We start from the raw sequence: 57,031 nt of genomic DNA, 5'->3' as shown, positions 1-57,031 counted from the left end.
ATTACCTCGGCACTTACTGGGGACAAGCAACGCCCTTCGAGCGATCTGTCAGTCGCGCCATTGTCTCAGGTTGCGCTAATTCTTCTGACGTGCTTTCTTGGGTTGTGGAGGCGCCGAAACAAGGCGATGAAGAGGCTTTGTTCAACGCACTTCGCATGCTCCAACTCTACGGTGTCGTTGAAGAGCGCGACGGCCAACTGCGGATGCGCGCAGCGTGGTTTGCGCAAGCGCTTGCACATTTCAACGACTAAAAGCACTTTCTCGAAAGGCCCGCATATGCATCTCCATGGCCCAGTTCCCCTCGACAATGCCTTCTATGCCGAACGTGATTTCGAGACTACCCTGGTGAAAGAGGTTCAAGCAGGGAATTGGGTATTGCTGCTCGGGCCGCGCCAACATGGGAAGACTTCTGCGTTTCTTCGGTTGCGCAAAACCCTGTCAGACAACGCGACGAGCACCGCACTTGTCGATCTACAAAAGATCCCTCCTTTCGGAACATATACGCAACTTGTGGCTTGGTTCGCAAAGCAAGTCGCAGCCGCACTCGAACATGCGGTCGAGATCACGCAGACCGACGATTTGGCGACAGCATTGAGCGAAGCACTGCCAGCAGGCAGCGCTCCTGTAGTAATCTTGATCGATGAGGCATCGAACATTGGTAATGACGAATGGCGCAATTCGTTCTTCGGTCAATTGCGCGCGATCTCAAGCGAACGGGCAATTGCGAAGGATGGCGAGATTGCGAAACGGCTGCGTTTTGTCTTCGCCGGTACGTTCCGCCCAGAGCGCTTGGTGGCTGAAGCAAACTCGCCGTTTAATATCTGCGAACGAATCGATACCACGGACCTTGCGTTGGCCGATATTGTGCAACTCGCCACCGCGGCCGGTCTTGCCAAACCCGATCAGGCTGCGGCACTCATATACGACAAGGTGGGTGGCCAACCATATCTCTGCCAGCGTCTCATTCAGGCTGGTGTTGGTGAGGGGGATCCACTTGCCGCGATCTCTAAGGAGCTTGAACGCCTTGCCGAAGGCGATAGCGATCATATCAGTAATCTCTTCCGGCGCGTAGCAAGTGATGAGGCGCTGGTCGCGCTCGTTGCTACGGCCGTCGATACCGGCAAGGTCGGCAGCGAGGCGGGCAACGAGGATCAGCGCTATCTGATCGTCCTCGGGATGTTTCGCCGCAACAAAGGGGCACTTTACTTCAGGAACAAGCTCTATGCAGAGGTCGCCGCACTAAGCCCGCAATTTGCAAAAGTTGAAAATTACGGCGCAAAGCGCGCCGTATTGTTCGCTCTCGAGATTGAAGCCTTCGCCTCGGTTGCGTCGCCCGAACTTAAGGAAGTGGCGCACAACGCACAACGTGGTGCGGTAGGTGCCTACCAAGCTGGCAGCAACCGATTGGCATTAGCTGGGTTCGGCACGGCAATGGAAGCGGTCCTGATCGATTTTCTTCAGCGGCAATCTCCTAGAGATCTGAGAACTGCTGCGGCCAAATGCAAGCAGACAAGGAGTAACTGGTTCAAACCGACCGATCCGACAAGTTGGGCACTTGTTGATCTGATGCGGGGGGTGCGTTCCCTATTGAATCTGGGCGATGTTGATATTCCGGAGAACCTTCGGGAGTGGCGGAACCTCATTCATCCTGGGGCGTGCCTCAGCAACTATCAGCAGGACAAAGATCTAGCGCCTGAGGTTTGCACTGCTGCTGGGCAGTTGCAAATCGTGCTTCGCGATCTGCCATAGATGCCCGCTTCAGAAAAGCGGTGAAACTGACTTCTGCGACTGAATTTGGCGCAAAGCGGTCCGATTGAAAGGTCTGCTTTGGGCTGAAGGCGGATACTTTCGGACCCTCCCACCCCCCATTTTCCCAAAACCTTCCCGACCCCGGACCAAATTCCTATACCATCTCCGCCCAGGTCCCACCCCTTCGCGGAGCCGCGCCATGCCCGTCGACAGCCGTACCCTCCAGAACGACCGTTTCCCCGCCTGGGCCGAAGAGCCGCCGGTGCCGGCCGAAGGCTCGCTGGTCCCCGGTTCGCAGTTCCATGACGAGCAGTGGATCATGGCCGCCGGTATGCTGGCGCGCGGCAACAGCTTCCTTCAGGTCTCCCGCGCCATGGGCTGCAGCCGCACCACGCTCTGGCGCGCCTATTACGGCTCCAAGGATTTCCGTCACAGGGTGTGGTGGGAGCGGCAGGCGCTGAACCGCGAGGCCGAGCTGCGCCTGTCCTCGCTGCGCATCCTGGTGGCCGAGCAGATCGAGCGGCTGGTCACCTCCGGCGATCCCGCCACCGTCCGCTGGATGGCCGAACGGCTCGGCCTGTTCGACGGCCTCGACCGCCCGGCGTCCAGGCGGCAAGCCGCCGAACAGGCCGAACCGCCCGCTCCCCGGCCGGCCCCCAGGCCCGCCCCCAGGCCCGACGATCCGCCCGCCGTCACAATCCCCGAACTGGACGACGACATCCCCGGCGACCTGCGCGAGCGGCGGGAGCCCGATCCGGCCATGGTCGCCGCCATCCTGGCCCGTCCGGAGGGAAAAGGTCCGAAGGGCGTCTTCCCCTGGACCGTCAACGAGTACGAGCATTACCCCAACCTCAACCCCGGCCCGGTCAGCCGCCGCGCCGCCGGTCCCTTCTCCCATCCCCTCTGACGGCTCCGCCGGCCGATGCGACATCCGCCGGGTCCTGTTCCACACCGTTCCACGCCCCGATGAGGTTGCCGATACCCCCACCGTGACCGGCCCCGCCGCACTGTCCGACCGGGATGCTTGATCGCGCCGCCGATCTGTCTGACCCTGCGTGTCCGTTCGCAGACCCGAGGATCACGCGATGACCGCCGGCCCCGCCTTTACCTGTGTGCTCGACGCCCGTGCCAAGCTGGGGGAGGGGCCGGTCTGGTCGGTGGACGAGCAGGCGCTCTATTGGGTCGACATCAAGGGCCGGGCGCTGAACCGCTTCGATCCGGCCACCGGGACCAATCGTGCGATGGCTCTGCCGGAGGAGATCGGCTGCGTCGCCCCGCGCAAGGGCGGCGGCTTCATCGCCGGCCTGCGCTCCGGCCTGTGGCAGCTGGACGGGGAGGGGAGACCGGTCACCTGCCTCGCCGCCAATCCGGAGGACCAGGGCGCCAGCCGCTTCAACGACGGCAGGACCGATCCCGCCGGCCGCTATCTGGCCGGCACGCTGGACGAGCCCAAGGCCGGTGGCAAGGCGCATCTCTACCGCTACGACCGGCGCGGGCTGGCGGTGCTGGCCGGCGGGCTGCTGACCTCCAACGGTCTGGCCTTCAGCCCGGACGGGCGGACCCTGTACCATTCGGACACCCCGACCTTCACCGTCCACCGCTACCGCTACGATCCCGCCACTGGCGACATCTCCGACCGCGAGGTCTTCGTCCGGCTGGAGCCGAAGGACGGCGACCGCGGCCGGCCGGACGGCGCGGCGGTGGATGCCGATGGCTGCTATTGGTCGGCGCTGTACGAGGGGGGGCGGGTCGCGCGCTTCTCCCCTGCCGGCGAACTGCTGTCGGAGCATCCGGTGCCGGCGCGCTGCCCGACCATGGTCGCTTTCGGCGGCCCCGACCTGCGCACCCTCTACGTCACCACCGCCAGCGCCGGCCGCCCCGCCGACGAGCTGGAGCGCCTGCCGCAGTCCGGCGGCCTGTTCGCCATGACGGTCGATGTGCCGGGCCTGCCGGTCCCGCCCTTCGACCCGGAAGCCTGACGATGTTCCGCAAGTTCGTCTATCTGCTGGCCCTGGCGCGCGAGAAGCATTTCGGCCGCGCGGCGGAAAGCTGCCACGTCTCGCAGCCGACCCTCTCCAACGCCATCCGCCAGCTGGAGGAGGAGCTTCAGGTCCCCATCGTCGAGCGCGGTCAGAAGTTCGAAGGCTTCACGCCGGAGGGGCTGACGGTGTTGGAATACGCCCGCCGCATCGTCGGCGAGCGCGACAACCTGCGCCACGAGCTGCTGGCCCTGGCCCAGGGCGTCACCGGCCATCTGCGGGTCGGCGCCATCCCCTCCGCCCTGCCGGTGGTTCCCCATGTGCTGACGCCCTTCACCGCCCGATTCCCGCACATCCGCTCCACCGTGGTCTCGCTCAGTTCGCGCGAGATCCAGCGCGGCCTCGACGAATTTGAACTCGACGCCGCCATCACCTATCTCGACAACGAACCGCTGAACAACGTCCGCACCCTGCCGCTCTACACCGAGCGCTACCACCTGCTGGCCCACCGCGACGATCTGGCCGAGGAGCTGATCGCCGAGGGCGCCGTGACTTGGGAAACGGCGGCCGAACTGCGGCTCTGCCTGCTGACCCCGGACATGCAGAACCGCCGCATCGCCGACACCGCCTTCCGCATGACCGGCAGGACAGTGCAGCCGGCGATGGAGACCAACTCCATCGTCACCCTCTACACCATCGTCCGCGCCGGCAGCTGCGCCAGCATCGTCCCCGGCCAGCTGCTGACCTTCGTCCCCCCGCACCCGGACATCGTCGCCCTGCCGCTGGTCGATCCCGAACTCAGCCACGTCGTCGGCCTCGCCTATGCCGACCGCGACCCGCCGCCGCCGCTCGCCAAGGCTCTGGCGGTGGCGGCATCCGATGCCGACATCGCCCAGCGGGTGGCGATCAGCATTGCCGAAGCGATGATCCCCTGGCGGGTGGCGATCCGCTGACGGGCCATTCTTGATAGCCAAAAGCTATCAGCCCATCGGAAAATACAATTTGCTGGCATACCGTATCCTCCGCCACTCTGATGGTGCCGGGCGCTGAGAGACGCCCGGAAAAAGCCAACAGAGCCAAGCCAGAACGACGCCGACCTCAAGACCGGCGCGGACGATCGCAAGGAGGGATACCCGTGAACGCAAGCCATCCGTGGAGCGCTGAGCGCGCCATGACGATTGTCGAAAGCAATCGGCATCTGCGCGGCGCCCTGCTGCCGATCCTCCACGCCTTGCAGGAAGAATTCGGCTATATCGACGAACAGGCCATCCCCCTTCTGGCGACGGAGCTGAACCTCTCGCGCGCCGACGTGCATGGCGTGGTGTCCTTCTATCACGAATTCCGCCGCGAAAAGCCCGGCCGCCACATCGTCAAGGTCTGCCGGGCCGAGGCCTGCCAGTCGATGGGCGCCAACACGCTGGTCGACCACATCAAGAAGAGCCTGCAGGTCGATTTCCACGGCACCACCGCCGACGGCGCCTTCACGCTGGAACCGGTCTTCTGCCTCGGCAACTGCGCCCTCTCCCCCGCCGTCATGATCGACGAGAACCTGCACGGCCGGGTCTCCCCCGACCGCTTCGACGAACTGACGGCGGAGACGCGGACCAATCCACACGCCCACCAGCAGATCCCCCGCGCCCTCAGCCACTCCCACAAGGGTCACGCGCAATGAGCGGCCATCTGATCACCGTCTTCGTCCCGCGCGACTCCGCCGCCCTGTCGGTCGGCGCCGATGCGGTCGCCGCCGCCATCCGGGCCGAAGCCGCCAAGCGCGACCTGCCGCTGCGCATCGTCCGCAACGGCTCGCGCGGCATGCTCTACCTGGAACCGCTGGTCGAGGTGGAAACAGCGCAAGGCCGCGTCGCCTACGGTCCCATCACCGCGGCGGATGTCCCCAGCCTGTTCGACGCCGGCTTCCTGACCGGCGGGGAGCATGCGCTCGGCCACGGCCTGACCGAGGAAATCCCCTACTTCAAGAATCAGGAGCGGCTGACCTTCGCCCGCTGCGGCATCATCGATCCGCTGTCGGTCGAGGACTACCGCGCCCATGGCGGCTTCCGCGGGTTGGAGAACGCGCTGGCGATGTCCCAGGCGGAGATCGTCCAGGTGGTGACCGACAGCGGCCTGCGCGGCCGCGGCGGCGCCGGCTTCCCCACCGGCATCAAGTGGAACACGGTGATGCAGGCCAAGGCGGACGAGAAATTCGTCTGCTGCAATGCCGACGAGGGCGACAGCGGCACCTTCGCCGACCGCATGATCATCGAAGGCGACCCCTTCTGCCTGATCGAGGGCATGACCATAGCCGCCATCGCGGTGGGGGCGACCTCCGGCTACGTCTACATGCGCTCGGAATACCCGCACGCCACGGCGACCCTGCGCCACGCCATCAAGCTGGCCTATGACGAGGGCTGGCTCGGCGATAACATCCACGGTACCAACCGCAGCTTCCATCTCGACGTCCGCGTCGGCGCCGGCGCCTACATCTGTGGCGAAGAAACGGCGATGCTGGAAAGCCTGGAGGGCAAGCGCGGCATGGTCCGCGCCAAGCCGCCGCTGCCGGCGCTGGAGGGTCTGTTCGGCAAGCCGACCGTGGTCAACAACGTGCTGTCGCTCTGCTCTGTGCCGATCATCCTCGACAAGGGCGGCCAGTATTACCGCGACTTCGGCGTCGGCCGCTCGCGCGGCACGCTGCCCTTCCAGCTCGCCGGCAACATCAAGCATGGCGGCATCGTCGAGAAGGCCTTCGGCATCACCCTGCACGAACTGCTCTACGACTATGGCGGCGGCACCATCACCGGCCGTCCGATCCGCGCCGTGCAGGTCGGCGGCCCGCTCGGCGCCTATCTGCCGCCGTCGCAGTTCGACCTGCCCAAGGATTACGAGGCCTTCGCCGCGCAGGAGGCGATGGTAGGCCATGGCGGCATCGTCGTCTTCGACGACAGTGTCGACATGGCCCGGCAGGCGCGCTTCGCCATGGAGTTCTGCGTCGCCGAGTCTTGCGGCAAGTGCACCCCTTGCCGCATCGGCTCCACCCGCGGGATGGAGACGCTGGACAAGATCATCGCCGGCAAGAACGTCGACGCGAACCTGGAACTGCTCGCCGACCTCTGCGACGTGATGGTGGACGGCTCGCTCTGCGCCATGGGCGGCATGACGCCCTATCCGGTGCGCAGCGCGGTGAAGCATTTCCCGGAGGACTTCCGCAAGAAAACGCCCGCCGTCCGCGTCACCCACATCGCCGCCGAATAACGAGCGACCCAGGAGCACCCGAGATGACCCTCATCCACGAGACCGACTACGGCACCCCGGCCCGCGTCTCCGAGACCCTGGTGACGCTGGAGATCGACGGCCGCGCCATCACCGTTCCCGAAGGCACCTCCGTGATGCGCGCCGCGATGGACGCCGGCATCACCGTGCCGAAGCTCTGCGCCACCGACAGCCTGGAGCCCTTCGGCTCCTGCCGCCTCTGCGCGGTGGAGATCGAGGGGCGCCGCGGCACTCCGGCCTCCTGCACCACGCCTGTGGCGCCGGGCATGAAGGTCCACACCCAGACCGACAAACTGGCCAAGCTGCGCCGCGGCGTGATGGAGCTGTACATCTCCGACCATCCGCTCGACTGCCTGACCTGCGCCGCTAATGGCGATTGCGAGTTGCAGGACATGGCCGGCGCCGTTGGCCTGCGCAACGTCCGGTACGGTTTCGACGGCGAAAACCATCGCGCCGCCGCCAAGGACGAGAGCAACCCGTACTTCACCTTCGACGCCTCCAAGTGCATCGTCTGCTCGCGCTGCGTCCGCGCCTGTCAGGAGACCCAGGGCACCTTCGCGCTGACCATCGACGGGCGCGGCTTCGCCTCGTCGGTGTCGCCGGGCGCCAAGGAAAGCTTCATGGACAGCGAGTGCGTGTCCTGCGGCGCCTGCGTCCAGGCCTGCCCGACCGCGACGCTGACCGAGAAGTCGATCATCGAGCACGGCCAGCCGGAACACAGCGTCATCACCACCTGCGCCTATTGCGGCGTCGGCTGCTCCTTCAAGGCGGAACTGCAGGGCACCACGGTGGTCCGCATGACGCCGTGGAAGAACGGCGGCGCCAACGAGGGCCATAGCTGCGTCAAGGGCCGCTTCGCCTGGGGCTACGCCACCCACAAGGACCGCATCATGAAGCCCATGGTGCGCGAGAAGATCACCGACCCGTGGCGCGAGGTGTCGTGGGAGGAGGCGATCGCCTATGCCGCCGAGCGGCTGAAGGCGGTGCAGGCCAAGTACGGCCGCGGCTCCATCGGCGGCATCACCTCGTCGCGCTGCACCAACGAGGAGGTCTATGTCGTCCAGAAGATGATCCGGGCCGCCTTTGGCACCAACAACATCGACACCTGCGCCCGCGTCTGCCATTCGCCGACCGGCTACGGCCTGTCGCAGACCTTCGGCACCTCGGCCGGCACGCAGGATTTCCGCAGTGTCGACAAGTCCGACGTCATCCTGGTCATCGGTGCCAACCCGACCGACGGCCACCCGGTGTTTGGGTCCCGCATGAAGAAGCGTCTGCGCGCCGGGGCCAAGCTGATCGTCATCGACCCGCGCCGCATCGATCTGGTGCGCAGCCCGCACGTCAAGGCCGAATACCATCTCCAACTGCAGCCCGGCACCAACGTCGCGGTGGTGAACGCCATCGCCCACACCATCGTGACCGAGGGGCTGGTGAACCGCTCCTTCGTTGAGGAGCGCTGCGATCCCAAGGAGTTCGCGAAGTGGGAGGCGTTCATCGCCGAGCACCGCAACTCGCCGGAATATCTGGAATCGCGCACCGGCGTCCCGGCCGATCAGGTTCGCGCCGCCGCCCGTCTCTACGCCACCGGCGGCAACGCCGCGATCTACTACGGCCTGGGCGTGACCGAGCACAGCCAGGGCTCCAGCACGGTGATGGCCATCGCCAACCTCGCGATGGCGACCGGCAACATCGGCCGCGAGGGCGTCGGCGTGAACCCGCTACGCGGCCAGAACAACGTGCAGGGCTCCTGCGACATGGGCTCCTTCCCGCACGAGCTGCCGGGCTACCGCCACGTGTCGGACGATCTCGTCCGCCAGGAGTTCGAGGCCGCCTGGGGTGTCACGCTGGATCCGGAACCGGGCCTGCGCATTCCCAACATGTTCGACAGCGCGCATGACGGCAGCTTCCGCGGCCTGTTCGTGCAGGGCGAGGACATCGTCCAGTCCGATCCCAACACCACCCACGTCACTTCGGCGCTGGAATCGCTGGACATCGTCATCGTCCAGGACCTGTTCCTGAACGAGACGGCGGCCTTCGCCCATGTCTTCTTCCCCGGCACCTCCTTCCTGGAAAAGGACGGCACCTTCACCAATGCCGAGCGCCGCATCAACCGCGTCCGCAAGGCGATGCCGTCTAAAGTGGGCAAGGACGAGCATTGGGTCGCCTGCGCGCTGGCGACGGCGATGGGCTACCCGATGCATTACAGCAGCACGTCCGAGATCATGGACGAGATCGCCCGGCTGACCCCGACCTTCCGCGGCGTCAGCTTCGAGAAGCTCGACCGCGTCGGCAGCGTGCAATGGCCCTGCACCGGGCTGGAGGACGACGACACCGGCATGGCGATCATGCATGGCGAAAGCTTCGCCCGCGGCCTCGGCCGCTTCGTGATCACCGAATATGTGCCGACCGACGAGCGGACAACGCGGATGTACCCGCTGGTGCTGACCACCGGCCGCATCCTCGCCCACTACAATGTCGGCGCCCAGACCCGCCGCACCGCCAACGTCGCCTGGCATCCGGAGGACGTGCTGGAGATCAATGCGGTGGATGCCGAACTCCGCGGCGTGAAGGACGGCGACATGGTGTCGCTCGCCAGCCGCATGGGGGCCACCACGCTGCGTGCCGTCATCTCCGACCGCATGCCGGCCGGCGTCGTCTACACCACTTTCCATCACCCGGTGACCGGCGCCAACGTCATCACCACCGAGAATTCGGACTGGGCGACCAACTGCCCCGAATACAAGGTGACGGCTGTGCAGGTCGCCCGCAGCAACCAGCCTTCGGACTGGCAGGTCGATTACGCGAAGAATGGCGTCGAGCGCAAGCGCATCGCCGCTGCCAACGTCCTCGCCGCCGAATAACGTCCTGAGGAGTGGGAAGCATGACCGCGATGCCTTCAGGTTCCATCCGTCCTGACGACAGCCTCATGTGCTCCATCGCCGTCACCGGCACCGGCTTTCCCGCCGGTGTCGGGGCGGAGGAGGGCGCGGACGTCGAATGGCGGGTGCCGGAGGAAACCGCGGTCGCCTTCGAATACAACGGCCGGTCCCATGCCGTGATGATGGCGACCCCCGCCGATCTGGAAGACTTCGCGCTTGGCTTCAGCCTTGCCGAGGAGATCGTCGGGGCCGCCGATATCGAGAAAATCTCCATGCGGGAAACGCCGCTGGGCTTCGTCGTCAACCTGACGGTCGACCCGTTGCGTCTCCTGCGCGGAAGTCTGCGCAGCCGCTCCATGGAGGGGCGGAGCGGCTGTGGCCTGTGCGGCGTGGACAGTCTTGTCCACGCCGTTCGGGAGCCCCGCAGGATCGAAACCTCGCTGGAGGTGGACCCGGCCGCGGTGGCCGCCGCCTTCCGCACCCTGCCGGATCACCAGCCGATGAACCGGGCCAACCGCTCGGTCCATGCCGCCGCGTGGTGCGCGCCGGACGGGACCATCCGGCTGGCCCGCGAGGATGTCGGCCGCCACAACGCGCTGGACAAGCTGATCGGCGCCGTCGTCCGCTCGGGCGCAGACCCGGCGACGGGTTTCGTGGTGATGACCAGCCGCTGCAGCTTCGAACTGGTTCAGAAGACCGCCGCAGTGGGCATCCCGCTGCTGGCGACCATCTCGGCTCCGACGGCGCTGGCGCTGGAACTGGCGCGCAACGCCAACCTGACGCTGGGCGCGCTGTCGCGTCGCGACACCGTCATCCTGTTCCGTTGATTTTCAACCCATTCCGGAGACACCGATGAGCCACACGAACCATGCCAAGGATCTGGTCCGGATGGCGAACCAGATCGCCGTCCATTTCGCCACCTACCCGCATGACGAGGCGGTGACGGAGACGGCGACCCACATCCGCAAATTCTGGGATCCGCGCATGCGCGCCGGCCTGTTCGCCCATGTTCAGGCCGGCGGCGAAGCCGACCTGCACGAGGTTGCGCGGGGTGCGGTGGGAGTGTTGCAGGCGCGGTGAGAGATGATAAACGCCCTCTCCCGCCCCGGGAGAGGGAAACTCTCTTCTCACATCCCCGTCGATGCCGGCAGCGGCTTGACCGGTGCCGGGACCGAGGCGGAGGACAGCGGAGTCGGCGCATGGGCGGCCGGGACCGGCAGCGGCGCCGGCTTGGACAGCGGGCGCGGCGTCGACACCGGGGTGGCGGCGGTGTTGCCTGCCGGATTGGCCGACATCGCCGGAGCCGCCGAACCAGACTGGCCGGCCGGGGTGGAAAGGGTGGGCGGATCCTCGTAGATGTCGGGATGGACGCGCACCACGCCGGCGGTGTCGACCGAGGCGTTCCAATAGACGAATCGTACGGGGATGGCGTTCGGCAGCCGGATCGTCTTGGTTTCCCCGGTGTCGAGCTGCTGGCCGATGCTGGCCGGCGTGATCTTCGCGGCCCCGAGCAGCGTTTCCGCCATCATCCGGGCATCCTCCAGCCGCACGCAGCCGGAGCTGGCGGCGCGCAGGTCGCGGCTGAACAGCCTCGGATCGTTGGTGCCGTGCAGGAAGATGCCGTCGCCGTTGGTCAGGTTGAAGCGGAAGCGGCCAAGCGCGTTGTCGTCGCCCGGCTTCTGGACGATGCGGACGCGGCCGGGATCGACCCCCCACCAGTTGACCGACTGCGTGTTGACGACCTCCGTCCCGTCCAGATAGACGGCGGCGTTCTTGATGCCGGTGGTGCCCTTTTTGCGCAGGGCCGGCAGCTTGTCCTCGCTCAGCACCGTCGGCGGAACTGTCCAGGTCGGGTTGATGGTGACGCTGGTGATCTTGTCCTGCAGCAGCGGCGTCTTGCGCGACGGCCGGCCGACCACCGCGCGCATGGTGAAGCTCGGGCGGCCGTGCTCGATCAGGGTGACCGACTGGCCGGGCAGGTTGACCAGAACGGTGGTCTCGGGGATGGAGGCCTGCTGCGCCCGCATCGCCGCCGAGGCGCGGCGCAGAAGTGCGACGGTCTGGGCGGGCGTGCGGTCCATCGCCTGGCGCGTCACCTCGCCGACCTTGCCGTCGGGCTGCAGCCCTTCCGCAAGCTGGAAGGCGCGCACGGCGGTCTCGACTTCGTCGTTGAAGCTGTCGGTCCACTTGTCGGCGGGCAGGAAGCCCAGTTCGATCAGGCGGCGCGACACCCGGCCGACGCGGTCGGCCAGCGGCGAGCGCACGGTGATCACGACCGGTGGCGCCGGTTCCACCGGCTCCAGGCCGGGCAGGGTGGGGGCCTGGGCCTGCTGGACCTCCGCCGGCGGCAGCTCCACCGCCGGGGCGACGCTCTCGATCATGCCGCCGTCGCCTTTCTTGACGACGGCGCCATAGCCGATGCGGGTGGCTTGCGCCTTGGGCGCGTTCTGGATTTCCAACGCGCGCCGTTCCAGCGCCGCGGCCCAGCCGGCGACCAGCGGAGGCTTGGCGGCCTGCGCCGCCTCCTTCTGCGGTGCGGCCAGGGCAGGACCGCTCAGGATGACGCCGACCAGCCCGCCGACCATGCAGAGGGCGGCGGCGCGGCGGGAGATCAGGCGGCGGTGATCATGCATGGCGATGGGACCGGAACGTGAACGGATAGGATCGAGCGCTGTATCCTTCAGCCAGCCATCCGGGATCCGCAAGCGACATTTGGTGTCGTCAGCTCTGCTGTTCACACTGTTGCTCCCGTGCATCGCCCCGTCACTCGCGGGAGGCCGTCTTCGTTACACGCCTTCATCAGACAGGTGGACGCCGCCGCATCGGTTTTATTCCGAACCGCCGTCGGCGGTACCGCTGGAAATGCTGAGGCGTGGCCGTATGTGTCATTTGACGTAGATACGGTCTTTCGCATGCGCGGTAGCCTTTCTTCCGACGATGTGGCGAAGCCCCGGAACAACCGGGGTGCCAATGGAAGGGGGCAACTTCATGCGGACCAAGCAACTGACGTCGAGCTTCGGGATCAGCGCGCTGGCCGGTCTGGCCATGGGTGCGATGGCGGCGATGTCCGCGCCGGCGATGGCGCAGGACACGATCAAGGTGGGCATCCTGCATTCCCTGTCCGGCACGATGGCGATCAGCGAGACGACGTTGAAGGACGTCATGCTGATGCTGATCGACGAGCAGAACAAGAAGGGCGGCCTGCTGGGCAAGAAGCTGGAGCCGGTGGTGGTCGATCCGGCCTCCAACTGGCCGCTGTTCGCCGAGAAGGCGCGCGAGCTGATCAGCAAGGACAAGGTGTCGGCCGTGTTCGGCTGCTGGACCTCGGTCAGCCGCAAGTCGGTGCTGCCGGTGTTCGAGGAGCTGAACAACATCCTCTTCTACCCGGTCCAGTATGAGGGCGAGGAGTCCTCCCGCAACGTCTTCTACACCGGCGCCGCCCCCAACCAGCAGGCGGTCCCGGCCGTCGATTACCTGATGGAGAAGGAGAAGGTCCAGCGGTGGGTGCTGGCCGGCACCGACTACGTCTATCCGCGCACGACCAACAAGATCCTCGAAGCCTACCTGAAGAGCAAGGGCGTCAAGCCCGAGGACATCATGATCAACTACACGCCATTCGGTCATTCCGACTGGCAGTCGATCGTGGCGGACATCAAGAAGTTCGGGTCGGCCGGCAAGAAGACCGCCGTCGTCTCCACCATCAACGGCGACGCCAACGTTCCCTTCTACAAGGAACTGGGCAACCAGGGCGTGAAGGCGCAGGACATCCCGGTCGTCGCCTTCTCCGTCGGCGAGGAAGAGCTGGCCGGCATCGACACCAAGCCGCTGCTGGGCCATCTGGCCGCCTGGAACTACTTCCAGTCGGTGGAGACGCCGTCGAACAGCGACTTCATCAAGGCCTGGAAGGCCTACACCAAGAACGACAAGCGCGTCACCAACGACCCGATGGAAGCCCACTACATCGGCTTCAACATGTGGGTGAAGGCGGTCGAGGCGGCCGGCACGACCGAGCCGGACAAGGTCATCGACGCCATGGTCGGCGTGGCCGTGCCCAACCTGACCGGCGGCTATTCGGCGATGCTGCCGAACCACCACATCACCAAGCCGGTCCTGATCGGCGAAGTGCAGGAGAACGGCCAGTTCGACGTCGTCTCCAAGACCTCGGGCCTCGTCCCGGGCGACGAGTGGTCGGACTTCCTGCCGGACAGCAAGGACCTGATCGCCGACTGGCGCAAGCCGATGTCCTGCGGCAACTTCAACGTGAAGACCGGCAAGTGCGGCGGCAAGGGGACCTGAGGGCTGGTGTCCGTCCTCTGATTTGAGTGGTCGCGACGCTTGCCCCCACCCCGACCCTCCCCCGCTCTCGGCCGACCGAAGGTCGGTCCGACGCAGGGGAGGGAGAGATCCCCTCCCCCGCCGAGAGCGGGGGAGGGCTAGGGTGGGGGCAAGCGTCGCACGTCTGTAAGCCCCCGCACCGAAGGACCCGCGATGCGACGCGCTCTCCGCTGGCTGATGGCGCTCTGTGTGGTGGTCGCCACATCGACCGCCGCATTCGCCGCCGACCTCCGTCCTCTCGTCCAGGCCCTGGGCAGCGGCGGCTATTCCGGAACCGAAAAGGCCCTGGCGCAATTGTCGGAGGCCGGCGACCCGGCCGCCGTGCCGGTGATCGAGGCGCTCCAGGCCGGCGACCTCTTCGTACGCAAGGCCGATGGCGCCGTCGTCATCGCCCGCAAGGCCGGTGACACCTATACCCTGACCGACCCGCTGACCCGCGCCGCCCTCGGCGATGCGCCGGCCGCCGCGGTCGAGAAGATCCGCATCAACAATGCGCTCCGCCGTGCCATCAGCGCCTCGCTTGGCGCCCTCACCCTGATGAGCCCGGATGCCGGCGTCCGCCGCTACGCCGCCGATGCGGTGTTCAAGAGCCGCGACGCCCAGGCGCTGGAAACGTTGAACGCCGCCATCGCCAAGGAACAGGACAAGGGTGTCCGCGCCGCCATGGAGCAGGCGCGCGCCGCCATCCTGCTGACCGGCGAGGCCGCGTCGAAGATGAGCGATGCCGAAATCCAGTCGGCGACCGACACGCTGACCGCCCGCGGCGACCGCGACGCGCTGGTGCTGCTGAACATGGTCGCCGGCTCCGGCGCGTCGGATGTCACCAAGCGGTCTGCCGCCGCCGCCGTCTCCACCCTGGAACAGAAACTGGCCTTCTGGGCCGCCTTGCAGAATCTCTGGTACGGGCTGTCGCTGGGCTCGGTGCTGCTGCTGGCCGCCATTGGCCTTGCCGTCACCTTCGGCGTGATGGGCGTCATCAACATGGCCCATGGCGAGATGGTGATGATCGGCGCCTACACCACCTTCCTGGTGCAGGAAGCCTTCCGCGCCTACGCTCCCGGCCTGTTCGACCTGTCGATCCTGGTGGCGCTGCCCGCCGCTTTCCTCGTGTCCGGCGGCGTCGGCATCGTCATCGAGCGCAGTGTGATCCGCTGGCTCTACGGCCGTCCGCTGGAAACGCTGCTCGCCACCTGGGGCCTGTCGCTGGCGCTGCAGCAGGCGGTGCGCAGCATCTTCGGCCCGACCAACCGCGAGGTGGGGGCACCCAGTTGGATGTCCGGCGCCTTCGAACTGGGCGGCCTGACCATCACCTATGGACGGCTGTGGATCGTCATCTTCGCCTTTACCGTCTTCGCGGCCCTGCTGGTGGCGCTGAAGCGCACCTGGTTCGGCCTGTCGATCCGGGCGGTGACGCAGAACCGGCCGATGGCCAACGCCATGGGCATCCGCACCGCGCGGGTCGATGCGCTGACCTTCGGGCTCGGCTCCGGCATCGCCGGGCTGGCCGGGGTGGCGCTGAGCCAGATCGACAATGTCAGCCCGAACCTGGGGCAGGGCTACATCATCGACAGCTTCATGGTCGTGGTGTTCGGCGGGGTGGGCAACCTGTGGGGCACGCTGGTCGGCGCGCTGACGCTGGGCTCCATCAACAAGTTCCTCGAACCCTATGCCGGTGCCGTGCTGGGCAAGATCCTGGTGCTGATCTTCATCATCCTGTTCATCCAACGGCGTCCGCGCGGCCTGTTCGCGCTGAAGGGCCGCGCGGTGGAGGCCTGATCCGATGCTGCTGCGCTTTTTCCTGATGGGGCTGGACCGCAAGGCCGGAATCGTTCTGACGATCCTCGCATTCCTGGCGGTGGCGGTTCCGGTGATGACGCTGTGGGTGCCGGCGGACTCGCCCTTCCACCTGTCGGTCTTCACCGTCTCGCTGCTGGGCAAATACCTGTGCTTCGCGCTGCTGGCGCTGGCGCTCGATCTGGTGTGGGGCTATTGCGGCATCCTGTCGCTCGGCCATGCCGCTTTCTTCGCGCTCGGCGGCTATGCCATGGGCATGTACCTGATGCGGCAGATCGGCCCGCGCGGCGTCTATGGCAACCCGGAGCTGCCCGACTTCATGGTGTTCCTGAACTGGACGGAGCTGCCCTGGTACTGGTGGGGTTTCGACCAGTTCTGGTTCGCGGCGCTGATGGTGCTGGCGGTGCCGGGTGCCCTGGCCTTCGCCTTCGGCTGGTTCGCCTTCCGCAGCCGCGTCACCGGCGTCTACCTGTCCATCATCACCCAGGCGCTGACCTTTGCTCTGCTGCTGGCCTTCTTCCGCAACGACATGGGCTTCGGCGGCAACAACGGCCTGACCGACTTCAAGGACATTCTCGGCTACGACATCCAGGCCGACACCACCCGCGTCGCGCTGTTCGTGGCGACGGTGGCGGCGCTGGCGTTCTCCTACATGATTGCGTCCGGCGTCATCGCGTCCAAGCTGGGCAAGGTGCTGGTGGCATTGCGCGACGCCGAGAGCCGCGTCCGCTTCATGGGCTACGACACGGAAAGCTACAAGCTGTTCGCCTGGACCCTGTCGGCCTGCATGGCCGGCGTCGCGGGTGCCCTCTACGTCCCGCAGGTCGGCATCATCAACCCGTCGGAGTTCGCCCCGGCCAGTTCGATCGAGGCGGTGATCTGGGTCGCGGTCGGCGGGCGCGGCACGCTGGCCGGCGGCATCCTGGGCGCGGTGCTGGTCAACATGGGCAAGAGCTATTTCACCGGCGCCCTGCCGGAGCTGTGGCTGTTCGCGCTCGGCGGCCTGTTCGTGGCGGTCACACTCTTCCTGCCCAAGGGCCTGCTCGGGCTGTGGGGCCAACTGACCGCGAAGCTGCCGCGCCGCAACAAGACGGCCTCCCTCCCCAACGCCCAAACCGCAAACCAGACCGCTGGCCAGAAGGGAGCCTGACCCATGAGCGCGGAATCGACCCTTCTCTATCTCGACGGCGTGTCGGTCAGCTTCGACGGCTTCAAGGCGCTGAACAGCCTGTCTCTGGTGATGATGCCTGGCGAGATGCGGGCGATCATCGGCCCCAACGGCGCCGGCAAGACCACCATGATGGACGTCATCACCGGCAAGACCCGCCCCGACACCGGCACCATCCTGTTCGAGGGCGCCACCGACCTGACCCGCCTGCGCGAGGCGGCCATCGCCAACCTCGGCATCGGCCGCAAGTTCCAGCGCCCGACCGTCTTCGAACCGCACACTGTGTGGGACAACCTCGAACTGGCGTTGAAGGCGCCGCGCCGGCCGTTGAAGACGCTGACCTACGCCATCAGCCGCGACGACCGCGCCCGGATCGAGGAGATCCTGGACATCACCCGTCTGTCGCCCTTGCGCAGCCGCCAGGCCGGCAGCCTGTCGCACGGGCAGAAGCAGTGGCTGGAGATCGGCATGCTGCTGGCCCAGGACCCCAAGCTTCTGCTGGTGGACGAGCCGGTGGCCGGCATGACCGACGCCGAGACCGAACAGACGGCGGAACTGCTGTGCAGCATCGCCGGCAAGCATTCGGTGATCGTGGTGGAGCATGACATGAGCTTCGTCCGCGCCCTCGGCGTCAAGGTGACGGTGCTGGCCGAAGGCTCCGTGCTGGCCGAAGGCTCGCTGGACTCGGTCAGCGCCAACAGCCAGGTCATCGACACCTATCTCGGCCGCTGACGGGAGACCCCATGATGCTGGATATTCGTTCTCTCGATCTGCATTACGGCGCCGCCCAGGCCCTGCGCGGCGTTTCCATGAAGGCCGAAATCGGCAAGGTCACCTGTCTGGTCGGCCGCAACGGCGTCGGCAAATCCAGCCTGCTGCGCGCCATCGTCGGGCTGAAGCCGGTGTCCGGCGGTTCCATCGGCTGGGACGGCGCCGACGTGACGAAGATGGCACCGGCCGACCGGGCGCGCCGCGGCATCGCCTATGTGCCGCAGGGGCGCGAGATTTTCCCGCTGCTGACGGTGCGGGAAAACCTGCTGACCGGCTACGCCCCGCTGCCGCGGTCGCAACGCTCCATCCCCGACGAAGTGTTCGAGCTGTTTCCGGTCCTGAAATCCATGCTGGACCGCCGTGGCGGCGATTTGTCGGGCGGGCAGCAGCAGCAGCTCGCCATCGGTCGCGCCCTGGTGACCCGCCCGCGCCTGCTGGTGCTGGACGAGCCGACCGAGGGTATCCAGCCCTCCATCATCAAGGACATCGGCCGCGCCATCTCTTACCTGCGCGACAAGGGCACCATGGCGATCCTGCTGGTGGAGCAGTATTTCGACTTCGCCCGCGACCTTGCCGACGACTGGGTGGTGATGGAGCGTGGCGAGGTGATGCTGTCCGGCCCGCGCAGCGGCCTGGACGAGCAGGAGGTGCGCAAATATCTGACGGTATAATGCCGATGGCGGCGATCTTCGGCCGGTTAACTGCGGAATATTCGGCCTTCCATTGCGTCCTTGGTCCATCGGGCCTGCCGTCCGGCGGGCTTGTTTCGGGAGGAACCGCGCAATGAAGTCCGCAATCCGCGCTACCGTCGCCGCCGTCGGCCTGGGCGCCGTCCTGTTCGCCGCCCCGGCCTTCGCTCAGGACAAGGAACCGGCCATGATGGGGAAGACCGCGATGGGTCCCGTCCTGACCGACGCGAAGGGCATGACGCTCTACGTCTTCGACAAGGATACGGCAGGCAAGTCGGCCTGCAACGGCCCTTGCGCGACGAACTGGCCGCCGCTGATGGCTCCCGCCTCCGCCAAGCCGATGGGCAAATACACCGTCGTCACCCGCGACGATGGATCCAAGCAATGGGCCTACGACGGCAAGCCGCTCTATACCTGGGCCAAGGATGCCAAGCCCGGCGACACCACCGGTGACGGTGTGAACAACGTCTGGCACGTGGCGAAGCCGTAACGTCCGTTCCATCGCGGCGTCGCGGCGACTGTCGCTCAGCGCCGCGACGCGACATTCGCCGGGAGTATGCTTACCCGGTCGAGGTAATGCGCAAACGTCGACTTCGCAGGCCGCGCTCTTTAATGGTCGTTAAGGATCGTAACTGCATGATGGCGTCAACGTCATCTTGCTCATGGAGCAGCAGGCCATGTCGATCTACAACGCCACCTCTTTCGAAGCCGCCCCGTCCGCCGAGCCGAAAATCCGCAAGATGCGCGGGTTGCCGCGTCTGGCCGTGTGGACGGTGATGATCGGCGCGCCGTGGGTGGTGATCGTGCAGGCGGTGCGCCTGATCTTCTGAGAGTTCGTCTCAGAACGGCGCACCCCCATCCTTCACGTACCTACTGAGTGGGTGCCACCCACGGTTCCAGCGCACCGACCTTCTTGGCCCGCTTCTCGTCGGCCGAGAGTTTGAAATTATGACCGTAGGGCGCACTCTCGAACGAGCCGTAGCCGGGATTGGCCAGCATCAGCCAGTCGCGCCCGAAACGCTCCTTCGCCGCTTCATAAGCCTTCAGCCGCTCCGCGTCGCTGCCGTTGTAGGCGTCGGAGAAGTCGCCGAAATTGTCGCCGAACAGCAGGACGATCCGGTAATCCTTGGCAATGGCCGCGCGCCGCGTGCTCTTGGCCGAACCCCAGTCGGGCTTTTCCTTGGACATCAGGAAGGTATCGACGTTGCCGCCAATCGGGAATCCCAAAGCCTGCGCGTTGCGGCGGGTCGGCTCTTCCTGGTCGGCGCTGCGGTTGGTGACGTAGAAAACCTTGACGCCCTTCGACTCGGCATACTGGGTGAACTCCACCGCGCCCGGCACCGCCGTCGCCTTTTCCGCCTTCACCCAGGCATCCCAGGTCTTGGGCGAGAAGTCGGTGCCGGTGGTCACGAGCCCGGTCTGATAGGCGGAGTTGTCCATCGCCGTTTCGTCCAGGTCCAGCACAACGGCCGGCGGCAGATCCTGGTAATTGCCGGCCTGCTCGGTCGCCGCGGTCCAGTTCCTGTCGGCCAGCGCCTTGTCCAACTGGATTTTGCCCAGCGCATAGACCGCCAGCGCGTTGGCCTTGTATTCGACCGAGCGCTGCATCCACAGCTCGGCGTTCAGCAGGTCGTTCTGGGGCACCGGACCCTGCGTAGCCGGATCGGCGGCAATGGCTGGGCCGGCGAGAAGGGAGAGGACAACCGCACCGGGCAGCAGCGACCAGCGCCCGGAACAGGCGGATTTGCGCATCGACACACCCATCCATCAAGTGTCATGGAACCGTCATCGAAGCACAGTTTCGGGTGCTTGGCGATGGTCCAGTAACGCTTGCGTCAGGGTGTCCCGCTACCGTCCTCCAACCGGGTCCAACGCAACGGGATCGCGGCCTTCCGCCGCCACCCGCGCTCCACATGCAGGCTCCAGCTTCGCTGTGCGTGGGGGAGTTCGGGGTCGGGCTGCCAATCGATGCCGACCGACCCGGTCAGGTGCAGCACGTCGCCGCTGGCGACATCGACCAGCAGCAACCCGGCGCGCGGGTTCAGCACCATGTTGCCCAGCGTTTTGAAATAGCGGTTGCCGGCATAGTCCGGCACGATCAGCCGGTCGCCGTCGACGCGGATGAAGCCCGCCGGCCCGCCCCGGTGCGACACGTCCAGCCGGCCGTCCTTCCCCGCCGACGAGGCGGAGGCGACGAAGGCGGTGTCCGCCGCACCGATCAGGCGCCGTGCCTCGCCGTCCAATCCCGACAGTGCTTCCACCGCTCCGGCGGGGGAGGGGGGTGCGGCCTCCACCCGGCGGACATGGATGTATTGCGGGCAGTTGCCGAAGCTCTCTTCCACCCCTATCGCAAAGGCCATCCCGTCGCGTGCCGCCACCCGCCCGTTCACGCGGTTGCGTCGCCGGGTGCCGAGGTCGATGCCCAGCGCCGCCACCGGCTCCCCCACCGCCGGTCCGGCCGGCCAGGGCTGCCACGCGCCAACATGCGGCCGCACCCACAGCGTCTGCGGATCGGCCGCGGCGACGAAGCCGGGGGCGCCGGTCAGCACGCCGGCTGACGGGTCGCCCGCTTCGTCCCGTGCGGCGACCAGCAGCCAGGGCAGCAGCGGATAGAACTCCTGGTGTTGGGAGATCAGCCGATCGCGGATCGGCGCCGACGGCACGCGGAACCCGGCCCGCGCCTGCGCCTCCCGCTCGCCGGGATGGAAGGGATAGGGGATGCGGTCCTGGTTCATGCCCGTGCTCCTTTTATCGGAATGGCGAAGGCGTTCAGGCAGATTGCGGAATGGCGCTCGGAATGGCGCTCTGGGGCATCGGTGTCAGCGCCGGGATCGCCTCCACCCGTTCCAGCCAGCGGCGGACCGCCGGATAGGGATCGAGCGGGATGCGGCCTTCCGGGGCGCGGGCGACATAGGCGTAGCAGGCGATGTCGGCGATGGTCGGCCGCTCCGCCGCCAGCCAGTCGCGGCTGGCCAGATGCCCGTCCATGAAGCGCAAAACGCGCTCCGCGACCCTCTGCGCATCGGTCAGCGAACCGGCCCCGCCCCAGAGCGTCAGGATGCGCGCCAGCGCCGGCCCGAAGCGCAGGTCGCCGGATGCGATCGACAGCCAGCGCTGCACCCGCGCCGCCTCTTCCGGCGCCTTCGGATTCCACAGGCCGGAACCGTCGTAGCGGTCGGCGAGATAGACCAGGATGGCGGTGGAGTCCGGCAGGACGAGGTCGCCGTCGACCAGCACCGGGATCTGTCCGAGCGGGTTCAGGGCGAGGAAGGCGTCCGACCGCCGCCGGTCGGCGTCGGTTTCGACATAGTGGTGGGGCAGGCCGAGGATGTTCAGGAACGCTTCCACCCGGTGGACGTGACCCGACAGACGCATGCCGTAGAGCGTGATGGCGGGTTCGGTGTTGAGGCTCATGGGAAGGCACCTCCTTGCTGGATCGCGGATGCCCACAGCCAACCACTTGCGTCTCCGCGCAGGAATGCGCTTTGATCAAAAGGCACTCTTTCAGAAATCGGAATAATTGTGGACCGGCTGGACGAACTGGCGATCTTCGTCGCGATCCTGGAGGCCGGCAGCCTCGCCGGTGCGGCCAAGCGGCTGCGCCGGTCTGCCCCCGCCGTTACCCGCGCCCTGTCGGGGCTGGAGGAGCGGCTCGGCCTGCGGCTGATCGAGCGCACCACCCGCAACCTCTCCCCCACCGATGCCGGGCGTCGGTTGGCGGAGCAGGCGCGCCGGCTGCTGGCCGATTATGACGAGGCGCTGGCCGCCACCGGCACCGACCGGCCGGTGCGCGGGCGGCTGCGCGTCACCGCTCCGGTGATGTTCGGGCGCAAGCATGTGACGCCGCTGGTCCTCGACTTCATGCGTGCCTTCCCCGACATCCGGGTCGAGCTGGTGCTGTCCGACGGCAATCTCGACCTGATCGAGGAGGAATTGGACGTCGCGATCCGCATCGGCCCGCTGCCCGACTCCGGCCTCGTCGCCCGGCGGGTGGGGCAGGTCGCGCGCTATCTGGTCGCCAGCCCCGGCTATCTGGAGCGGCGCGGCACGCCCTCGATGCCGGAGGATCTGGCCGGCCACGACATCATCCTGTCGACCGCCCGGCCCGGTCCGCCGGACTGGCGCTTTCTGGTCGACGGGCGGGAGCGGGTGGTGCGGGTCTCCCCGCGGCTGGCGGTCAGTCACATCGAGCCGGCCCTGCTTGCCGCGCGCGACGGGCACGGCATCGCCCGGCCACTGTCCTATCAGGCGGCCGACGACATCGCCGCCGGAACCCTCGTGCGCCTGATGCCGCATGCCGAGCCGGTGCCGCTGCCGGTCCATGTCGTGCTGCCGACGGCGCGGCTGATGCCCGGCCGGGTGCGCGCCTTCCTCGACCATGCGGTGCAGGGGCTGTCGGCGCTGGCCGTGCTGCACCGGTGACCGCGGTGCTTCGGCAGGAAGACCGTCAGGGATCGCGGACGACGCGGAATCCGTAGGCGGCAAAGCCGATTTCGGCCTCGTTCTCCCGCTGCACGGCGGAGCGGATGTAGCGCGGGTGGCTGTGCCACGACCCGCCGCGCATCCGCCGCCGCGGGCAAGCCTCTCCGGCCTCCGCGGACCCGTCCGTCGCGCAATCCTCCACCCATTGCCAGACATTGCCCAGCATGTCGTAAAGGCTGAAGCCGTTGGGCCGATAGCTGCCGACCGGGGCGGTGAACAGGGCGCCGTCGCGGCAGGCCGCCACCTCCCAGTCGGTGAAGCGGTCCTTGGCGGTCAGGTCGGCGCCGTTCGCCGCGCCGCATCCCGTCGCCGGGTCGTCGCCCCACCAGCGGGCGGTGGCGGTGCCGGCACGGGCCGCATACTCCCACTCCTCCTCCGTCGGCAGGCGATAGGCGTGGCCGGTGCGGCGGCTGAGCCAGTCCACATAGGCCTTGGCATCGTACCAGCTGATGCAGACCACCGGGTGGGCGTTCGTCTGGTCGAATCCCGGACGGCGCCAGGAGAAGTGCCAGCGCGGCAGCAGTTCGGTTTCGCCGGCATAGCCGCGGCAGACGGTGCGCGACCGGTATCCGCTGTCCTCGACGAAGCGGGCGTACTCGCCACGGGTGACCGTGTATTTGCCCAGGGCGAATGCGTGCCGGATCGTCGCCGGCCGCTGCATCGCTTCTCCCGGAAAACGCTCCGCCTCCGTCTCCGGCGAACCCTGGAGGAAGCTGCCGGCCGGCACCGTCACCAGCACCGGCGCGTCGGGATGGTCCCAGATCTCGCGCGCCGCGCCTCCGGCCTGCCAGACTTGGAAGGCGGCCAGCCGTTCGGCGCGCCAGCCGGTCAGATCCTCCGGTTCGGCCCGGCGCCAGGCGGTCAGCCCAGCCAGCAGAAGGATTAGGACGGCCACGGCGCCCAGCGAGCGGGGCAGGGCCATTCCCGTGACGGGGATGTCTTTTGCGGGGGAGGTGCTGTCGATCATCCCGTCATTTCCCAGGTGCAATCCGTCCCCGGCAACCGTGCGTCCGTGTCCTTGTCGGGGCACCTCCGGGCCGATCCGGCGGCCAAGGGATCGCCACCTGTTCCTTCTGGTTAGTGCCAAAGCGGTAGAGGGTCGAAAGCGTGGGAGCCCTGTTGGACCGGCAGGCGTTCATCAGAGCATTCGCACCACAAGGAGGACATTCATGGCTGCCTATCCCGCGGACCTCACGCGCGCGCTGTTCGTCACCGGCCTGCGCAACGCCCACGCGGTCGAACAGCAGGCGCTTGCGCTGATGGACCGCCAGTTGGACCGACTGGTGAACTATCCGGAGGTCGCCGACCATCTGCGCATGCACCGTGGCGAGACCGAGGCGCAGATCACCCGTCTCGACCAGATCCTGGACCAGTTGCAGGAAAGCCATTCCGGCCTGAAGGACACCGCCCTGTCGATCATGGGCAATCTGGCGGCGCTGGGCCACAGCTTCGCCGAGGACGAAATCCTCAAGAACTCCTTCGCCAACTACGCCTTCGAGAATTTCGAGGTGGCGAGCTACCGGTCGCTGCTGACCGTGGCGGATGCCGGCAACTTCGCCTTCGCCGTCCCGCTTCTGCAGACCTCGCTGCGCGAGGAGGAGGCGATGGCGTCCTGGGTGATCGAGAATGTGCCGACCCTGACCTTGAAATACCTGTCGCTGAAAGCTGCCGACCAGACCGCCGGCCGCTGACGCCGGCCGCGATCCGACTGCATGGAAAACGGCCGGGGAAGACAGGCTCTTCCCTGGCCGTTTTCTTTCGGCGCCAATACCTTGATGCCGGCAGGAAATCAGACGTCGTAGATCGGGCCTGGTGTCTTCTTGTTAGAGCCGCCGGCCTTGGCCGCATCGTTCACCGTGGCTTCCCCCGGTTGTGACGATGCCTTCCCAACAGCGCAGGGGCGCGGCCGTTGCCAAGGATCCGTCACCGGACATAGCCGCATCGCAATGCAGCCTTCCGGCCTTGTCCGGATTTTGCCCGGTGACGAGTCGGGCTTCTTTGCCGTAAGAGACTGGACGGGTCTCAATATGGATGGCACCCCCGTGCTCAGATCGGTTTCCCTTTGCCTGTTCGTCGCCGCGGCCGGCGGTCTTGCGGGCTGCACCTCCGACTATTCGCCCAACACCTACTCCTCCAGCGCGGTCCAGCAGGCCAACAAGGTGGAGCCGGCGGTCGTGGTCGGATTCCGTCAGGTGGCGATCAGCGCCAACGGCACGGTCGGCGCCGTCAGCGGCGGGGCGGCCGGCGGCATCCTGGGCGCGCAGGTCGGCTCCGGCGGCATGAACGCAGCGCTGGGCACCGTTGGCGGCACGGCGATCGGCGGCCTGCTGGGCACGGCGATTGAGCATATCGCCGGCGACACCACCGGCTGGGAATACATCGTCCGCAAATCCAACGGCGACCTGCTGTCTCTGACCCAGAAGGAGCCGCAGCCGCTGCCCATCGGTCAGAAGGTTCTGGTCATCACCGGCAGCCAGGCCCGCATCGTGCCCGACTATTCGTCGCCCGCCGACTCCGCGGCCGCCAAGGCCGATCCGGTCAAAGCCGACTCGGCCAAGACGGAGACCGCGGTGGAGCCTCCGAAGCCGGATACGCCGAAATCGGACATCAAGGCGGTGCCGCTCGCCCCGCCCCCCGCCTCCGCCCCGTCCGAATCCGCCGCCGGCCCCGCGCCGTCCAGCGGCGGCGGTCCCATCCGCCTGACCGCCCCCACCGACAATGCTCCTGCCGGCAATGCCCCGGTGCCGGCGGCGTCCGCTCCCGCCGCCGACCCAGTTCCGGCCGAGGCGAAGCCTGTCGAGTAGCTCCATACTTGTCCGAATGGACGGGATGGCGCACAGTCCGGTGATCAAACCGTAAGATCACCGGCCGAGGGTCCATGTCCGCCGTCGATTCCGCACACAGCGCCGCCCCCACTCCGCCCGCCGCTCCCGCCATGACCAGGGAGGAGTTGGAGGAGTTGATCCGCGAGGGGGTTCCCCTTGTCGGCAACTTCGGTATCGTCGTCGACAGCCTCGGTGCCGGCACGATCCGCCTGCGCCTGCCCTACAAGGACGATTTCGTCCGGCCGGGCGGCACCGTCACCGGTCCTGCCATGTTCGGGCTGGCCGATGTGGCGCTCTATGGCGCGGTGCTCAGCCTGATCGGGCGGGTGGAACTGGCGGTGACCACCAGCATGACCATCAACTTCCTGCGCCGCCCGCCTCCCGTCGCCATCATCGCCGAGGCGCGCGTCCTGAAGCTGGGCAAGCGGCTGGCCTATGGCGAGATCCTGCTGTTCTCCGAAGGCGATCCGGAGCCGGTCGCGCATGTCACCGGCACCTACTCCATCCCCCCGCACGATCCCGTCACCGTTGCGGTATCTCATTACCGTGTAGATGGGGCCTCGTAAAAATCTGTTTATTATCAATGGGTTTGGAGACGCGGTATCTGATTACCTCTCTTGCAAGATGCTGATATAAAAGGGAAATTTTTCGGTTGACAGAGGTGTGTCGCTGCCCGTAGAAAGCCGTCCGCTTCGGCGCCCCGGATTCGGCGGCCTGCCGATCCGTATTCGAAGAAACGAGTGTGGCGATGAAGACCTTCAATCTGAAGCCGACCGATATCGAGAAGAAGTGGTACGTCGTCGACGCCGACGGCCTCGTTCTCGGCCGGCTCGCCAGCATCCTGGCGAACATCCTGCGTGGCAAGAACAAGCCGACCTACACCCCGCACATGGATTGCGGCGACCATGTCGTCGTGATCAATGCCGAGAAGGTGAAGCTGACCGGCAACAAGCGCGACGCCGACATCTTCTACTGGCACACCGGCTATCCGGGCGGGATCAAGGGCCGTTCCAAGGGCCAGATCCTGGACGGCAAGTATCCGGAGCGTGTGATCGAGAAGGCCGTGGAGCGTATGGTTCCGCGCGGTCCGCTCGGCCGTCAGCAGATGACCCATCTCAAGGTCTACAAGGGCGCCACGCATCCGCACGATGCGCAGCAGCCGGTCGCCCTCGACATCGGCGCCCTGAACCCGAAGAATAAGCGGAGCGCGTAAGCATGGCTCAGGTCACCACCACCCTCTCCAGCCTTAAGGATCTGACGGGCGCCGCCGCCACCGCGACCGTCACCGAAGAGCTGGCCGCTCCGAAGCTGGACGCCCAGGGCCGCGCCTACGCCACCGGCAAGCGCAAGGACGCCGTCGCCCGCGTGTGGATCAAGCCGGGCACCGGCAAGGTCACCGTGAACGGCCGCGACCAGTCGGTCTACTTCGCCCGTCCGGTGCTGCGCATGATGATCGCCCAGCCGTTCGGCGTGACCGAGCGTCTGGACCAGTTCGACGTCGTCGCCACCGTCGCCGGTGGCGGTCTGTCGGGCCAGGCCGGTGCCGTCCGTCACGGCATCTCCAAGGCGCTGACCTACTTCGAGCCGGCCCTGCGCCCGCCGCTGAAGGCCGCCGGCTTCCTGACCCGCGACGCCCGTACGGTCGAGCGTAAGAAGTACGGCCGCGCCAAGGCCCGCCGCAGCTTCCAGTTCTCGAAGCGCTAATCCCTACACGGGCCCGCGGCTTTACGGTACAAGCGAGGGGCGTCCCGAAAGGGGCGCCCCTTTCTTTTTGTCCGGCTATCACCAATCAAGCGTTCCTCCCGTCAAGCGAAGGACATCGCCTCCATGGCCTCGATCAGCATTCCGGGCAGCACTCCCGGCGGTTCGAAAATCCGCGTCGGCATCCTGGGCGCTTCCGGTTACACCGGCGCCGAACTGGTGCGCATGCTGCTGCGCCACCCGAACGTCGAGATCGCCGCCCTGACCGCCGAACGACAGGCCGGCAAGCCGATGGCGGAGGTGTTCCCGCATCTGGGCGGCTATGGCCTGCCCGATCTGGTGAAGATCGAGCAGCTGAAGTGGGACGGCCTGGACTTCATCTTCTGCGCCCTGCCGCACGGCACCACGCAGGAGGTGATCGCCGGCCTGCCCAGCGGGCTGAAGGTGGTCGACCTGTCCGCCGATTTCCGTTTGAGCGACCCGGCCGAATACGCCACCTGGTACGGGCATGAGCATCGCGCCGTCGGCCTGCAGAAGGAGGTCGCCTACGGCCTGACCGAATTCAACCGCCAGGGCGTGCGCAAGGCGCGGGTGGTGGCCAATCCGGGCTGCTACCCGACCTGTTCGCTGCTGCCGCTGCTGCCGCTGCTGATGGAAAACCAGATCGAGCCGGGCGGCATCATCATCGACGCCAAGTCCGGCGTGTCGGGTGCCGGCCGCGACGCCAAGCAGGCCAACCTGTTCACCGAGGTGTCGGAGGGCTTCAACGCCTATGGCGTCGGCCACCACCGCCACATGCCGGAGATCGAGCAGGAGCTGCGGCTGGCCGCCGGCCGGCCGGTCACCGTCTCCTTCACCCCGCATCTGGTGCCGATGAACCGCGGCATGATGGCGACCATTTATGTCCGCATGGCCGACGGCGTCACCGCCGACGACCTGCGCGCGACGTTGGCCGCCCGCTATGCCGACGAACCCTTCGTCGGCGTGACGCCGGCCGGCGTGGTTCCGGCGACGCGCCATGTCCGCGCGTCCAACCACAATCTGATCGGCGTGGTCGCCGACCGCACCCCGCGCGGCGCCATCATCGTGTCGGTGATCGACAATCTGGTGAAGGGCGCCTCGGGCCAGGCCATCCAGAACATGAACGTCATGATGGGTCTGGGCGAGACCACCGGCATCGATCAGGCGCCGCTTTTCCCGTAACAAGTTGGCACGAGGGGGCTGTGACAGCGTTGTGGCCCCCTGTCCGCACTGTTGCACAGAGGCACCAATCGGGATTTGCTTTGCCCTGTCAATGCGAAATCAGGTGGTGCCTTAAGCCTTACGGTGCTTCAATCCGGCCCGTCATGCACGACTTCGGTACGACCTGATGACCGGCCTTGTCCGCGCCTTCAACGGCATCCTGCCCACCATCGACCCGACCGCGTTCATCGCGGAAACGGCGGCGGTGATCGGTGATGTCGTGATCGGGGCGAACAGCAGCATCTGGTACGGCTGCACCGTGCGTGGAGACGTCAACGAGGTCCGAATCGGCGCTCGCACCAACATTCAGGACGGCACCGTGATCCACGTGGCCTCTGAAGGGCAGGGCACCTACATCGGAGACGACATCACCGTCGGCCATATGGCGCTGCTGCACGCCTGCACGCTGGAAGACGGCTGCTTCATCGGCATGAAGGCCTGCATCCTGGATGGGGCCTATGTCGAGTCGCGGGCGATGGTCGCCGCCGGTGCTCTGGTGACGCCCGGAAAGCGGGTGACGTCCGGATTCTTGTGGGCCGGCAGCCCTGCTAGACCGGTTCGCGAGCTGACGGAGCGCGATCTCGCGGTTTTTCCGGTTCTCAGCCACCGTTACACGGATTTGGCGGAAACCTACCGGAAAAGCTGCTATGGAAGTGGAGCATAGGTCCAAGAACAGGTACGGTTCGGCCAATCGGCTGAGGTGTCGGAACACCACCGCACACCACATGTTGGGATGGTCGCTGCCGCGCTTGCACATGGGCGGATGCTTCGATTGATAGGTTCATCCCCCGCAGGCACTCTGATGGGGAAGGGTTCTGGAAGGGAGTGAAGACAATGAAGACTATTGTTCGCGCGGGTCTGGCTGCCATCCCGGCCGCCATCGTCGCTTTCGGTCTGTCGGCGGCCGCCAATGCCCAGGACGCGAGCCTGGTCGGCAAGGGCACCGAGTGGTGCAACCCGGTCATCGGCTGGGGCAACGTCGCCGCCCGCACCGGTGACGGCGGCTACGTCATCCATCAGGGCAGCTATCCGTGCCCGCCGGCCGCCGCTGCTCCGGCTCCGGCCGCCGTCGCTGCGGTCCAGAGCGAATATCTGGTGTTCTTCGACTGGGATAAGTCGACCATCACCCCGGCCGCCGATCGCGTGATCGGTGACGCGGTGTCGGCCATCCTGAAGAACGGTGGCGCCAAGATCCACGTCGTCGGCCACACCGACACGTCGGGCTCGCCGGCCTACAACCAGAAGCTGTCGCTGCGTCGTGCCGACGCGGTCAAGAAGGCTCTGGTTGCCAAGGGCATCCAGACCGCCAACATCACGACCGAAGGCAAGGGCGAGAGCCAGCTGCTGGTCCAGACCGGCCCGAACGTGCGTGAGCCGTCCAACCGTCGTGCGCAGATCCTGCCGCGCCTGCTGAACGCTCCGTCGTCCTAAGGACGGTTGGCAGGAGGCCGCGCCGGGGGTTTCGGAACGGCCTTCCCGCCTGCGGGAGAATCCGCAAGAAAAAGGCCGCGCCGGGCTTCCCCGGTCGCGGCCTTTTTCCGTTTCAGTGCGCTCTCAGCCCGCGATCTGGGCCGGGTCCTGTTCCGGCGCCCCGGCGGTCAGCCGCAGCGGCACCACGCCCGCCCACACCGGGTGGGCCATATCCTCCGGATCGTCGCTTGGCGGGCCGGAGCGCCGCTTGACCGACGCCTCGGCGATCGGGAAGGCCAGCACGGATGTGGCCTTCAGCTCCTGCACATTGGGCGCCCGCACCTTGGCGCTGCGGCCGGGTTCGATCTTTTCCATCAGGGCATCCAGGGCGGCGCGCTTCTCCGCCTCCTCCATCACCAGCCGCGGCCGGCCGAACAGCATGACCGAGCGGTAATTGACGGAGTGATGGAAGGCCGAGCGCGCCAGCACCCAGCCGTCGATCAGCGACAGGGTGATGCAGGCCTCGCCCCCCTCCTGCAGCCGCCGGATCATCCGGCTGGAGGATGCGCCGTGGATCATCAGTTCGTCCCCCACGCGCCAGGGAACCGTCGGGATCACCATGGGAGAGGGCGCACCATGGCCCTTGATGGCGTCGTCGACGAAGCCGACGTGGCAGATCGGCGCCTCGTCGATGATGGCGTGGATCAGAGCGACGTCATGGCTGCCGCGGTCGCCCAGCCGTACAGGCCGGGTGCGCGGGGTCTGGGCCAGGGCGGCGGGGGAGTCGGGGGTGGTATCCGCGAGAAGGCTGGTCATGGTCGTGCTCAAGGCCGGAACTGTTGCGATGGCCCAGAATGGCCCGCAGAATGGCTCTCTCAAAAGGTCCGGAATGCCGATTCGATAGGGACCAATTCGCGCATCTCCACGGAGGACCGTCATGGCCCGTTCGGCAGTTCCGGTTCTGTCCAGCCTTGGACCGGTGGCGCTCGACCGCGACGGGGCGGAGCCGCTACACCGCCAACTCTACCGCGCGCTGCGTCAAGCGGTGCTGGACGGACGGCTGCGCCCGGGAGAGAGGCTGCCGCCCAGCCGGGCGCTCGCCATCGAATGGGGGCTGTCGCGCAACACGGTGGTGACCGCCTACGACACGCTGCTGGCGGAGGGTTACGTCACCGGGCGGGTGGGGGCCGGCACCTTCGTCGCCGCCTCGCTTCCCGATGCGGCGCCCGGCAGCATTCCCGCCCGCGACGAAGTCCGCCGGGGTGTCGGCCTGTCCGTCCGCGGCCGTATTTTGGCCGAGGCGCCGGCCATCGCCCGCGACCGGGTGGCGCAGCCCTTCGCGCTCGGCACGCCGGATCTCGGCGTTTTTCCCTTCGCCCTGTGGGCGCAGCTTCTCGGACGCTGCTGGCGCCAGGGCGGGCGGGTGCTGGCGACCGAGCCGGACCTGCTGGGCTACGCTCCGCTGCGGGCGGAGATCGCCGCCTATCTGCGCGCCGTCCGTGCCGTCCGCTGCGAGCCGGAGCAGGTCGTCATCGTCTCCGGCGCGCAGCAGGGGCTGGCGCTGTTGGCGCAGCTGCTTCTCGACCCTGGCGACGAGGCCTGGGTGGAGGAGCCGGGTTGGCCCGGCAATCGCGCCGCCCTGCTGGGGGCCGGGGCACGGCTGGTCCCGGTGCCGGTGGACGGGGAGGGGATCGACGTCGCGGCCGCCATGGCTCGCGGTGCCGACGCCCGGCTGGCGCTGGTCACCCCCTCCCACCAGTTCCCCTTGGGCGTGACCATGAGCCTCGCGCGGCGCCTGCGCCTGCTGGACTGGGCGGCGGCCCGAGACGCCTGGATCGTCGAGGACGATTACGACAGCGAGTTCCGCTATGCCGGTCCGCCGCTGGCCGCTCTCCAGGGGTTGGACGGCGCCGGGCGCGTCATCTATGTCGGCAGCTTCAGCAAGGTGATGTTCCCGGCGCTGCGGCTGGGCTATGTCGTGGTGCCGCCCGATCTGGTCGAGCCGGTGCGCGCCGCGCGGCGCCATTTCGACGGCGGAACCAGCGTGGTGCCGCAGGCGGCCCTGCACCGTTTCCTCGCCGACGGTCATTTCGCCTCGCACCTGCGGGCCATGCGCTCCCTCTACGCTGCCAAGCGCACCGCCATCCTGGAGTCGATCGCAGGCGCCTTCGACGGCTTCGCCACGGCCGAGGCGGGGGAGGCCGGCATGCATGTCCTGCTCCGCCTGCCGCCGGACTGCCCCGACCATGCCCTGGCCAATCGCGCCGCCCGCATCGGCCTGACCACGCCGCCGCTGTCCAGTTACCATCGCGCCGCCGACGGCATCGCCGGCAACGGCCTGCTGCTCGGCTTCGCCGCCCATGATCCGGCGGCGCTCGACCGCGCAGTGTGCGATCTGGCGCGGTTGTGCGTCGATGACTGCAATTGAGTCGTCGGCCAAATCGCGGGCTCCGGATGGTGTGTCAATCGGCCCGCCTGGATAACTCTTCCGCGTCACTCCATGTCCAGTCCGGAGTGTTGCGCATTTTGACTTTCGGCTCGAAAACGCTCCCGACCGTTGCGGTCCCTGACTTTTGCCGTCGAGCATATCCGGAAGTCAGGGGTTGCCTGATGGCTCGCCGGGTGAAACCTTCGAGCGGGTGGCTTGTTTCCGTCCCGTGTTCCCGCGACACGTGTTCCGTCAATCGCTTCTCGAAAGTGCTGGACCCATGATCGATCGGCAGGACCGGCTCTGGTACAAGGACGCCGTCATCTACCAACTGCACATCAAGGCGTTCTTCGACGCCGACAATGACGGCATCGGCGATTTCGCCGGCCTGACCCAGAAGCTGGACTATATCCAGGATCTGGGTGTAACGGCGGTGTGGCTTCTGCCCTTCTATCCGTCCCCGCTGCGCGACGACGGCTATGACATCGCCGACTACACCTCGGTCAACCCGACCTACGGGAACCTGGATGACTTCCGGCGCTTCATGGAGGAATGCCACAACCGCGGCCTCAGGGTGATCACCGAACTGGTGATCAACCACACCTCCGACCAGCATCCCTGGTTCCAGCGCGCGCGGGAGGCGCCTCCCGGCTCCAACCACCGCGACTATTATGTCTGGTCCGACAGCGACCAGAAATACCAGGGCACGCGCATCATCTTCTGCGACACGGAAAAGTCCAACTGGACCTGGGATCCGGTCGCCAACGCCTATTATTGGCACCGCTTCTATTCGCACCAGCCCGACCTGAACTTCGACAATCCCGAGGTTCTGGAGGAGGTGCTGAAGGTCATGCGCTTCTGGCTGGACATCGGGGTGGACGGGCTGCGGCTCGACGCCATTCCCTACCTGAAGGAGCGCGAGGGCACCAACAACGAGAATCTGCCGGAGACCCACGACGTCCTGAAGGCGATCCGCGCCGCGCTGGACGCCGAATACCCCGACCGCATGCTGCTGGCCGAGGCCAACCAGTGGCCGGAGGACGTGCTGCCCTATTTCGGCGATCCGGAAAAGGGCGGCGACGAATGCCACATGTCCTTCCACTTCCCGCTGATGCCGCGCATCTACATGGCGGTGGCGATGGAGGACCGGCATCCCATCGCCGACATCATGCGCCAGACCCCGGACATCCCGGCGGACTGCCAATGGGCCATCTTCCTGCGCAATCACGATGAACTGACGCTGGAGATGGTCACCGACAGCGAGCGCGACTATCTGTGGAACTTCTACGCCGCCGACCGGCGCATGCGGATCAATCTCGGCATCCGCCGCCGCCTGGCGCCGCTGCTGGAGAACGACCGCCGCAAGATCGAGCTGCTGAACAGCCTGCTGATGTCGATGCCCGGCACGCCTGTGCTTTACTACGGCGACGAGATCGGCATGGGCGACAACATCTATCTCGGCGACCGCGACGGCGTGCGCACGCCGATGCAATGGTCGATCGACCGCAACGGCGGCTTCTCGCGCGCCGACCCGGCGCGGCTCTATCTGCCGGCGGTGCTCGACCCGATCTACGGCTTCATGGCCGTCAATGTGGAGGCGCAGGCGCGCAACCCGTCCTCGCTGCTGAACTGGATGAAGCGCCTTGTGGCGGTGCGCAAGCAGCGCCAGAGCTTCGGCCGCGGCAGCTTCTCGCTGCTCTATCCCGGCAACCGCAAGGTGCTGGCCTATGTCCGCTGCATGGAGACGGAAAACGGGTCGGAGATCGCGCTGTGCGTCGCCAACCTGTCGCGCTCGGCCCAGGCGGTGGAACTGGACCTGAAGAACTGGAAGGGCCGCATTCCGGTCGAACTGCTGGGGCGCACCGTCTTCCCGCCGATCGGCGACCTTCCCTATCTGCTGACGCTGCCGGCCTATGGCTTCTACTGGTTCGCGCTGACCGCGGAGGCGGAACTGCCGACCTGGCACGAAACCCCGCCGGAACCGGTGCCGGACCTGCTGACCGTGGTGGTGCGCGACGGCTGGCACAGCCTGACCACCGGAAAGGCGGCGGACGAGCTGGGCCGCGACGTCCTGCAGGCCTTCCTGCCCAAGCAGCGCTGGTTCTCCGCCAAGGACCGCCGGATCACCCGGTCGCACGTCACCATGGCCGCCCAGCTGCCGGGCCCCGGCGACGGCTTCATGCTGGTCCGCACCCAGGTGGGCCTGAGCGGAGTCGGCGTAGACGGCGATGCCGCCGAGCAGAGCTATTTCCTGCCGATGGCGATGAGTTGGGAGAATGGGGCCGGCGGCACCGGCTGGCCGCTGCTTCCCTACACGCTGGCCAAGGTGCGGCGGGGTCCCCGGACCGGCGCCATCTATGACGCGGTGCAGGCGGACAGCTTCGCGCTCGCCCTGATCGAGGCGCTGCGGCGCGGCGAGACGCTGCAGGCGATGTCGGCGCCGGGGATGGCCGGCAGCGGCAGCATCCGCTTCACCGCCACCGACGCGCTGGCCGCCATCGAGCTGTCGGAAGAGCCCGAGGTGCGGCGACTGGGCGTAGAGCAGAGCAACACCTCCGTCCTGGTCGACAGCCAGATCGTGCTGAAGGTCCTGCGCCGGCTGGTGGAGGGCGAGCATCCCGAGGTCGAGATGGGCCGCTTCCTGACGGAGGTCGGCTTCGCCAACACCCCGGCCCTGCTGGGCACCGTGGAGCAGGTGGCAGCCGACGGCACGCCGACCGCGCTGGCGGTGGCGCAGGCCTTCGTCCGCAACCAGGGCGACGGCTGGGCCAGCACGGTGGAGGAGCTGGAACGCCAGTTGGAGGACATCCGCCTCGGCGTCGCCGGCACAACCGAAGACGCGGCGGAGGCGGGCCAGCCCTTCGGCATGCATCTTGTGATGATGACCACGCTGGGGCAGCGCACCGCCGAACTGCACCGCGCGCTGGCGCAGGCCACCGGCAAGCCGGCCTTCGATCCGGAGCCGATCTCAGCCGAGGATGTGGCGGGTTGGGCCGATGCCGCCCGCGCCCAGGCGGAGGCCGCCTTCGCCGCCCTGCCCGGAACGCTGGACCGTCTGCCTGCCGACGTGCGCGCCGACGCCGAACAGCTGCTGGCCCGCCGGGCCGAGGCGATGGGGCGGCTCGATGCGCTGGCGGGGATGCGGATCGACGGCGTCAAGACCCGCATCCACGGCGACTATCACCTGGGTCAGGTCGTGCGGGCGCAGAACGACTGGTACATCCTGGACTTCGAAGGCGAGCCGGCGAAGACGCTGGAGGAACGCCGTGCCAAGTCCAGCGCCCTGCGCGACGTGGCCGGCATGCTGCGCTCCTTCAACTATGCCGCCTGGGCGGCGCTGTTCCGGCTGGACAGCGCGGGCGAGGGCGCCAACAGCGGTGACAGCCCGGCGCTGGCTGCCGCCCTCGACTGGGAACGCCGCAGCATCGACTCCTTCCTCGACGGCTACCGCACGGCCATCGAGGGTTGCCCGGTCTGGCCCACGGAGACTGGGGCGGGCGATGAGGCCGCGCGCGGCCTGCTGACCCTGTTCCTGTTGGAAAAGGCCTTCTACGAGATCGGCTACGAGGCGGCGAACCGGCCCAACTGGATCGGCATCCCGGTCAAGGGCGTGCTGGGGCTGCTCGACGATGCACGGGAGGACGGCGCGAAGGGGTGAAAGGCCAAATCCGCGGCGGGCATGGTGTGACGAAACCGCCGCGGGTATGTTCACGTGCGGAGAAGGCCGCCGACCTCACTCCTGCGAAGACGGAGCAGTGCCAACTTGCCCCCACCCCGTCCCTCCCCCGCCCTCGGCCGGCCGAAGGCCGGTCTGATCGCGGGAGAGGGTGCCTTATGCAAAGCGGCGGCAGTCCCCTCTCCCGCGTCAGCGGGGGAGGGTTAGGGAGGGGGCAGCATGGGCAATGCTGCCGCAGTGATCCGGCTGGACGGTGAACGATCAACGGTCCATGAAGACGATAGGGCCTCCACGAAGAAGGGCACTTGGCCAATGGCGAGCGACATGACGACGGACACCCGCAAGGACCAGGCGCAGACCGGCGTCCCCGAAAGCCGTTCCAACGACCGGCGCCCCGCCGATCACCGGGCCGAGGCCCTGCGCGCGGCGGCGGACGCCATCGCGCGGGCCGACCATGGCGATCCCTTCGCCGTGCTGGGCATGCAGCAGGAGGCGCCCGGCCGCCCGGTGGAGGTTCGCGCCTTCGTGCCCGGCGCCGAGCGGCTGTGGGTGATCGACAGTGCCACCGGCGAACCTGCGGGCGAGGCCGAGCGCATCCACCAGGACGGCTTCTACCTTGCGGTGATGCCCGACCGGACGGAACGCTTCCGCTACCGCCTGCGCGCCCAATACCCGCTGGCGACCCAGGAGTTCGAGGACGCCTACCGCTTCGGCAACATGCTGGGCGAACTGGACGTCCATCTGCTGGCCGAGGGCACCCACCTGCGCAATTACGAGAAGCTGGGCGCCCACCCGCGCGAGGTCGACGGCATCGCCGGCGTGTCCTTCGCCGTGTGGGCGCCGAGCGCGCGCAGCGTCAGCGTCGTCGGCGACTTCAACAACTGGGACGGCCGCCGCCTGCCGATGCGCCGGCGCGTCGAGGTCGGGGTCTGGGAGATCTTCGTCCCCGGCGCCCATGCCGGCCAGCGCTACAAGTTCGAGATCCGCGGGCCCAACGGCAACCTGATGCCGGCCAAGGCCGACCCCTACGCCTTCCAGGCGGAGATGCGCCCGGCCACCGCCTCGGTCGTGCACGGCCTGCCGTCCTACGAGTGGCGGGACCAGGAGTGGCAGAGCCGCAAGGTCGCCACCTCCGACCGCACCGCGCCGATCTCCATCTATGAGGTGCATCTGGGCTCCTGGGCACGGGTGCCGGAGGAGGACAACCGCTTCCTGACCTACCAGGAACTGGCGGAGCGGCTGATCCCCTACGCCAAGGACATGGGCTTCACCCATATCGAGCTTCTGCCGATCACCGAGCATCCGTTCGACGGCTCGTGGGGCTACCAGCCCATCGGCCTCTATGCACCGACCGCCCGCCACGGCTCGCCGGAGGACTTCAAGGACTTCGTCAACGCCTGCCACCGCGCCGGCCTGGGCGTGCTGCTGGACTGGGTGCCCGGCCATTTCCCGACCGACCCGCATGGGCTGGGCGATTTCGACGGGACGCATCTCTACGAGCATGCCGATCCGCGCCAGGGTTTCCACCAGGATTGGAACACCCTGATCTACAATTTCGGCCGGACGGAGGTGCAGAACTTCCTGCTGGGCAACGCGCTGTTCTGGCTCGACCATTACAAGCTGGACGGCCTGCGCGTCGATGCCGTCGCCTCCATGCTCTATCTCGACTACAGCCGCAAGGAAGGGGAGTGGGTCCCCAACAAGTTCGGCGGTCGCGAGAACCTCGAATCCATCGCCTTCCTCAAGCGCATGAACGAGCTGGTCTATGGCCAGCAGCCGGGTGCGATGACGGTGGCGGAGGAATCGACCTCCTGGCCGATGGTGTCGAAGCCGACATATCTCGGCGGTCTCGGCTTCGGCTACAAATGGAACATGGGGTGGATGCACGACACGCTGCATTACATGCAGAACGACCCCATCCACCGCCGTTACCATCACCACCAGATGACCTTCGGGCTGATCTACCAGTTTTCCGAAAATTTCGTCCTGCCGCTCAGCCATGACGAGGTGGTCCACGGCAAGGGCTCTCTCATCAACAAGATGCCGGGCGACGACTGGCAGAAATTCGCCAACCTGCGCGCCTATTACGGCTTCATGTTCGCCCACCCCGGCAAGAAGCTGCTGTTCATGGGCGGCGAGTTCGCCCAATGGAGCGAGTGGAGCGAGGCGCGCAGCCTGGACTGGCATTTGCTGGACCAGCCCATGCACCGGGGCATGCGCGACCTCGTGCGCGACCTGAACGGCGTCTACTGCGAGTTGGAGCCGCTGCACAAGACCGACTGCGACCCGTCCGGCTTCGAATGGATCGAGTCGAACGACAACGAGAACTCGGTCTTCACCTTCCTGCGCAAGGCCGACGAGTCCGGGCACATCGTGATCGCGGTGTGCAACTTCACGCCGATTCCCCGGTACGGCTACCGCGTCGGCGTACCGCTGCCCGGCCGCTATGTGGAGCGGATCAACACCGACGACGCGAAGTATGGCGGCAGCGGCGTCGGCAACACCGGCGGCGGCGTCTATGCCGAGGAAACCCCCTGGCACGGCCGCACCCACTCGCTGGACCTGACCATCCCGCCGCTTTCGACGCTGATCTTGGAGCGGAAGGCGGAGTAGCTAAATCGCCCCTCTCCCGTCCCGGGAGAGGGAGGGGACCCATGAAGTGGGGAGGGTGAGAGGGAGCCCAAGAATCCCGAACCGCATGGCTTCGTGCCGCACCCCTTACCCTTCCCATGCTGCTTATAGGCCCCATCCCTCTCCCAGGGCGAGAGAGGGATGCACGCACAGCGACACCCACTCTCCTTTCGCCAACCTCCCTTGACGACGCCGGGGGGAGGCTTTCTTATTGGATCCCTTGCGTCTTTTCAGGGAACCGGTGAGACGTGCGCTGGCTCATGCTCGATAGGAACTCCGTTCCCTCCAATGACGACGCGATGTGGACCCTACGGGCAAACCGCAAGGTGCTGTACCGCCGGCGGTGTCCGTACTCCGTCGCGGCGGGGCAACGAGGGCATGGAACAATGGAACAGGCCCCGAAAACTGTTTCATACCGTTCCAAACGTTCCATCGGCCGGTCGGTGTTTCCGGCGGGACGAATGGATTGCCGGACTCGCGTTGCCTCTCTCCTGATCGACTTGCTTGCGATCGGTCGGCGGGCCGACGATCCGATAACCCTCTCCCCCCCGGGGAGAGGGTGGCCCGCAGGGCCGGTGAGGGGGACGCGCGGCGACCGTCCGCGGGCGGAAGCCGGGTCCCGGTCTCTTGCAAATCTCTACCCCATGCCCCCCTCACCCAACCCTCTCCCCGCTTTCGGCGGACCGTTGGTCCGCCTGCCGCGTCAGCGCAAACTTCGTTTGCGCGTGAGCGGGGGGGAGAGGGCTTGTCCGCAGTTCCTTTCCAATATACAGGCCGCCCGCTGATGCCCCCCACCCCCGCCCGCACTCCGGTCTGGCCCGGCAAGCCCTATCCGCTCGGCGCCACCTGGGATGGGTTCGGCGTCAATTTCGCGCTGTTCTCCGCCAATGCCGAGCGGGTGGAACTCTGCTTGTTCGACAAGACCGGCCAGCGAGAGGTGGAGCGGGTCACGCTGCCCGAGCACACCGACGAGGTCTGGCACGGCTATTTGCCCGACGCCCGCCCCGGCCTGCTCTACGGCTACCGCGTCCACGGGCCGTACGAGCCGGAGGAGGGGCACCGCTTCAACCCGAACAAGCTGCTGATCGACCCTTATGCCCGGGCGCTGTTCGGCGGCTTCAAATGGTCGGACGCCCATTACGGCTACCGGGTCGGCTCGACGAAGGAGGACTTATCCTTCGACCGGCGCGACAACGCCCGCGGCATGCCGAAATGCCGGGTGGTGGACGGCGCCTTCACCTGGGGGCACGACCGCCACCGCCGGGTGCCCTGGACCGAGACGGTCCTCTACGAGACCCATGTCCGCGGCTTCACCATGCGCCACCCGGAGGTGCCGGCCCATCTGCGCGGCACCTTCGCCGGCATGTCGACCCAGAGCGTGATCGAATATCTGCGGGCGCTCGGCATCACCTCGGTGGAGTTCCTGCCGGTCCAGGCCATCGCCGACGAGCAGCATCTCGTCACCCGCAACATGACCAATTACTGGGGCTACAACACCATCGGCTTCTTCGCGCCGGAGCCCCGCTACATGACCACCGGCGTGCTGTCGGAGTTCAAGACGATGGTCGCCCGCCTGCACGAGGCGGGGATCGAGGTCATCCTCGACGTCGTCTACAACCACACCGCCGAAGGCAACCATCTGGGGCCGACCCTATCCTTCAAGGGCATCGACAATCTCAGTTATTACCGGCTGATGCCGGACAACCCGCGCTACTACATCAACGACACCGGCACCGGGAACACACTGAACCTCAGCCATCCGCGCGTGGTCCAGATGGTGATGGACAGCCTCCGTTACTGGGTGACGGAGATGCATGTCGACGGCTTCCGCTTCGACCTCGCCACCGTGCTGGCGCGGGAGCCCTACGGCTACGACCCCGGTTCCGGCTTCCTCGACGCCGTGCGGCAGGACCCGGTGCTGGCCGACGTCAAGCTGATCGCCGAGCCGTGGGACGTCGGTCCCGGCGGCTATCAGGTCGGCAACTTCCCGCCGGGCTGGGCGGAGTGGAACGACCGCTACCGCGACACCGTGCGGCGCTACTGGCGCGGCGACGACGGCATGCTGCCGGAACTGGCCGGCCGCATCGCCGGCTCCGCCGACCTGTTCGAGAAGCGCGGGCGCCGGCCCTGGGCCAGCGTGAACTTCATCACCGCCCATGACGGCTTCACCCTGCACGACCTCGTCGCCTACAACGACAAGCACAACTGGGCGAACGGCGAGGAGAACCGCGACGGCCATTCCGCCAACTGCTCGTGGAACCATGGGGTGGAGGGCGAGACCGCCGATCCCGGCATCAACGAGCTTCGGGCCCGGCAGAAGCGCAACCTGCTGGCGACGCTGATGCTGTCGCAGGGCACGCCGATGATGCTGGCCGGCGACGAGCTGGAGCACAGCCAGGACGGCAACAACAACGCCTATTGCCAGGACAACGACATCACCTGGCTGGACTGGGCGAAGCGCGACGGGGCGCTGGTGTCCTTCGTCCGCCGGCTGATCGCGCTGAGGCGCGCCCACCCGGTTCTGCGCCGCCCCACCTTCCTGCATGGGCGCGAGACCGCGGCCAACGGGCTGAAGGACATCGTCTGGTACAATGCCCAGGGTGTCGAGAAGACCGCCGAGCATTGGCGCAACACCCAGGCGCGCTGCATCGTCCTGCTGCTGAACGGCCGTGCCGGCACCCATGCCGGACCGGACGGGCAGCCGCTGTCCGACGGCGTGATGCTGATCGTACTGAACGCCCATGCCGACATCCTGACCGTCACCCTGCCGGACGTGCCGGGCGGCCGGGGCTGGCGCTGCCTGCTCGACACCCGCGTCGCCGACGGGGCGGGGGACGAACGACTGCATCTGGCCGGCCGGTCGGTGCTGGTCGACGGGCGGACGGTGCTGGTCTTCACCCTGGTGGAACAGGCGGGGATGTGAGCGGTGCGTACGGCTTCGGCAGCGGCTCGGAAGGCGGCTGTTCCGCCCCTGCGATCCTTTGCCCACTGGTCTTTTCCCCGGTGAAGATGCTACCGCGACGGGCGGAGACAATGCGTGTTACCCTGCGGGACGTGTTGCCGTCACGATCGCAGCGGAGCTTCGGGTAGGGCGATGCCGGATTACGATTTCTCGCAGGTCGACGCCGCGATCATCGACAGCCAGCTCAACACCGCGCGCGTGTTCCGCGACGTGCTGATCCGCCTGGGCTTCCGCCGGGTGGAGCTGTTCGATTCGGTGCGGGCCGCCGCCGGGCTGCTGACCGCGGCCATGCCGGATCTGGTGCTGCTCGACGCCGACGGCGAGGATTCGGAAGCCTTCCGCTTCATCCGCTCCCTGCGCAACGAACCGGCCGTGCCGAACCCCTTCGCCTGCGTCATCGTCACCACCTGGGCGCCGACTCCGGCACTGCTGACCCGCGTCACCAATGTCGGCGGCGACGATCTGCTGATGAAGCCGGTGTCGCCCAAGCAGGTGCGCGACCGGATCGTCAGCCTGATCGAGGCGCGCAAGGGCTTCGTCGTCACCGCCGACTACACCGGCCCCGACCGCCGCAAATCCCCGCGCGAAGGCGCCCAGGTGCCGGTTCTGGACGCCCCCAACACGCTCCGCCTGAAGGCTGTCGGCCAATGGACCCAGTCCGGCGCCCGCATGCAGCTGAACGAGGCGATTTCGACCGTCACCACCCAGAAGCGGCTGCGCGCCAGCATCCAGGTCGCCTTTCTGGTGGAGTTCGCCCTGGCCGGGCTGGCGCGGCCGGTGCCGGACCGCATGGCCATCGACCATATCGGCCGCATCGGCGGCTTCCTGGACGACCTGCTGCGCCGGCTGGGCGAGGACGGCGACCACGCCCCGGTTGAGGCGGTGGCCCGCGCCGTCAAGACGCTGGCCGACAAGGTCCGCGCCGCCGCGGAGTGCGGACCGGTCCCCGTCGACGACCGGGAGCAGTTGCAGGCCCTGTCGCGCGCCCTGATGCAGGCCGTCGATCCCGACCGCCCGCTGGAGGCGATGACGCGGGAGGTATCCGCCGCCGTCTCCGGATACCGCAGCCGGCTGGAGCAGATCGCCCAGGCCAAGGCGGCCGCCGCTGCCCTGCCGGCGGTCCCCGCCGACGACGTTTCCGCCTCGTCCGCCCCGCCACCGGGTGCCGGAGGGCAGGCGGCATCCGCCCTTCCGGCCGGGTGACGCGGGAGGCGCCGATGGCATAGGCCGCCGGTCTGCATTGACGCCACGCACCGCGTCCCCCAATCCCTTAGCCCCACACCCTTTCCGTACAACCCGCGGGGACCCTGCATGAGTGATCTCGACCGGCTGGCCGATCTGCTTGGACTAGAACCCCTTTATCATGACATCTGGGGCAACCGGCGCGAGACCTCCGCCGCCACCAAGCGGGCGCTGGTCGCCGCCATGGGGTTGGCGGCCGCCACGGACGAGGACGTCGCCGCCAGCCTGCGCACGGTGGAGCGGCGCTCCTGGAGCCGTCCGCTGCCGCCGGTCCTGGTCACCGGGGAAGGGCAGGGGATCGGGCTGGGCGTCTCCCTGCCTGCCGGCCTGGATGACGCTACGCTGGTGTGGGAACTGACACCGGAGGGCGGGATCACCCAGGGTGGCCGCGTCGCGATCCACGATCTGCCGGTGGAGGAGCGTACCACGGTGGACGGCACGGCCTATGAGCGCCGCGCGCTCGGCGGCCTGCTGCCGGTCTCGCTGCCCATCGGTTATCACCGGCTGGCCGTGCATGTGGAAGCCTCTGGCGGCGCCGGTCCATCCGGTGCCACCACCCTGATCGTGGCGCCCGACCGCTGTGTGGCGGTGGAGGAGATGGTGCCGGCCGGCCGCTGCTGGGGCATCGGGCTGCAGGTCTATTCCCTGCGATCCGACCGCGATTGGGGCATGGGGGATTTCGGCGATCTTTGCGGCTTCGCCGAGGTCGCCGGCCGGCTGGGCGCCGGGCTGGTCGGGCTGAACCCGCTGCATGCCTTGTTCCCGGCCGACCCGAACCATATCGGCCCCTATTCGCCGTCCAGCCGCCAGTTCCTCAACATCCTCTACATCAACCCGTCCTCCGTTCCCGAGTTGACGGATGCCGACGACCTGCGCACCCGGATCGCGGACCCCGCTTTCCAGTCCGCGCTGGCCGCAGCACGGCAGGCGGAATTGGTCGATTACCCCGCGGTCGCCGCGCTGAAGCTTCCGGTTCTGGAAGGGCTGCACGCCCGCTTCCGCAGCCTGCCCGACGGCCATCCGCGCAAGGCAGCCTACGCCCGCTTCAGGCAGGAGATGGGGGCTGCGCTCGACCGCCACGCCCTGTTCGATGCCCTGCACGAGCATTTCTTCCGCAAGGACCCATCGCTGTGGATGTGGCGCAGCTGGCCGGCGGCCTTCCAGGACCCGGGGAGCGCCGAGGTTGCCGCCTTCGCCGCCGACCATGCCGACCGCGTCGATTTCTTCGCTTGGGCGCAGTTCGAGGCTGACCGCCAGTTGGGGGAGGCGGCGGCGCGCGGCCGTTCCGCCGGGCTTGCCATGGGCTTCTACCGCGACCTCGCCGTAGCCGCCCATCCCGGCGGCGGTTCCGCCTGGGCCGACCCGTCGATGCTGGTGCAGGGCGCCAATGTCGGCGCGCCGCCCGACCAGTTCAACCTGAAGGGCCAGAACTGGGGTCTCGCCCCTCTGTCGCCGCTGGGCCTGCGTGAATCCGCCTATCGTCCCTTCGTCGAGCTTCTGCGGGCCAACATGCGCCATGCGGCGGCGCTTCGCATCGACCATGTGATGGCGCTGCAGCACCTGTTCTGGATTCCGGAGGACGGCAGCGACGGCGCCTATGTCGCCTATCCCTTTCACGACCTTCTGCGCATCGTGGCGCTGGAGAGCCGCCGCAACCGCTGCGTCGTGATCGGCGAGGATCTGGGCACCGTTCCGGAAGGCTTCCGGCCGGCTCTGGAACAGGCCGGCATCCTCAGCTACCGCGTGCTGTATTTCGAACGCACCGCCGACGGCGGCTTCAAGCCCCCCGGCGAGTATCCCGCCGGTTCCATGGCGACGGTCAGCACGCATGATCTGGCACCCTTCAAAGGGTTCTGGACCGGCCGCGACCTCGATTGGCGGCAGCGGCTCAGTCTCTATCCCGACGATGCCAGCCGGGACAAGGACCGCTGGGACCGCGGCGTCGACCGCTGGCGCCTGTTGCAGGCCCTGTCCCGCGAGGGGGTGCGCCCGGACAGCTATCCCACCGAGGACGGCGACCAGCCGTTCCGCGTCGAACTGTCCGCCGCCGTCCACGCCTATCTGGCGCACACCCCGTCGCGTATCGTGATGGTTCAGATCGAGGACGCGCTGGCGGACGACGAACAGCCCAACCTGCCCGGCACCGTCGACCAGCATCCGAATTGGCGCCGCCGCCTTCCCCGTATGTTGGAGGAATTGGAGGCCGACGACGACCTCCGCCGGATCATCGCGCCCATGGCGGGCGCTGTCCCACGCTGAGTGAAAGGCGCCGCCGGTCCAGGGAAAAACCGGACCGGCGGTCAACGCCCAAAAAAAAGTGCATCAGAAGCGAAAAAAGCTCTTCACAGTCCGGCATGTGGTCGCTATAAACCCGCCCACACCACGGGGCACGGCAAACGAGCCGCCCCGGTGACGGTCTGGGGGATCGTCTAGCGGTAGGACAGCGGACTCTGACTCCGCCAGCCTAGGTTCGAATCCTAGTCCCCCAACCAACTCTCACGACTTCCCTTTAGAAACAGCCACTTGGTTCCGACGCTCCTGCAACGATCCGCAGGTGGTGCCCATGGCTGTAGCCCAAAGCTGCTGCCCAACGCGCCGCCCGGTCCCGTCAGAGTACCGAGCATGGGCCAAGCCGCGCACCTCGTCCTCCGCCACCAGACCTGGCACTGGCGCCGCCGCGTTCCGTCTGACTTGCAGCTGACGTCTCCGCGCGGGAGACTAAGCCTATCGCTCGGTACGAGCGTCCTCCGAGCAGCCCGGCGCATCGGCTTGGCGCTCGATCTGGCACTGGAGGACCTGCGCATGCTGCACGCACCGCTAGACCCCGCCACGCTGACCTCCATCCTCGCCAAGGTGCGCGACGACGCCCTGGCCGCCGAGCAGGCCGAACGCGCCCTGCAGCCGCCGGACATCGGGTTCGTCCCGCGTCCTACGGCGGCGCGCGGCATCGTCGTGCCGGAGGACCTCGCCCAGCCCCTGCTGCACTGGCTGGCCCAACAAGGGCCGATGACCGGTATCGAAGACGCCGACCTGAAGGATCCGGACAAGGGCCGGGCCGACGGGATTGCATCAGGTCCGTCAACCGGTGCCCTCGCCCAGGGCAGCGACGACCAGACCATGGCCATGGTGAACGAGCCCGCCGATGGCGGGCCCGTCCACCGCGGCCCCTGGCTGCCTCCGGACCTGGACCGCGCCATTCGCGACTTCGTCGCCGCGAACCCTGCGCCGCCGGCACAGCTGACGACGGCGCGCGCCGCCTCGACGATCCGCGCCACCATTGCCCAAGGCGTGCAGGGAGCGTTCCTGGACGCCGCGCGCCGCAACGACCGCCCCATGGCGCAGGCTCATGTGCAGCGCGCTGTTGAGCGGTTGGAGGTGGAGAATGGCATTGCCATTGACCCGAGCAGCCGCGGCGTCCTGGAACGCCAAGCCCTGTCGGTGCTCGGTGCCGTACATGGTCAGGCGGCCTCGGGTGAACGCGTGCCGCCGGAGATCCTGCTGGCCCCGCCGGGCTTACTCGCGCCTCCCCCGACCGTGATGGAGACCGCAGCGGCTTCGTCGCCCACCACGGCACCCATAGTGGCCCCTGCTGCACCCGCGCTCCGCAAGGCGGTGCCGACGATCACGGAGATGCTGCAGAAGTGCATCAAATTGAAGCGGAACAAGGGCTGGAACGACAAGTCCATCGCGGATGCGACCACCAGCATCCGGATGTTCGTCGAATACCGGGGTGATGTGCCGATCGACGAGGTGACGAGCGCGGACGCGAGCGACTACAAGGCGCTTCTTCTCGACGTACCGAAGCTGGCCGGCAAAGGAAGGTTCGCCAAACTGACCATCACGGACTTGGTCGCCGAGGCGAATGCCTTCGAGCAGGCCTTGAACGACGAACAGGTGGATCCGAACTCGGTGCACGGCATCTTTCGCGACGAAGACGATGACAGCTGGCACGTGTCACGCTACTCGCTGGCGACGGTCAACAAGCACATCAACTTCCTGAACGTGGTCTTCACAGCCGGGATGAAGTATCTGGACCGCAAGGAGGATACCTCTGTCTTTGCCAGCGAGTACTATGACAAGGCGCTGGTCAAGGAGCATCGCCGGAAGCGGCTCGCGTATGAAGTGAACGAGTTGGAAAGCCTGTTCCGTTCACCGGCGTGGATCGGCTGCATAGACGACCGCCTGCGCGCCACGGCTTCCGACTGCCCGCCGCCGCGCGACGCCCGGTTCTGGGGTCCCCTCATTGCCGCGCACCAAGGAATGCGGCTGGAGGAGATCCTCCAGTTGCAGCCGGAGGATGTCGACGAGGAGGACGGCATCGCCGTCTTCTGCATCCGGAAAGGTGCGGGGCGGACACTCAAGACCGCGGCGAGCGCCCGCACGGTACCCGTCCACTCGTCGTTGATCCGGATCGGTTTCCTGAAGCACGCCCAGGCCCGCCGGGCCGAGGGCGCCCCCCTGCTTTTCCCGGAGCTGAAACGCGGCGGCGGCTTTGGCATGTACGGCCACGCGTACAGCCTGTGGTGGACGGAGTACCGCCGAGCCATCAGGATCTACAAGCCCGGTCTGGATTTTCACAGCTTCCGCACGACGGTGAATACCCACCTTCTGCGCCGCCGATGCAACGAAACAATGATCAAGGCGCTGCTCGGCCACAGCATCGCCGGTGACATCACCACGGACGACTACAACGCGGGGCTGAGCCTCGCCGACCTGCAGCAGGCGCTGGAACTTTGGCAGTTCGATATCAGCCATCTGGACGTCTGATCGACATTCGGCACGGGCGCCGGTACCGTCAAGTTCAGGTTGGCTCGCAGTGATCCGGGGCGTTATAGGGCGGACATGCCGAAGCGCTCCGATCTCCGCTATGCCGACTATCGCTTCCCCACCGAGGTCATGCCGACGGCGGTGTGGCTGAGCTTTCCGTGTCCGCTGAGCCTGTGGATGGTGGAAGGGATGCTGGTGGCGCGCGGCAGCGTCGTGAACCACCAGCCGGTGCGAGTGGAGTCTGACGTTCGGGTACGAGCTCGCTGAGCTGCGCCAGCAGGCCCCGCGCCGGGAGGACAAGTTGCACCTCAACGAGGTTGCCCTGACCGTCGCGGGCGGGAAGTCCTACCTATGACGGGCGGTGAGCCGCGATGGCTTCATGCTCGATGGGCAGATCCAGAGCCGAAGCGATGCCGAGGCGGTGAAACGTTTGCTGCACAATGCGGAGACGGGCGATGAAACGCGTCAAATCAGCCCGCAAGTTCAGCAAGCAAATTCGCCACACGCAGCCGTGATATCAGCCACATGCGCTCATGGCCTGACAGTTCACGCTGGCTGCATTTGTCGCCGAACAGAATCATCACGGCACCGTCAATCCGAGTGATTGCTGCTTGCAGTTTCGCCACGTCTCTTGACGGCTCCCCTAGATCATTGACAAAACACAGATCATTCAAGCAGCCGCCGCAGATCATCGCGACCAGTCGCTGGTCCCCCAAGCGGATCACCACATCACCCCGCTCAATCATCTATCCCTCCGCGCCATTTTCCGCTACCGCAATCTGGAATCCGCACTGCCCAACCTGTTCGGTGAGGTCGAATGGGCACGCTTCATTTTCCGTTCCGAGGGTACCGCCCGCGAGTGCGCTCACCCGACACGGCGCACGGCCGTATGGCGGTCAGGCTACGACCGGTTCATGCCATGCCCGAGTCCCTCACCGGCGTACCGGTGAGGGGGAAGGCGATCCGTTTGTGGTCGGTTCAGCGATTTTTGGAAGCGGCCAACCGGTGGAGATGCATGCGCTCGTGTGCCGTCATCGTGTCCCCGGCTTCATCGAGAGCCGCCTTGGCCGACCGCCGAATGACATGGGCGAAGCGCTGCTGTAACACGTCGATGTCCACCGACGAAGGCGCCCCGAGGTCGTCCAGGAGGCGCACGGCCGCGCGCACGCGGGCGCGATGCGCATTGTGCAGGTGAGCGACGTGGTCGAGCGACCGGCAATGCGTCATCTGCGGGTAGGGATAGGCCCGCGATGGCGGGCGGAGCCCGGCGCAGCAGGTGAAATGCTCCTCGGCCCAGAACCGGCCGGCACTGTCGAACCGCCCGGGCGGGTGAGTTTGTCGGTCGCGCCGGCTGACATAGGTCCGTGCTCCAGCGATCTCGTTGGCCTGGAACCCCATCGCCGTGAGGATCTCCTGCACCGTCAGGGAACTGGACATCGCCCTGATCTCGCCGGTGATCCTGTCAGTGATCGTGTCGGTCGCCCGCGCGCCGTCCGGCTTCTCCGTCGAAATGTGGGTGTTAGAGGGGGCGGCGCTCTCGGAGATCTGGTTCGGCTGCCACGGTCCCACCGGGGCGTTCTGCCGGTGCGCCAGGACGTCGGTCACGTTCAAGGTAACCGGATCCTGCTCCGGCGCGGTTTTCGTCATGATGGACATGGTCGCACTCCCGTGCTCGATCCAAGACAGGCCGGATGCCCCATGTTGAGGCATCCCTCGTACCGGAGGCGGCTCTATCAGCCGGGGTAGTGGGAGAGCAGCATCAGCGCGTCGCCCCAGGCGTCGGGGGCCGTCCGCCGCAGGATCCCCAGCGCATCAACGGCGCCGATGCGCAGCGTGCGCTTGGCGATGACGCGCAGCATGTTGGCGTTGTACAGGCCGAGCAGGACCAGGGCGGTGATCCGTCGCACCGAATCCGCGTGTCGCAGGGCGCGGGCGTACGCTTCGAGGTCGATCGGGCGCAGGTCGCGGTGGGTTCCGCTCCGGCCGGAGCGGCGCCACAGGCCCGACAGCCCGTACTGCTCGATGATACGGTCCGCCGAGGTGCTGAAGTGGGGCCGCATCCCGTCGCGGAAGCCTGCCGGCGGGACGCTGCCGACGATCGCCGCGACCACCGTCTGCTCCCGGTGGTCGAAGCACATCGCCTTGTCCACCAACCAGCCGAGGCTGTAGGGCTCGGCCGGAAAGCGCAGGCGGGCGTACTCCTCGTCCAGCGCCGCGAGTGTCAGGACGCCGACCGCTTCCAGGGTGTCGTGACGGATGCGGTCCGGCCATGAGACCTCGACCGCGCCGTCGGTCACGGCTATCATGGAAATGCCGAGCGCGGACGCGCCGCGCAGACCCGCCAGCGTGCTGGCGGTGATCCCGTCGAGCGGATACGGGGTGGTGGGGTGCATGACCGCCTCCTGTTGACGCCGACTTGGGCCGATCCCTCGTTTTGTGGCGTCACGTTCAGGGTGCTCCGGCGCTCCACCTCGCGGTCTACTCGTTCCTCCTCCGAGGAAATCTTGCGAAAATAAATGTCTTGACTACAGCCGAATCCGGATTCCCCCCTGGATCAGGCCCATCAGCAGCGATTAAACGAGTCACGGGTGGTGGTTTGGACGTCCTCACATGTCCAAGCCGTGCCGGTCAGAAACGTAGACGGACCAGATGGTACTGGATGCTGGCGGCCTGAAGAGCCTGCAGCATCGTCTCGGGATTGGCTGTGGTGGCCGCCGGACGCAGGCGGATGGAGAAGACCAGGAGCTTCGTATCGGCATCCATCCAGTTCATTGCGGACAGATTCATCAGGTGTTCCAGTGCGTAGCTTAGGCGGTCGGAGCGATCGGCGGTTTTCTCTTCGTTCTCGCTTGTGCTCATCGGTCAGCTACCGACCAACCATCAGCGGGAGAGGCGTCAAACGGGCATTTCCCGGTGATCAGCGGGATCGGGATGTGACATGGCGGGGTGGTTCGTCGGTTTGCGCACCCTTGTCATTCGCGCAGGCTGAGCGTGGCTGTCGACACCGTGACGGTTCGGCCCTCCTCGTCACGACAGATTGCCTGTCGGACGTCAACGCTCATCTTCAGATCGACGCTGCGAGCCACGGTCATCGCCCATTCGAGGATCTCCGCAGCGTCGGTCAGGTGGCGGCGCATCTGCGTGTAGCAGTCACATTGGCCCGCCAGTGGCTGCCACGGCTGCGGTGCTTTCTGCCGGGCGGCGACGACCAGGAGGTGGGCATCGTCAAGTGCCTCGGCGATCGCTCCCAAGGCGCAGAGGGTATGGTCGTCATTGACCTGATGTCGCCAGCATACAAGGTCGACGGTGACCACGCGGACAAGGTCGACGGTTTGGACTACCGGGTTCGACCGGTGCGTTGGGTTCGTTCTGAAGAGCTGATCCTCCAGAGCATCAACGGTGGCGGAGAGGGGATTGGTGATCAGCGTGGCTTCGCTCGGCGGGACCGTGAGAGCGGTCGAGGTCATAAGGGAAATCTCCAGGTCTGGAATGGGAGAGGAGAGTGGGTTTGTGCTAGATGTCGGTGCCGGCCATTGGCAAAACTCCACCGACTACGTGTGCTGCGGACGCTCAATGGTGGCTTTGTGTCCTGCCGTTGTGGGACCCGGACCGGGGGTGACGCTGGCGACGACGGCCATGCGATCGGCCTCTACCTCGGAATTGCCACTTATGAGGTCCGGTTGAGCCAATCCAGTTGGGCGGCGACTGCCTCATCGTTCAACCCGGCGGCGCTAAGCAGACCGGCCAGTCGCATGCGTCCGTGAGCGCTGTGGGTCAAGGCAAGGATCTGTCTGGCCTGCCGCTCGGCCGCCACCTGCGACAGACTGATGTCCACCTCTTCAATTCCAGCGGCGGAGAGGGCTCCGCGGATGTCCTGCACCACGGTAGCGACAAGGGGCGGATAAGTCAGGGAATCGGGAGCGGTGGCGCTGTAAGAAACAATCTTGCCGAACCTGACGATCCTCCATGGCATGATTGCGGGGAAGGGCGCGTCATCGATCCGAACCCATAACTTGCCGTCAATAACATGGGGGCAGATTCCAACGACAAAACTCTTGGGCACCACGGCGTGGACGATGCGGCGGGCCGCTTCCCTATCCGCGGCGGTGTAACACCGGGCCATGGCCTGATCCTCCCTATTGGTCCTTCCTTCCCCGGCGCGGCCAGCGGGACGGCAGGAGGGTCAGATACGTGTCCAGGTCGAGAAATTGCGGCCGCCGCCGCATGAGTGTGCTGTAGCAGCGGCTGCACAGCGCGAAGGTGTCGGGATCGCCGGCCGGCCCGATGAGGAGCCATGTATCGCGACCGGCACGGTCCTGGTCGTGCCAGATGCCGCAACGGGCACATCGACAGGTGTCGGCGGTCGATGGCTTGTGCTTCATCAGGGAGGGCTTCGTCCGCCGCGTCCTCATTGGCGTTCTCCGCCCTGTTCGCCTGGGCTCACGGTGGCGCCGAGGACAGGAATCAAACGAGCAACCGCGGTCGCCCTGTTCCTGACACCGAGCGTCCGAAAGACCGCGGTGAGGTGTATCTTGACGGTCCCTTCGCTCATTCCGAGCGCAACCGCGATGACCTTGTTGCTGTGGCCGCGCACAAGTTCCGCAGCAACCTCCCACTGCCTTGCGGTGAGGCCGAACGCAGGGGCTGGTCTGCGTGGCAACAGACCACTCTCATCCGGATCGATTCCCGCCGCTGCAGGCCAGCACCAGCCGCCGGCAAGGGTCAGCTCGAACAGACTGGCACACAGCGCCGGCGTTTCCCTTCCGGTCAGGAGCGCGCGCGCGCCGGCGGTCCGCAACGCCGCCACGCCACTGCCTCCGCTGCCCCGGGCGGCAAGGAGAGCTCCAGCCTGTCTGCGCTCGGTCAGCGCCGCCACCCGCGGTGTGGTCAAGCCGGACGTTCCGGCATGGACGATGATGAGAGCCGCCGCTGGTCCGGACATCGCCGCGTCGAGGCTATCGTGCGCCTCGATGCTGTCGATGGAATGGACCTGCCCAGCCAGCGCGGCGATGCCTTGCAGGGCAAACCGGTCGCTGGCGACAATGACGGCGGTCCTTGGCGTGGGCGATGGGCGCTCCTGGGAAGCAACCGGCGTTTCGGTGGCTGGAACAGAGAGGCTGAACAGTGAGTCGGGCATCGCTACCTCATCTTGGACAGGCTTATCTTGAGGACGAGTTCTGGGAAGACGGGAGCGGGTCAGCCGGCGATGCGCGGAGCGTCGTCCAAGCCATCGATACGAGCGATCAGATCCCGGGCTTGGCGGATCAGCCAGAGCGGCGCGTATTCGGGGTCATTGTCCGCACGATCGATGAGCATCTCGGCCTGTTCCCTCGCGATGTCGAGGTCACCGGCCGCATGGTGGTGCAGCGCCGCGCGCAACAACAGGTCCGGGCGGCCGCCGCTCGCGGCGCAATCGCGTTCAGCACGTTCAGCGATCCGACGCAGCCGGGAGATGCGGGCCGAGGTGGACTCGACGGGCGTTTGCATGAACTTCATGGGATGGGTCCGGAATAATCGATGGGGTGGTGGCGTCCGGCCGGGCCGCGGCGCCGCATGGCGCGGCCGCGGCCCGGCCGGATGCCACCACCCTCCACGTTGTCGGTCATCATCCTCGGTTCAGAGCGGGCGGATGGATGCTGGCGCTGATTCCTGCCAGCCCGCCTGCGTCCGCGCAGGCTGGCGGTCGTGGTGGCCGGCTCCCGCCGGTCGGCCGAGGTCGATATGCCGCATCCGCGGCACTCCCGCGGCGTCAGCGACGCGCTTCATCTCCCTTTGGCATTGCCTGCAGTAAAGCCGGCCGTCGGGGCCGAGCCGGTAGCGGCCATCACCGGGGGCCGATGCCAGCGACTTGGTTTGGCTTTCACCCGGAGTTTGGCCATAACATGAGGGAGAGGAGCATGATGCGACAGATCGCGTGCCGTGATGCTGGGGACGAATGCGGCCGATCCCGCCTACAGAGTCGAGGGTGGGGTGAACATGCCGACCGACGCCACCCGCGATTTCCCCCGGACCCCCAAGCTCCGCCGGGACAACGTGCATGCTGTGGAGCAGCGGAAGCGGAGGGATCCGGAGGTGTACGCCGTAGGCGAACTGCCAGCCGACCTTGTTGCGGATATTGAGGCTGCTAAGTATGGCGCCGGCCCGCACGCACATCGTTTGACCAATACGGATGACACCGTGTAGATCTCACGCCGGAGCTTCATCATGACGTCGCGGAAAGTCGCAATTTCGGTCCACTCCATCGATGACGATCTTGACGCTGATTTCGTGGGACTGTTGCTCGCGGCGTTGCGTGTGCCAAGCAACGACGAGGAGTTGGCAGCACTGGATTGCCTTCTTGACGATCCGATCGTGATTGAGCTGGATACCGGCGAGAGTGCCCCGTGATGCGTCAGGCCACCCCCTGGTGTCGATCGGGCCAAGAACCTGCCGTTTTGACTGGGGAAGCATACCGGGTAGGACGCGCCTTGTCGGGCCGATCGTCACCTCTTATCAACTTCGGTCGCGTCCGTACGGGCAACCGGGGGTCGCGTCCGCTCGCGCTCATCGGAGGATGACGGGCTGTTCCTCGCCACCATGTTCTGGCGTTCCTGGTCCAATGCAGGCACCGCCGCATGGGCAGTGGGCAGAGATTGTGATGGTTCATTGCTCATCACGCCCGCCGCGCCGCCGCGGTGGCTTTTTGCGGCTGACAAATGGCCCGGTAAGGTCCGGTGGCATGATTGGAGCCACCGTGTGCCCGGTCCGCCGCTTTGGCTTGGCCGGCAGGGAGGGTGCCGGCGGCGTGATGATGGGGGCGAAGCCCTCGCGCAGCCGCTCCGCCAGTGCGCCGTCAGCTTGGATATTCCGGTCCGTCCAACCGCGGCGGCGTGTCTCGCTGCCGATCGCCCGGTATACCTCGTCGAGCAGATCTGTGGGTGCCGACGAAGGCGTCGAGTATTGCGCCGCCGACACCCTGATCTGCCCGCCGGTGTCACGGAGTCGTATGCGCCATCCGTCGGCGGCGATGTCCAACAGGCGGTGCGGGATCGGTGCCGATAGACGGGCCCCGGTGATGACCCGGGGTCTGGACGGGCCGCTGGCGCCCAGCCTCCGCTCGATGGCTTGGCGGAGGTGATCCAGCAGATCAGGCTCCGGGCCGGGAGGGTCCTCCTGCCGGGTGGCGATGCCCGGCGATGTGCGAAACCGCTCAAGCCATACGGCCGCACGGGCGGCGTTGCGCGCCTGCCTGGCACCGGCCACCGCGCGGTCACGCAGGGTGCGCAACGCCGTCCGCAGCCCAGCGGCGGCACGCAGGAGGTTGTCGGTGCTCGATGCCGCCTCCGCCGTTGGATCTGCCAATCGGCGCAGGATGTTCAAGGCCGAATGCTGGATCGCGGGACGAGCGAGATCGGCGGCCATCCGTTCCATAATCGCCTCGCGGCCTGGGCGGCGGCGCTCACCGCTCCGGTCGCGGATGTCGTCCTCGATCGCCGTCCGGTTGACAACCAGCCGCACGTGATGGCGATTGCGCGACAGCATCACATAGGTGGAATTGCTGGTGCCGGTCCGCGTGCCGTGAGCCATCGCCGCCCAGACGTCGTCCACCGTCAGCCCCTGGGCACCGTGCACCGTACTGGCGTAGGAATGGCCAAGCAGGATGTGTCCGACATCTGAATCGTAGAGCTGGCGGGTGCTGAAGCGAACGCGTCGGTCGTCGATCGCGACCTCCACGTCGGCGTGGCCATCCCCGGTCGCGGCGATCGAGACGACAGTTCCCATCGTGCCGTTGATGACATCCAAGGTCTCGTCGCGGCGATAGAAGCGGACAGTGTCCCCCAGCGCCAGAGCAAGGTCATGGGCCGTGCCGCTGGCGGCGCCTGCCCGGATCAGCACTTCCGGCTGCCGGGCCACGAGGCCGCGCTCCTTCAACACCGCCCGCACCTGTGCATTGATATGCCGCACCTCGGCGTTGGTTTGAGCGAGAATCAAGGTATTGCGGTCGGGATGGGTGGCGGAGAACGCGGCCCAATCGGCGACCGTGCTGTCGAGTGTGGCCTGCCATCCCTCAACGAGTCGCAGCCGGCCAGCCTTGTCCAGAGCCGCCAATGCCTTGGCCGCGTCGCCGTCACCCGCCAAGGTGGCGATGTCCCGGTCGCGAGGGTCGATCTGCCGGCGCGCCTGCCGCAGCCGGATCGAACGGCCGACGGCCCCAACCGCCAGTTCCAGAGCGGGGCCCGGACCGACCGGGGTGAGCTGGCGCCGGTCACCGGTCAGGATGACCTTGGCCTCCGCCTTGATGGCGGCGTCGAGGATCGTGCGCAGTTCCCGGGCGTCGGTCATGCCGGCTTCGTCCAGGATCAGGACCGTGTTTCGGTCCCACCGGTCGCGACCGAGCCGCAGGTCGGTCACCCACTTCATCGTGGCGCGGGAGTCGATCCCGCAATCCTCGCCAAGTTGCCGCGCGACACGCCACGCAGCGGCGGCTCCGACAACGCGGCGTCCGGCCTGTTGATAGAGGCGGGCAACGATGGTCAGGGCATGGCTCTTGCCAGTGCCGGCTCCTCCTTCGATCACGGCGAGGTCCGGACCGGTGGTGGCCAGCACCACCGCGGCGCGCTGTTCGTCGGAGAGTCGGTGCGCCTGGGTCGTCAGCACGGCATCCACGAGGTGCTGGTCCAGCCTGTGCCTCGCGCTTCCAGCCAGCTGCTTGGCGCCATCCTCCACTGCCTGTTCGACGTCGATCATTGCCGGCGTGGTGTAGAGCGGCTGTCCGCGGCCGTCCTCGCCGATGCACAAGAAGTTGCGCCGCAGCTGTCGCTCGACCTCGGTGGCGATGGCGTCGTAGTCGCCGATCCCCTGCATCGCGACGGCCACCCGCTGCCAGATACGCGCCTCGGTCACGACGCTGCTCGATTCCGTCACCCGGTCGGCGAGATCCTCCAGCTCGTCCAGGGCCGACTGGTCGGTTAGCTCGCTCCCGGTTGCGAACACGGCGTTGAGGGCGTCCGGTGGGAAACCGGCGGCGGTGGCCTCGCTGCGCCAGCGCCGGTGC

At 67.0% G+C, this 57,031-nt stretch carries 51 protein-coding genes and 1 tRNA gene (2 of these 52 running past the window's edge); 36 read left to right on the top strand and 16 right to left on the bottom strand.

The window, feature by feature from the left end; all coding sequences use genetic code 11:
• From J2Y49_RS17330 to J2Y49_RS17285, 10 genes are all read left to right on the top strand, one after another.
• Positions 1-251 carry the end of an AAA family ATPase gene (locus tag J2Y49_RS17330; protein WP_310116101.1) on the top strand. Its footprint begins 2,278 nt before the window's first position, so only the last 251 of its 2,529 coding nucleotides appear in the window; its start codon lies off the left edge, out of view; the stop codon is at positions 249-251.
• Positions 220-1,749, top strand: a complete 1,530-nt coding sequence (locus tag J2Y49_RS17325) for an AAA-like domain-containing protein (protein WP_310116100.1) — start codon at positions 220-222, stop codon at positions 1,747-1,749. The genes J2Y49_RS17330 and J2Y49_RS17325 overlap by 32 nt, the downstream gene beginning before the upstream one ends.
• A 199-nt stretch (positions 1,750-1,948) precedes the next feature.
• Positions 1,949-2,656, top strand: coding sequence for a hypothetical protein (locus J2Y49_RS17320; RefSeq protein WP_310116099.1), 708 nt, complete (start codon positions 1,949-1,951; stop codon positions 2,654-2,656).
• 178 nt (positions 2,657-2,834) lie between these two features.
• Positions 2,835-3,728 (top strand): SMP-30/gluconolactonase/LRE family protein, encoded by an 894-nt coding sequence (locus J2Y49_RS17315; protein ID WP_310116098.1) that lies wholly within the window; start codon positions 2,835-2,837, stop codon positions 3,726-3,728.
• Positions 3,729-3,730: 2 nt separating this feature from the next.
• A complete protein-coding gene (locus J2Y49_RS17310) occupies positions 3,731-4,681 on the top strand; it encodes a LysR family transcriptional regulator (protein ID WP_310116097.1) in 951 nt (316 codons plus the stop codon).
• A 182-nt stretch (positions 4,682-4,863) separates the two neighbouring features.
• A complete protein-coding gene (locus tag J2Y49_RS17305; protein WP_310116096.1) occupies positions 4,864-5,400 on the top strand; it encodes a formate dehydrogenase subunit gamma in 537 nt (178 codons plus the stop codon).
• Positions 5,397-6,977: an NADH-quinone oxidoreductase subunit NuoF gene (locus J2Y49_RS17300; protein ID WP_310116095.1), complete on the top strand. Its 1,581-nt coding sequence runs from the start codon at positions 5,397-5,399 to the stop codon at positions 6,975-6,977. Before J2Y49_RS17305 ends, J2Y49_RS17300 begins: the two co-directional genes overlap by 4 nt.
• A gap of 23 nt (positions 6,978-7,000) precedes the next feature.
• On the top strand, positions 7,001-9,856 hold the full coding sequence (gene fdhF, locus J2Y49_RS17295) for a formate dehydrogenase subunit alpha (RefSeq protein ID WP_310116094.1): 2,856 nt from the start codon (positions 7,001-7,003) through the stop codon (positions 9,854-9,856).
• A gap of 20 nt (positions 9,857-9,876) precedes the next feature.
• A complete protein-coding gene (gene fdhD / locus J2Y49_RS17290) occupies positions 9,877-10,701 on the top strand; it encodes a formate dehydrogenase accessory sulfurtransferase FdhD (protein ID WP_310116093.1) in 825 nt (274 codons plus the stop codon).
• Between the two features lie 25 nt (positions 10,702-10,726).
• Complete coding sequence (locus tag J2Y49_RS17285) at positions 10,727-10,954, top strand: formate dehydrogenase subunit delta (protein WP_014187860.1); 228 nt, start codon at positions 10,727-10,729, stop codon at positions 10,952-10,954.
• A 47-nt stretch (positions 10,955-11,001) separates the two neighbouring features.
• Here J2Y49_RS17285 and J2Y49_RS17280 read toward each other — a convergent pair whose 3' ends face one another.
• Positions 11,002-12,507 (bottom strand): L,D-transpeptidase family protein, encoded by a 1,506-nt coding sequence (locus J2Y49_RS17280; protein ID WP_310116092.1) that lies wholly within the window; start codon positions 12,505-12,507, stop codon positions 11,002-11,004.
• A gap of 355 nt (positions 12,508-12,862) precedes the next feature.
• On the opposite strand from J2Y49_RS17280, the gene urtA reads away from it, so the two are divergent.
• The 7 genes from urtA to J2Y49_RS17245 all read left to right on the top strand — a co-directional run bounded on the left by urtA (position 12,863) and on the right by J2Y49_RS17245 (position 19,461).
• A complete protein-coding gene (gene urtA, locus J2Y49_RS17275; protein ID WP_310116091.1) occupies positions 12,863-14,170 on the top strand; it encodes an urea ABC transporter substrate-binding protein in 1,308 nt (435 codons plus the stop codon).
• A 192-nt stretch (positions 14,171-14,362) separates the two neighbouring features.
• Positions 14,363-15,985, top strand: coding sequence for an urea ABC transporter permease subunit UrtB (urtB, locus tag J2Y49_RS17270; RefSeq protein WP_310116090.1), 1,623 nt, complete (start codon positions 14,363-14,365; stop codon positions 15,983-15,985).
• A gap of 4 nt (positions 15,986-15,989) precedes the next feature.
• Positions 15,990-17,153, top strand: coding sequence for an urea ABC transporter permease subunit UrtC (gene urtC / locus J2Y49_RS17265; RefSeq protein ID WP_310116089.1), 1,164 nt, complete (start codon positions 15,990-15,992; stop codon positions 17,151-17,153).
• Positions 17,154-17,156: 3 nt separating this feature from the next.
• Positions 17,157-17,903 (top strand): urea ABC transporter ATP-binding protein UrtD, encoded by a 747-nt coding sequence (gene urtD, locus J2Y49_RS17260; RefSeq protein WP_310116088.1) that lies wholly within the window; start codon positions 17,157-17,159, stop codon positions 17,901-17,903.
• Between the two features lie 14 nt (positions 17,904-17,917).
• Positions 17,918-18,613, top strand: coding sequence for an urea ABC transporter ATP-binding subunit UrtE (urtE, locus tag J2Y49_RS17255; protein WP_108548032.1), 696 nt, complete (start codon positions 17,918-17,920; stop codon positions 18,611-18,613).
• A gap of 112 nt (positions 18,614-18,725) precedes the next feature.
• Positions 18,726-19,121 carry a hypothetical protein gene (locus J2Y49_RS17250; RefSeq protein WP_310116087.1) on the top strand — a complete coding sequence of 132 codons (396 nt, stop codon included), beginning with the start codon at positions 18,726-18,728 and terminating at the stop codon, positions 19,119-19,121.
• 187 nt (positions 19,122-19,308) lie between these two features.
• Positions 19,309-19,461: a hypothetical protein gene (locus J2Y49_RS17245; protein ID WP_188092578.1), complete on the top strand. Its 153-nt coding sequence runs from the start codon at positions 19,309-19,311 to the stop codon at positions 19,459-19,461.
• A gap of 40 nt (positions 19,462-19,501) precedes the next feature.
• Here the strand turns inward: J2Y49_RS17245 and J2Y49_RS17240 are convergent, their stop codons facing one another.
• The 3 genes from J2Y49_RS17240 to J2Y49_RS17230 all read right to left on the bottom strand — a co-directional run bounded on the left by J2Y49_RS17240 (position 19,502) and on the right by J2Y49_RS17230 (position 22,045).
• Positions 19,502-20,383: a 5'-nucleotidase, lipoprotein e(P4) family gene (locus J2Y49_RS17240; RefSeq protein WP_310116086.1), complete on the bottom strand. Its 882-nt coding sequence runs from the start codon at positions 20,381-20,383 to the stop codon at positions 19,502-19,504.
• Between the two features lie 83 nt (positions 20,384-20,466).
• Positions 20,467-21,366, bottom strand: coding sequence for a pyridoxamine 5'-phosphate oxidase family protein (locus J2Y49_RS17235; RefSeq protein WP_310116085.1), 900 nt, complete (start codon positions 21,364-21,366; stop codon positions 20,467-20,469).
• A gap of 34 nt (positions 21,367-21,400) precedes the next feature.
• Entirely contained in the window at positions 21,401-22,045 is a 645-nt protein-coding gene (locus tag J2Y49_RS17230; protein ID WP_310116084.1) for a glutathione S-transferase, read from the bottom strand.
• Between the two features lie 108 nt (positions 22,046-22,153).
• Here J2Y49_RS17230 and J2Y49_RS17225 point away from each other — a divergent pair, with 108 nt between their 5' ends.
• Positions 22,154-23,053, top strand: coding sequence for a LysR family transcriptional regulator (locus tag J2Y49_RS17225; RefSeq protein ID WP_310116083.1), 900 nt, complete (start codon positions 22,154-22,156; stop codon positions 23,051-23,053).
• A 25-nt stretch (positions 23,054-23,078) separates the two neighbouring features.
• On the opposite strand, the gene J2Y49_RS17220 is transcribed toward J2Y49_RS17225, so the two are convergent.
• Positions 23,079-24,080: a formylglycine-generating enzyme family protein gene (locus J2Y49_RS17220; protein ID WP_310116082.1), complete on the bottom strand. Its 1,002-nt coding sequence runs from the start codon at positions 24,078-24,080 to the stop codon at positions 23,079-23,081.
• Positions 24,081-24,282: 202 nt separating this feature from the next.
• Here J2Y49_RS17220 and J2Y49_RS17215 point away from each other — a divergent pair, with 202 nt between their 5' ends.
• The 8 genes from J2Y49_RS17215 (at position 24,283) to J2Y49_RS17180 (ending at position 30,312) form a co-directional block, all read left to right on the top strand.
• Positions 24,283-24,804 (top strand): ferritin-like domain-containing protein, encoded by a 522-nt coding sequence (locus J2Y49_RS17215; protein ID WP_310116081.1) that lies wholly within the window; start codon positions 24,283-24,285, stop codon positions 24,802-24,804.
• Between the two features lie 351 nt (positions 24,805-25,155).
• On the top strand, positions 25,156-25,917 hold the full coding sequence (locus J2Y49_RS17210; RefSeq protein WP_310116080.1) for a glycine zipper 2TM domain-containing protein: 762 nt from the start codon (positions 25,156-25,158) through the stop codon (positions 25,915-25,917).
• A 74-nt stretch (positions 25,918-25,991) separates the two neighbouring features.
• The gene (locus J2Y49_RS17205; protein WP_310116079.1) at positions 25,992-26,504 is read left to right on the top strand and encodes a PaaI family thioesterase; all 513 of its coding nucleotides are present in this window, start codon (positions 25,992-25,994) and stop codon (positions 26,502-26,504) included.
• A gap of 182 nt (positions 26,505-26,686) precedes the next feature.
• Entirely contained in the window at positions 26,687-27,151 is a 465-nt protein-coding gene (gene rplM / locus J2Y49_RS17200; protein ID WP_194913026.1) for a 50S ribosomal protein L13, read from the top strand.
• Positions 27,152-27,153: 2 nt separating this feature from the next.
• On the top strand, positions 27,154-27,642 hold the full coding sequence (gene rpsI / locus J2Y49_RS17195) for a 30S ribosomal protein S9 (RefSeq protein WP_014187881.1): 489 nt from the start codon (positions 27,154-27,156) through the stop codon (positions 27,640-27,642).
• A gap of 123 nt (positions 27,643-27,765) precedes the next feature.
• A complete protein-coding gene (argC, locus tag J2Y49_RS17190) occupies positions 27,766-28,842 on the top strand; it encodes an N-acetyl-gamma-glutamyl-phosphate reductase (RefSeq protein WP_310116078.1) in 1,077 nt (358 codons plus the stop codon).
• 166 nt (positions 28,843-29,008) lie between these two features.
• On the top strand, positions 29,009-29,545 hold the full coding sequence (locus J2Y49_RS17185; RefSeq protein ID WP_111068422.1) for a gamma carbonic anhydrase family protein: 537 nt from the start codon (positions 29,009-29,011) through the stop codon (positions 29,543-29,545).
• Between the two features lie 170 nt (positions 29,546-29,715).
• On the top strand, positions 29,716-30,312 hold the full coding sequence (locus J2Y49_RS17180) for an OmpA family protein (protein WP_149228278.1): 597 nt from the start codon (positions 29,716-29,718) through the stop codon (positions 30,310-30,312).
• 123 nt (positions 30,313-30,435) lie between these two features.
• Here J2Y49_RS17180 and J2Y49_RS17175 read toward each other — a convergent pair whose 3' ends face one another.
• Positions 30,436-31,107: a pyridoxamine 5'-phosphate oxidase family protein gene (locus tag J2Y49_RS17175; protein WP_310116077.1), complete on the bottom strand. Its 672-nt coding sequence runs from the start codon at positions 31,105-31,107 to the stop codon at positions 30,436-30,438.
• 121 nt (positions 31,108-31,228) lie between these two features.
• Here J2Y49_RS17175 and J2Y49_RS17170 point away from each other — a divergent pair, with 121 nt between their 5' ends.
• The 9 genes from J2Y49_RS17170 to J2Y49_RS17130 all read left to right on the top strand — a co-directional run bounded on the left by J2Y49_RS17170 (position 31,229) and on the right by J2Y49_RS17130 (position 48,264).
• Positions 31,229-32,719: a PLP-dependent aminotransferase family protein gene (locus tag J2Y49_RS17170; protein ID WP_310116076.1), complete on the top strand. Its 1,491-nt coding sequence runs from the start codon at positions 31,229-31,231 to the stop codon at positions 32,717-32,719.
• Between the two features lie 280 nt (positions 32,720-32,999).
• Entirely contained in the window at positions 33,000-36,377 is a 3,378-nt protein-coding gene (treS, locus tag J2Y49_RS17165; RefSeq protein WP_310116075.1) for a maltose alpha-D-glucosyltransferase, read from the top strand.
• A gap of 342 nt (positions 36,378-36,719) precedes the next feature.
• Positions 36,720-39,008 (top strand): 1,4-alpha-glucan branching protein GlgB, encoded by a 2,289-nt coding sequence (glgB, locus tag J2Y49_RS17160; protein ID WP_409017861.1) that lies wholly within the window; start codon positions 36,720-36,722, stop codon positions 39,006-39,008.
• A gap of 802 nt (positions 39,009-39,810) precedes the next feature.
• The gene (glgX, locus tag J2Y49_RS17155) at positions 39,811-41,949 is read left to right on the top strand and encodes a glycogen debranching protein GlgX (protein ID WP_310116073.1); all 2,139 of its coding nucleotides are present in this window, start codon (positions 39,811-39,813) and stop codon (positions 41,947-41,949) included.
• A gap of 171 nt (positions 41,950-42,120) precedes the next feature.
• Entirely contained in the window at positions 42,121-43,191 is a 1,071-nt protein-coding gene (locus J2Y49_RS17150) for a response regulator (protein ID WP_310116072.1), read from the top strand.
• Between the two features lie 108 nt (positions 43,192-43,299).
• On the top strand, positions 43,300-45,489 hold the full coding sequence (gene malQ, locus J2Y49_RS17145; RefSeq protein ID WP_310116071.1) for a 4-alpha-glucanotransferase: 2,190 nt from the start codon (positions 43,300-43,302) through the stop codon (positions 45,487-45,489).
• A 159-nt stretch (positions 45,490-45,648) separates the two neighbouring features.
• A tRNA-Gln gene (locus J2Y49_RS17140) sits at positions 45,649-45,722 on the top strand.
• A gap of 130 nt (positions 45,723-45,852) precedes the next feature.
• Complete coding sequence (locus J2Y49_RS17135) at positions 45,853-47,997, top strand: site-specific integrase (RefSeq protein WP_310116070.1); 2,145 nt, start codon at positions 45,853-45,855, stop codon at positions 47,995-47,997.
• A 75-nt stretch (positions 47,998-48,072) separates the two neighbouring features.
• Entirely contained in the window at positions 48,073-48,264 is a 192-nt protein-coding gene (locus tag J2Y49_RS17130; RefSeq protein WP_310116069.1) for a hypothetical protein, read from the top strand.
• Positions 48,265-48,467: 203 nt separating this feature from the next.
• Here J2Y49_RS17130 and J2Y49_RS17125 read toward each other — a convergent pair whose 3' ends face one another.
• The 9 genes from J2Y49_RS17125 to J2Y49_RS17085 form a co-directional block, all read right to left on the bottom strand.
• Entirely contained in the window at positions 48,468-48,743 is a 276-nt protein-coding gene (locus J2Y49_RS17125; protein WP_310116068.1) for a hypothetical protein, read from the bottom strand.
• A 232-nt stretch (positions 48,744-48,975) separates the two neighbouring features.
• On the bottom strand, positions 48,976-49,653 hold the full coding sequence (locus J2Y49_RS17120) for a hypothetical protein (protein ID WP_310116067.1): 678 nt from the start codon (positions 49,651-49,653) through the stop codon (positions 48,976-48,978).
• 77 nt (positions 49,654-49,730) lie between these two features.
• Positions 49,731-50,390: a hypothetical protein gene (locus tag J2Y49_RS17115; RefSeq protein ID WP_310116066.1), complete on the bottom strand. Its 660-nt coding sequence runs from the start codon at positions 50,388-50,390 to the stop codon at positions 49,731-49,733.
• A 235-nt stretch (positions 50,391-50,625) separates the two neighbouring features.
• Complete coding sequence (locus J2Y49_RS17110; protein ID WP_310116065.1) at positions 50,626-50,856, bottom strand: hypothetical protein; 231 nt, start codon at positions 50,854-50,856, stop codon at positions 50,626-50,628.
• Between the two features lie 113 nt (positions 50,857-50,969).
• A complete protein-coding gene (locus tag J2Y49_RS17105) occupies positions 50,970-51,464 on the bottom strand; it encodes a hypothetical protein (RefSeq protein ID WP_310116064.1) in 495 nt (164 codons plus the stop codon).
• Between the two features lie 200 nt (positions 51,465-51,664).
• A complete protein-coding gene (locus tag J2Y49_RS17100; RefSeq protein ID WP_310116063.1) occupies positions 51,665-52,120 on the bottom strand; it encodes a hypothetical protein in 456 nt (151 codons plus the stop codon).
• 13 nt (positions 52,121-52,133) lie between these two features.
• On the bottom strand, positions 52,134-52,379 hold the full coding sequence (locus tag J2Y49_RS17095) for a hypothetical protein (protein WP_310116062.1): 246 nt from the start codon (positions 52,377-52,379) through the stop codon (positions 52,134-52,136).
• Between the two features lie 26 nt (positions 52,380-52,405).
• Entirely contained in the window at positions 52,406-53,134 is a 729-nt protein-coding gene (locus J2Y49_RS17090; RefSeq protein WP_310116061.1) for a LuxR C-terminal-related transcriptional regulator, read from the bottom strand.
• A 59-nt stretch (positions 53,135-53,193) separates the two neighbouring features.
• The gene (locus tag J2Y49_RS17085) at positions 53,194-53,493 is read right to left on the bottom strand and encodes a hypothetical protein (RefSeq protein WP_310116060.1); all 300 of its coding nucleotides are present in this window, start codon (positions 53,491-53,493) and stop codon (positions 53,194-53,196) included.
• A gap of 708 nt (positions 53,494-54,201) precedes the next feature.
• On the opposite strand from J2Y49_RS17085, the gene J2Y49_RS17080 reads away from it, so the two are divergent.
• Positions 54,202-54,384, top strand: coding sequence for a hypothetical protein (locus J2Y49_RS17080; protein ID WP_310116059.1), 183 nt, complete (start codon positions 54,202-54,204; stop codon positions 54,382-54,384).
• A gap of 255 nt (positions 54,385-54,639) precedes the next feature.
• Here J2Y49_RS17080 and mobF read toward each other — a convergent pair whose 3' ends face one another.
• Positions 54,640-57,031, bottom strand: the 3' portion of a protein-coding gene (gene mobF / locus J2Y49_RS17075; protein WP_310116058.1) for a MobF family relaxase. The gene runs 920 nt beyond the window's last position; the window shows 2,392 of its 3,312 coding nt (coding positions 921-3,312); the start codon falls outside the window, past its right edge; its stop codon occupies positions 54,640-54,642.

This window comes from Azospirillum sp. BE72, assembly GCF_031455875.1.
GTDB lineage: Bacteria > Pseudomonadota > Alphaproteobacteria > Azospirillales > Azospirillaceae > Azospirillum.
This window is presented reverse-complemented; position numbering and strand designations above follow the sequence as displayed.

What these genes read in the sequence shown, in the direction of transcription:
- malQ (WP_310116071.1), top strand. Translation starts at nt 43,300, where the DNA reads ATGAGTGATCTCGACCGGCTGGCCGATCTGCTTGGACTAGAACCCCTT.
- J2Y49_RS17285 (WP_014187860.1), top strand. Translation starts at nt 10,727, where the DNA reads ATGAGCCACACGAACCATGCCAAGGATCTGGTCCGGATGGCGAACCAG.
- urtE (WP_108548032.1), top strand. Translation starts at nt 17,918, where the DNA reads ATGCTGGATATTCGTTCTCTCGATCTGCATTACGGCGCCGCCCAGGCC.
- treS (WP_310116075.1), top strand. Translation starts at nt 33,000, where the DNA reads ATGATCGATCGGCAGGACCGGCTCTGGTACAAGGACGCCGTCATCTAC.
- J2Y49_RS17115 (WP_310116066.1), bottom strand. Translation starts at nt 50,390, where the DNA reads ATGCACCCCACCACCCCGTATCCGCTCGACGGGATCACCGCCAGCACG.
- glgB (WP_409017861.1), top strand. Translation starts at nt 36,720, where the DNA reads ATGACGACGGACACCCGCAAGGACCAGGCGCAGACCGGCGTCCCCGAA.
- J2Y49_RS17170 (WP_310116076.1), top strand. Translation starts at nt 31,229, where the DNA reads ATGGCCCGTTCGGCAGTTCCGGTTCTGTCCAGCCTTGGACCGGTGGCG.
- urtD (WP_310116088.1), top strand. Translation starts at nt 17,157, where the DNA reads ATGAGCGCGGAATCGACCCTTCTCTATCTCGACGGCGTGTCGGTCAGC.
- J2Y49_RS17100 (WP_310116063.1), bottom strand. Translation starts at nt 52,120, where the DNA reads ATGGCCCGGTGTTACACCGCCGCGGATAGGGAAGCGGCCCGCCGCATC.
- fdhF (WP_310116094.1), top strand. Translation starts at nt 7,001, where the DNA reads ATGACCCTCATCCACGAGACCGACTACGGCACCCCGGCCCGCGTCTCC.
- J2Y49_RS17230 (WP_310116084.1), bottom strand. Translation starts at nt 22,045, where the DNA reads ATGAGCCTCAACACCGAACCCGCCATCACGCTCTACGGCATGCGTCTG.
- J2Y49_RS17175 (WP_310116077.1), bottom strand. Translation starts at nt 31,107, where the DNA reads ATGACCAGCCTTCTCGCGGATACCACCCCCGACTCCCCCGCCGCCCTG.
- argC (WP_310116078.1), top strand. Translation starts at nt 27,766, where the DNA reads ATGGCCTCGATCAGCATTCCGGGCAGCACTCCCGGCGGTTCGAAAATC.
- J2Y49_RS17300 (WP_310116095.1), top strand. Translation starts at nt 5,397, where the DNA reads ATGAGCGGCCATCTGATCACCGTCTTCGTCCCGCGCGACTCCGCCGCC.
- J2Y49_RS17130 (WP_310116069.1), top strand. Translation starts at nt 48,073, where the DNA reads ATGCCGAAGCGCTCCGATCTCCGCTATGCCGACTATCGCTTCCCCACC.
- J2Y49_RS17240 (WP_310116086.1), bottom strand. Translation starts at nt 20,383, where the DNA reads ATGCGCAAATCCGCCTGTTCCGGGCGCTGGTCGCTGCTGCCCGGTGCG.
- J2Y49_RS17080 (WP_310116059.1), top strand. Translation starts at nt 54,202, where the DNA reads ATGACGTCGCGGAAAGTCGCAATTTCGGTCCACTCCATCGATGACGAT.
- J2Y49_RS17310 (WP_310116097.1), top strand. Translation starts at nt 3,731, where the DNA reads ATGTTCCGCAAGTTCGTCTATCTGCTGGCCCTGGCGCGCGAGAAGCAT.
- fdhD (WP_310116093.1), top strand. Translation starts at nt 9,877, where the DNA reads ATGACCGCGATGCCTTCAGGTTCCATCCGTCCTGACGACAGCCTCATG.
- J2Y49_RS17185 (WP_111068422.1), top strand. Translation starts at nt 29,009, where the DNA reads ATGACCGGCCTTGTCCGCGCCTTCAACGGCATCCTGCCCACCATCGAC.
- J2Y49_RS17245 (WP_188092578.1), top strand. Translation starts at nt 19,309, where the DNA reads ATGTCGATCTACAACGCCACCTCTTTCGAAGCCGCCCCGTCCGCCGAG.
- urtB (WP_310116090.1), top strand. Translation starts at nt 14,363, where the DNA reads ATGCGACGCGCTCTCCGCTGGCTGATGGCGCTCTGTGTGGTGGTCGCC.
- urtA (WP_310116091.1), top strand. Translation starts at nt 12,863, where the DNA reads ATGCGGACCAAGCAACTGACGTCGAGCTTCGGGATCAGCGCGCTGGCC.
- J2Y49_RS17215 (WP_310116081.1), top strand. Translation starts at nt 24,283, where the DNA reads ATGGCTGCCTATCCCGCGGACCTCACGCGCGCGCTGTTCGTCACCGGC.
- J2Y49_RS17180 (WP_149228278.1), top strand. Translation starts at nt 29,716, where the DNA reads ATGAAGACTATTGTTCGCGCGGGTCTGGCTGCCATCCCGGCCGCCATC.
- rplM (WP_194913026.1), top strand. Translation starts at nt 26,687, where the DNA reads ATGAAGACCTTCAATCTGAAGCCGACCGATATCGAGAAGAAGTGGTAC.
- J2Y49_RS17095 (WP_310116062.1), bottom strand. Translation starts at nt 52,379, where the DNA reads ATGAAGCACAAGCCATCGACCGCCGACACCTGTCGATGTGCCCGTTGC.
- J2Y49_RS17125 (WP_310116068.1), bottom strand. Translation starts at nt 48,743, where the DNA reads ATGATTGAGCGGGGTGATGTGGTGATCCGCTTGGGGGACCAGCGACTG.
- urtC (WP_310116089.1), top strand. Translation starts at nt 15,990, where the DNA reads ATGCTGCTGCGCTTTTTCCTGATGGGGCTGGACCGCAAGGCCGGAATC.
- J2Y49_RS17090 (WP_310116061.1), bottom strand. Translation starts at nt 53,134, where the DNA reads ATGCCCGACTCACTGTTCAGCCTCTCTGTTCCAGCCACCGAAACGCCG.
- J2Y49_RS17135 (WP_310116070.1), top strand. Translation starts at nt 45,853, where the DNA reads ATGGGCCAAGCCGCGCACCTCGTCCTCCGCCACCAGACCTGGCACTGG.
- J2Y49_RS17150 (WP_310116072.1), top strand. Translation starts at nt 42,121, where the DNA reads ATGCCGGATTACGATTTCTCGCAGGTCGACGCCGCGATCATCGACAGC.
- J2Y49_RS17085 (WP_310116060.1), bottom strand. Translation starts at nt 53,493, where the DNA reads ATGAAGTTCATGCAAACGCCCGTCGAGTCCACCTCGGCCCGCATCTCC.
- J2Y49_RS17110 (WP_310116065.1), bottom strand. Translation starts at nt 50,856, where the DNA reads ATGAGCACAAGCGAGAACGAAGAGAAAACCGCCGATCGCTCCGACCGC.
- J2Y49_RS17205 (WP_310116079.1), top strand. Translation starts at nt 25,992, where the DNA reads ATGTCCGCCGTCGATTCCGCACACAGCGCCGCCCCCACTCCGCCCGCC.
- J2Y49_RS17235 (WP_310116085.1), bottom strand. Translation starts at nt 21,366, where the DNA reads ATGAACCAGGACCGCATCCCCTATCCCTTCCATCCCGGCGAGCGGGAG.
- J2Y49_RS17120 (WP_310116067.1), bottom strand. Translation starts at nt 49,653, where the DNA reads ATGTCCATCATGACGAAAACCGCGCCGGAGCAGGATCCGGTTACCTTG.
- glgX (WP_310116073.1), top strand. Translation starts at nt 39,811, where the DNA reads ATGCCCCCCACCCCCGCCCGCACTCCGGTCTGGCCCGGCAAGCCCTAT.
- J2Y49_RS17315 (WP_310116098.1), top strand. Translation starts at nt 2,835, where the DNA reads ATGACCGCCGGCCCCGCCTTTACCTGTGTGCTCGACGCCCGTGCCAAG.
- rpsI (WP_014187881.1), top strand. Translation starts at nt 27,154, where the DNA reads ATGGCTCAGGTCACCACCACCCTCTCCAGCCTTAAGGATCTGACGGGC.
- J2Y49_RS17250 (WP_310116087.1), top strand. Translation starts at nt 18,726, where the DNA reads ATGAAGTCCGCAATCCGCGCTACCGTCGCCGCCGTCGGCCTGGGCGCC.
- J2Y49_RS17280 (WP_310116092.1), bottom strand. Translation starts at nt 12,507, where the DNA reads ATGCATGATCACCGCCGCCTGATCTCCCGCCGCGCCGCCGCCCTCTGC.
- J2Y49_RS17220 (WP_310116082.1), bottom strand. Translation starts at nt 24,080, where the DNA reads ATGATCGACAGCACCTCCCCCGCAAAAGACATCCCCGTCACGGGAATG.
- J2Y49_RS17105 (WP_310116064.1), bottom strand. Translation starts at nt 51,464, where the DNA reads ATGACCTCGACCGCTCTCACGGTCCCGCCGAGCGAAGCCACGCTGATC.
- J2Y49_RS17320 (WP_310116099.1), top strand. Translation starts at nt 1,949, where the DNA reads ATGCCCGTCGACAGCCGTACCCTCCAGAACGACCGTTTCCCCGCCTGG.